The organism is Streptomyces ureilyticus (assembly GCF_011045025.1).
Taxonomy (GTDB): domain Bacteria; phylum Actinomycetota; class Actinomycetes; order Streptomycetales; family Streptomycetaceae; genus Streptomyces; species Streptomyces ureilyticus.
Genome location: NZ_JAAKZX010000033.1, coordinates 1 through 56,260, shown reverse-complemented (window position 1 = coordinate 56,260; position 56,260 = coordinate 1). Strand labels below are relative to the sequence as shown.

Annotated in this window: 52 protein-coding genes and 1 pseudogene; 22 read left to right on the top strand and 31 right to left on the bottom strand. The window is 70.7% G+C overall.

Going from position 1 to position 56,260, the window contains the following annotated elements:
* Nucleotides 1–21: 21 nt before the first annotated feature.
* A complete protein-coding gene (locus G6048_RS13535; RefSeq protein WP_165339761.1) occupies nt 22–876 on the top strand; it encodes an alpha/beta fold hydrolase in 855 nt (284 codons plus the stop codon).
* A gap of 18 nt (nt 877–894) precedes the next feature.
* Here the strand turns inward: G6048_RS13535 and G6048_RS13530 are convergent, their stop codons facing one another.
* Complete coding sequence (locus tag G6048_RS13530) at nt 895–1,539, bottom strand: RlpA-like double-psi beta-barrel domain-containing protein (protein WP_165339760.1); 645 nt, start codon at nt 1,537–1,539, stop codon at nt 895–897.
* A gap of 406 nt (nt 1,540–1,945) precedes the next feature.
* Here G6048_RS13530 and G6048_RS13525 point away from each other — a divergent pair, with 406 nt between their 5' ends.
* Nucleotides 1,946–2,254, top strand: a complete 309-nt coding sequence (locus G6048_RS13525; protein ID WP_165339759.1) for a hypothetical protein — start codon at nt 1,946–1,948, stop codon at nt 2,252–2,254.
* A gap of 38 nt (nt 2,255–2,292) precedes the next feature.
* Here G6048_RS13525 and pspAB read toward each other — a convergent pair whose 3' ends face one another.
* From pspAB to glnA, 3 genes are all read right to left on the bottom strand, one after another.
* A complete protein-coding gene (gene pspAB, locus G6048_RS13520; protein WP_165339758.1) occupies nt 2,293–2,883 on the bottom strand; it encodes a PspA-associated protein PspAB in 591 nt (196 codons plus the stop codon).
* Between the two features lie 5 nt (nt 2,884–2,888).
* Complete coding sequence (gene htpX, locus G6048_RS13515) at nt 2,889–3,812, bottom strand: zinc metalloprotease HtpX (RefSeq protein ID WP_165339757.1); 924 nt, start codon at nt 3,810–3,812, stop codon at nt 2,889–2,891.
* A 184-nt stretch (nt 3,813–3,996) separates the two neighbouring features.
* Nucleotides 3,997–5,406, bottom strand: a complete 1,410-nt coding sequence (gene glnA / locus G6048_RS13510) for a type I glutamate--ammonia ligase (RefSeq protein ID WP_165339756.1) — start codon at nt 5,404–5,406, stop codon at nt 3,997–3,999.
* A gap of 199 nt (nt 5,407–5,605) precedes the next feature.
* Between glnA and G6048_RS13505 the strand changes: the two genes are divergently transcribed.
* Complete coding sequence (locus G6048_RS13505; RefSeq protein WP_165339755.1) at nt 5,606–6,073, top strand: RDD family protein; 468 nt, start codon at nt 5,606–5,608, stop codon at nt 6,071–6,073.
* An 81-nt stretch (nt 6,074–6,154) separates the two neighbouring features.
* Here G6048_RS13505 and G6048_RS13500 read toward each other — a convergent pair whose 3' ends face one another.
* The 4 genes from G6048_RS13500 to G6048_RS13485 form a co-directional block, all read right to left on the bottom strand.
* A complete protein-coding gene (locus G6048_RS13500) occupies nt 6,155–6,856 on the bottom strand; it encodes a DUF4191 domain-containing protein (protein WP_165339754.1) in 702 nt (233 codons plus the stop codon).
* Between the two features lie 60 nt (nt 6,857–6,916).
* Complete coding sequence (locus G6048_RS13495) at nt 6,917–7,132, bottom strand: SCO2195 family GlnR-regulated protein (protein WP_165339753.1); 216 nt, start codon at nt 7,130–7,132, stop codon at nt 6,917–6,919.
* Between the two features lie 278 nt (nt 7,133–7,410).
* Nucleotides 7,411–8,376 (bottom strand): lipoyl synthase, encoded by a 966-nt coding sequence (gene lipA / locus G6048_RS13490; protein ID WP_165339752.1) that lies wholly within the window; start codon nt 8,374–8,376, stop codon nt 7,411–7,413.
* A 126-nt stretch (nt 8,377–8,502) separates the two neighbouring features.
* A complete protein-coding gene (locus tag G6048_RS13485; RefSeq protein ID WP_165339751.1) occupies nt 8,503–9,027 on the bottom strand; it encodes a CGNR zinc finger domain-containing protein in 525 nt (174 codons plus the stop codon).
* A gap of 25 nt (nt 9,028–9,052) precedes the next feature.
* Between G6048_RS13485 and G6048_RS13480 the strand changes: the two genes are divergently transcribed.
* Both G6048_RS13480 and G6048_RS13475 read left to right on the top strand, forming a co-directional pair.
* Complete coding sequence (locus tag G6048_RS13480; RefSeq protein WP_165339716.1) at nt 9,053–9,289, top strand: hypothetical protein; 237 nt, start codon at nt 9,053–9,055, stop codon at nt 9,287–9,289.
* Nucleotides 9,283–9,921: a LysE family translocator gene (locus G6048_RS13475; RefSeq protein WP_165339750.1), complete on the top strand. Its 639-nt coding sequence runs from the start codon at nt 9,283–9,285 to the stop codon at nt 9,919–9,921. Before G6048_RS13480 ends, G6048_RS13475 begins: the two co-directional genes overlap by 7 nt.
* Nucleotides 9,922–9,940: 19 nt before the next feature.
* Here the strand turns inward: G6048_RS13475 and lipB are convergent, their stop codons facing one another.
* A complete protein-coding gene (lipB, locus tag G6048_RS13470; protein WP_165339749.1) occupies nt 9,941–10,732 on the bottom strand; it encodes a lipoyl(octanoyl) transferase LipB in 792 nt (263 codons plus the stop codon).
* Nucleotides 10,733–11,004: 272 nt separating this feature from the next.
* Between lipB and G6048_RS13465 the strand changes: the two genes are divergently transcribed.
* Nucleotides 11,005–12,450, top strand: coding sequence for a regulator (locus G6048_RS13465; protein ID WP_165339748.1), 1,446 nt, complete (start codon nt 11,005–11,007; stop codon nt 12,448–12,450).
* 45 nt (nt 12,451–12,495) lie between these two features.
* Here the strand turns inward: G6048_RS13465 and G6048_RS13460 are convergent, their stop codons facing one another.
* Both G6048_RS13460 and G6048_RS13455 read right to left on the bottom strand, forming a co-directional pair.
* A complete protein-coding gene (locus G6048_RS13460) occupies nt 12,496–13,917 on the bottom strand; it encodes an NAD(P)/FAD-dependent oxidoreductase (protein ID WP_165339747.1) in 1,422 nt (473 codons plus the stop codon).
* Nucleotides 13,918–14,092: 175 nt separating this feature from the next.
* Nucleotides 14,093–14,995 (bottom strand): TIGR01777 family oxidoreductase, encoded by a 903-nt coding sequence (locus tag G6048_RS13455; protein ID WP_165339746.1) that lies wholly within the window; start codon nt 14,993–14,995, stop codon nt 14,093–14,095.
* 115 nt (nt 14,996–15,110) lie between these two features.
* Here G6048_RS13455 and G6048_RS13450 point away from each other — a divergent pair, with 115 nt between their 5' ends.
* Nucleotides 15,111–15,599: a GNAT family N-acetyltransferase gene (locus tag G6048_RS13450; RefSeq protein ID WP_206341548.1), complete on the top strand. Its 489-nt coding sequence runs from the start codon at nt 15,111–15,113 to the stop codon at nt 15,597–15,599.
* A 37-nt stretch (nt 15,600–15,636) separates the two neighbouring features.
* On the opposite strand, the gene G6048_RS13445 is transcribed toward G6048_RS13450, so the two are convergent.
* Nucleotides 15,637–16,824 carry a MarP family serine protease gene (locus tag G6048_RS13445; protein ID WP_165339744.1) on the bottom strand — a complete coding sequence of 396 codons (1,188 nt, stop codon included), beginning with the start codon at nt 16,822–16,824 and terminating at the stop codon, nt 15,637–15,639.
* Nucleotides 16,825–17,077: 253 nt separating this feature from the next.
* On the opposite strand from G6048_RS13445, the gene G6048_RS13440 reads away from it, so the two are divergent.
* Complete coding sequence (locus G6048_RS13440) at nt 17,078–17,893, top strand: peptidoglycan recognition protein family protein (protein ID WP_165339743.1); 816 nt, start codon at nt 17,078–17,080, stop codon at nt 17,891–17,893.
* A 196-nt stretch (nt 17,894–18,089) separates the two neighbouring features.
* Nucleotides 18,090–19,082 (top strand): helix-turn-helix transcriptional regulator, encoded by a 993-nt coding sequence (locus G6048_RS13435; RefSeq protein WP_165339742.1) that lies wholly within the window; start codon nt 18,090–18,092, stop codon nt 19,080–19,082.
* Here G6048_RS13435 and G6048_RS13430 read toward each other — a convergent pair.
* Nucleotides 19,066–20,013, bottom strand: coding sequence for an SDR family oxidoreductase (locus G6048_RS13430; RefSeq protein ID WP_165339741.1), 948 nt, complete (start codon nt 20,011–20,013; stop codon nt 19,066–19,068). The two genes, G6048_RS13435 and G6048_RS13430, sit on opposite strands and share 17 nt — an antisense overlap.
* Before the next feature lie 135 nt (nt 20,014–20,148).
* Here G6048_RS13430 and G6048_RS13425 point away from each other — a divergent pair, with 135 nt between their 5' ends.
* On the top strand, nt 20,149–20,667 hold the full coding sequence (locus G6048_RS13425) for a DUF4240 domain-containing protein (RefSeq protein WP_165339770.1): 519 nt from the start codon (nt 20,149–20,151) through the stop codon (nt 20,665–20,667).
* 203 nt (nt 20,668–20,870) lie between these two features.
* Here G6048_RS13425 and aceE read toward each other — a convergent pair whose 3' ends face one another.
* The 9 genes from aceE to G6048_RS13385 form a co-directional block, all read right to left on the bottom strand.
* Entirely contained in the window at nt 20,871–23,576 is a 2,706-nt protein-coding gene (aceE, locus tag G6048_RS13420) for a pyruvate dehydrogenase (acetyl-transferring), homodimeric type (protein WP_165339740.1), read from the bottom strand.
* Between the two features lie 321 nt (nt 23,577–23,897).
* Nucleotides 23,898–24,374, bottom strand: a complete 477-nt coding sequence (locus G6048_RS13415) for a hypothetical protein (protein WP_165339715.1) — start codon at nt 24,372–24,374, stop codon at nt 23,898–23,900.
* A gap of 93 nt (nt 24,375–24,467) precedes the next feature.
* Nucleotides 24,468–24,596, bottom strand: a complete 129-nt coding sequence (locus G6048_RS50905) for a hypothetical protein (protein ID WP_268978733.1) — start codon at nt 24,594–24,596, stop codon at nt 24,468–24,470.
* A gap of 118 nt (nt 24,597–24,714) precedes the next feature.
* On the bottom strand, nt 24,715–24,876 hold the full coding sequence (locus G6048_RS13410) for a hypothetical protein (RefSeq protein ID WP_328825846.1): 162 nt from the start codon (nt 24,874–24,876) through the stop codon (nt 24,715–24,717).
* 2 nt (nt 24,877–24,878) lie between these two features.
* Nucleotides 24,879–25,910, bottom strand: a complete 1,032-nt coding sequence (locus G6048_RS13405) for a hypothetical protein (RefSeq protein ID WP_165339738.1) — start codon at nt 25,908–25,910, stop codon at nt 24,879–24,881.
* Between the two features lie 349 nt (nt 25,911–26,259).
* A complete protein-coding gene (locus tag G6048_RS13400) occupies nt 26,260–26,901 on the bottom strand; it encodes a GntR family transcriptional regulator (protein ID WP_165339737.1) in 642 nt (213 codons plus the stop codon).
* A 265-nt stretch (nt 26,902–27,166) separates the two neighbouring features.
* On the bottom strand, nt 27,167–28,966 hold the full coding sequence (gene sucB, locus G6048_RS13395) for a 2-oxoglutarate dehydrogenase, E2 component, dihydrolipoamide succinyltransferase (RefSeq protein ID WP_165339736.1): 1,800 nt from the start codon (nt 28,964–28,966) through the stop codon (nt 27,167–27,169).
* 57 nt (nt 28,967–29,023) lie between these two features.
* Nucleotides 29,024–30,412 carry a dihydrolipoyl dehydrogenase gene (lpdA, locus tag G6048_RS13390; RefSeq protein WP_165339735.1) on the bottom strand — a complete coding sequence of 463 codons (1,389 nt, stop codon included), beginning with the start codon at nt 30,410–30,412 and terminating at the stop codon, nt 29,024–29,026.
* A 293-nt stretch (nt 30,413–30,705) separates the two neighbouring features.
* Nucleotides 30,706–32,274, bottom strand: a complete 1,569-nt coding sequence (locus tag G6048_RS13385; protein ID WP_165339734.1) for a leucyl aminopeptidase — start codon at nt 32,272–32,274, stop codon at nt 30,706–30,708.
* A 386-nt stretch (nt 32,275–32,660) separates the two neighbouring features.
* Here G6048_RS13385 and G6048_RS13380 point away from each other — a divergent pair, with 386 nt between their 5' ends.
* The 4 genes from G6048_RS13380 (at nt 32,661) to G6048_RS13365 (ending at nt 38,439) form a co-directional block, all read left to right on the top strand.
* Nucleotides 32,661–34,649, top strand: coding sequence for a hypothetical protein (locus G6048_RS13380; RefSeq protein WP_165339769.1), 1,989 nt, complete (start codon nt 32,661–32,663; stop codon nt 34,647–34,649).
* A gap of 72 nt (nt 34,650–34,721) precedes the next feature.
* On the top strand, nt 34,722–36,251 hold the full coding sequence (pelF, locus tag G6048_RS13375; protein ID WP_235989690.1) for a GT4 family glycosyltransferase PelF: 1,530 nt from the start codon (nt 34,722–34,724) through the stop codon (nt 36,249–36,251).
* Entirely contained in the window at nt 36,248–37,795 is a 1,548-nt protein-coding gene (locus G6048_RS13370) for a hypothetical protein (protein ID WP_165339733.1), read from the top strand. The genes pelF and G6048_RS13370 overlap by 4 nt, the downstream gene beginning before the upstream one ends.
* The gene (locus G6048_RS13365; RefSeq protein ID WP_165339732.1) at nt 37,792–38,439 is read left to right on the top strand and encodes a spherulation-specific family 4 protein; all 648 of its coding nucleotides are present in this window, start codon (nt 37,792–37,794) and stop codon (nt 38,437–38,439) included. Before G6048_RS13370 ends, G6048_RS13365 begins: the two co-directional genes overlap by 4 nt.
* Nucleotides 38,440–38,559: 120 nt before the next feature.
* On the opposite strand, the gene G6048_RS13360 is transcribed toward G6048_RS13365, so the two are convergent.
* On the bottom strand, nt 38,560–39,438 hold the full coding sequence (locus G6048_RS13360) for an adenosylcobinamide-GDP ribazoletransferase (RefSeq protein WP_408056133.1): 879 nt from the start codon (nt 39,436–39,438) through the stop codon (nt 38,560–38,562).
* Between the two features lie 57 nt (nt 39,439–39,495).
* Here G6048_RS13360 and G6048_RS49460 point away from each other — a divergent pair, with 57 nt between their 5' ends.
* Complete coding sequence (locus G6048_RS49460; RefSeq protein ID WP_235989688.1) at nt 39,496–40,263, top strand: hypothetical protein; 768 nt, start codon at nt 39,496–39,498, stop codon at nt 40,261–40,263.
* A 121-nt stretch (nt 40,264–40,384) separates the two neighbouring features.
* Here the strand turns inward: G6048_RS49460 and cobT are convergent, their stop codons facing one another.
* On the bottom strand, nt 40,385–41,506 hold the full coding sequence (gene cobT / locus G6048_RS13350) for a nicotinate-nucleotide--dimethylbenzimidazole phosphoribosyltransferase (protein WP_165339729.1): 1,122 nt from the start codon (nt 41,504–41,506) through the stop codon (nt 40,385–40,387).
* Between the two features lie 229 nt (nt 41,507–41,735).
* On the opposite strand from cobT, the gene G6048_RS13345 reads away from it, so the two are divergent.
* Nucleotides 41,736–42,701 carry a class I SAM-dependent methyltransferase gene (locus G6048_RS13345; protein ID WP_165339728.1) on the top strand — a complete coding sequence of 322 codons (966 nt, stop codon included), beginning with the start codon at nt 41,736–41,738 and terminating at the stop codon, nt 42,699–42,701.
* Nucleotides 42,702–42,776: 75 nt separating this feature from the next.
* Here the strand turns inward: G6048_RS13345 and G6048_RS13340 are convergent, their stop codons facing one another.
* Nucleotides 42,777–43,988, bottom strand: a complete 1,212-nt coding sequence (locus tag G6048_RS13340; protein WP_165339727.1) for a bifunctional adenosylcobinamide kinase/adenosylcobinamide-phosphate guanylyltransferase — start codon at nt 43,986–43,988, stop codon at nt 42,777–42,779.
* 177 nt (nt 43,989–44,165) lie between these two features.
* Between G6048_RS13340 and G6048_RS13335 the strand changes: the two genes are divergently transcribed.
* Complete coding sequence (locus G6048_RS13335; protein ID WP_165339726.1) at nt 44,166–44,381, top strand: hypothetical protein; 216 nt, start codon at nt 44,166–44,168, stop codon at nt 44,379–44,381.
* Nucleotides 44,382–44,466: 85 nt separating this feature from the next.
* On the opposite strand, the gene G6048_RS13330 is transcribed toward G6048_RS13335, so the two are convergent.
* Together G6048_RS13330 and G6048_RS13325 are read right to left on the bottom strand one after the other, a co-directional pair.
* Nucleotides 44,467–45,171 (bottom strand): class I SAM-dependent methyltransferase, encoded by a 705-nt coding sequence (locus G6048_RS13330; RefSeq protein ID WP_165339767.1) that lies wholly within the window; start codon nt 45,169–45,171, stop codon nt 44,467–44,469.
* An 80-nt stretch (nt 45,172–45,251) separates the two neighbouring features.
* Complete coding sequence (locus G6048_RS13325; protein WP_165339725.1) at nt 45,252–45,878, bottom strand: DUF3043 domain-containing protein; 627 nt, start codon at nt 45,876–45,878, stop codon at nt 45,252–45,254.
* 301 nt (nt 45,879–46,179) lie between these two features.
* Between G6048_RS13325 and G6048_RS13320 the strand changes: the two genes are divergently transcribed.
* The 5 genes from G6048_RS13320 (at nt 46,180) to G6048_RS13300 (ending at nt 52,710) form a co-directional block, all read left to right on the top strand.
* Nucleotides 46,180–47,010, top strand: a complete 831-nt coding sequence (locus tag G6048_RS13320; protein WP_165339724.1) for a PspA/IM30 family protein — start codon at nt 46,180–46,182, stop codon at nt 47,008–47,010.
* Between the two features lie 40 nt (nt 47,011–47,050).
* Nucleotides 47,051–47,329, top strand: a complete 279-nt coding sequence (gene pspAA / locus G6048_RS13315; RefSeq protein ID WP_165339723.1) for a PspA-associated protein PspAA — start codon at nt 47,051–47,053, stop codon at nt 47,327–47,329.
* 82 nt (nt 47,330–47,411) lie between these two features.
* Nucleotides 47,412–48,719 (top strand): sensor histidine kinase, encoded by a 1,308-nt coding sequence (locus G6048_RS13310; protein WP_328825836.1) that lies wholly within the window; start codon nt 47,412–47,414, stop codon nt 48,717–48,719.
* The gene (locus tag G6048_RS13305; RefSeq protein WP_165339722.1) at nt 48,716–49,399 is read left to right on the top strand and encodes a response regulator; all 684 of its coding nucleotides are present in this window, start codon (nt 48,716–48,718) and stop codon (nt 49,397–49,399) included. The genes G6048_RS13310 and G6048_RS13305 overlap by 4 nt, the downstream gene beginning before the upstream one ends.
* A 173-nt stretch (nt 49,400–49,572) precedes the next feature.
* Nucleotides 49,573–52,710: an efflux RND transporter permease subunit gene (locus G6048_RS13300; RefSeq protein WP_165339721.1), complete on the top strand. Its 3,138-nt coding sequence runs from the start codon at nt 49,573–49,575 to the stop codon at nt 52,708–52,710.
* A 61-nt stretch (nt 52,711–52,771) separates the two neighbouring features.
* Here the strand turns inward: G6048_RS13300 and G6048_RS13295 are convergent, their stop codons facing one another.
* The 4 genes and pseudogenes from G6048_RS13295 to G6048_RS13275 all read right to left on the bottom strand — a co-directional run.
* A complete protein-coding gene (locus tag G6048_RS13295) occupies nt 52,772–52,969 on the bottom strand; it encodes a DUF397 domain-containing protein (RefSeq protein WP_165339720.1) in 198 nt (65 codons plus the stop codon).
* Nucleotides 52,948–53,793: a helix-turn-helix domain-containing protein gene (locus G6048_RS13290; RefSeq protein WP_165339719.1), complete on the bottom strand. Its 846-nt coding sequence runs from the start codon at nt 53,791–53,793 to the stop codon at nt 52,948–52,950. The genes G6048_RS13295 and G6048_RS13290 overlap by 22 nt, the downstream gene beginning before the upstream one ends.
* A 240-nt stretch (nt 53,794–54,033) precedes the next feature.
* The gene (locus G6048_RS51340) at nt 54,034–55,005 is read right to left on the bottom strand and encodes a CHAT domain-containing protein (protein WP_328825859.1); all 972 of its coding nucleotides are present in this window, start codon (nt 55,003–55,005) and stop codon (nt 54,034–54,036) included.
* Nucleotides 54,963–56,260 (bottom strand): annotated as a pseudogene (locus G6048_RS13275) (tetratricopeptide repeat protein); the annotation flags it as partial. The gene G6048_RS51340 and the pseudogene G6048_RS13275, both read right to left, overlap by 43 nt.

The following is a 56,260-nucleotide window of genomic DNA, read 5'->3' as shown; positions in this document are numbered from 1 at the left end:
GAGATAATACGGGAGGGCTCCATGAGTGCGTATGACAGTGACGCCTTTCAGTCGGCCTACGACAAGGTCATGGCCAAATGGCCCGCGGAACGGGAGGCGATCCGCGTCTCCACGCCGTTCGGTACGACGTACGTCAACGCCTGTGGACCGCCTGATGCGCCCCCGCTTCTCCTCCTGCCAGGAGGCGGAGGTGCGACCTCCGCCTCCTGGTACGCCCAAGCCGCCGACCTCGCACGTAACCGCCGCGTCCTCGCCGTCGACCTGATCGGCGCCCCCGGCCGCAGCGAACCGGCCGGCGACCGTCACCCCCGTACGGTCGCCGACCTGTCCGCCTGGCTGGACGCGCTCCTGGACCGCCTCGGTGTCGAGGCGGCGGACATGGGCGGGCACTCGTACGGCGGCTGGATCGCCCTGCAGTACGCGCTGCTTGCCCCTGCCCGGGTGCGTCGCCTGTTCCTTCTGGACCCGACCCAGTGCTTCGCCGGGTTCAAGGCGGCGTATCTGCTGCACGCCCTGCCCATGCTGCTGCGTCCCGCACCTCATCGTGTCCGCGCCTTCCTGGAGTGGGAGAGCGGGGGAGTGCCCCTCGACCCCGACTGGCTCCACCTCCAGGAGGCGGCCGCCGGCTTCCCCTCCGTGAAGCCGGTGACCGGACCTCGTCCGAAGCCGGACGCGCTGCGGGGCTTGGAGGTGCCGGTCCTGCTGTGCCTGGCCGGGAACAGCAGGACTCATGACGCGCGCGACGTGGCGGCGCGGGCAGGCGGGCTGTTGCCGCGCGTGGAAACGGGCGTACTGCCTCGCATCTCGCATCACGCGCTGCCGCAGTCCGCACCCGCCGAACTGGTCCGCCGCCTCACCGATTTCCTCGGCGGCTGACTCCTCGGCGGCCGAGCCTCATCCCACCTTCTCGATCAGCGCCCGACGGATCAGGAATTTGCCGGGCTCGCGGACCTGCTCGAACGCCGCGTCGTTGAGCAGGGCGCAGCTGCCGGAGGTCGAAGTGACCTCCACTGTGGTGGACTTGTTGTTGTCCAGGTTGGTGACCTTCAGCTGGGTGCCGACTGGGAACTGGTTGCTGGACGCGGCCGGGGCGCCCGCCTCGCCGGAGAGTGTGACGGTCGAACCCGTGCAGACCTGCTCACCGCCCTCTCCGTCGGCGACCCCCGTCGCGTCGCCGGAGGTGTCCGCGGGAGCCGAGGCCGGCTGCTCGGCCGGGGTGTCCTGAGCCGACTCCCCGGGCGTGCAGCCGGAGGCCTCCTGCTTGCGCTCGATCTCCGCGATGACCGCCTCCCGGTTGGCGATCCGGGCCTCGGACTGTGCGTCAGGGTTGGCGCGCTGTCCCTCGATGAACTTCTCGTTGTTCCCGAGCGCCGTGGCCAGCCCCTCGCAGACCGCCGAGGACTGCGCCTGACCGGCCGGCGCGGCGTTCGAGGTGGCCGCCAGTGCGAAGGCCCCGCCTCCGGCGACCGCCACGGCGCTCACCAGCAACGCGAGCTTCTTCTTGGGGTCGAGCGTTCTCTTGCGCGATGTACGCGGCATGGTGCGCCTCCTGTCTCCGGTGCCCTGGCGGCGACCGGTCGGGAACGGGGAGTACGCCGCTATGTACGAGATACCGAACACAGTTACTCGACGGTTAACACGAGTCACTCAAGTGGCTTAGATCACAAAGGAAGTTGAGTAATTCCTCTCCTGGTCGAGCGCGGTCCGGGCAAGGGGCGCCGCCCTCCGTGCGCACGCCGGCGATGGCTTTGTTCGAATTTGACGCCGCCTCACGCGCACCTCGCGGACCTCGCGTGACACTCTGCCAATTTCCTTGTTCACCTGGGCTTTTGGCGGCTTTTCGCGACCTCTGTGAAGTGTCTCGATGTCAGTGGCGGGCAGTAAACTGGTAGCAGTGTTCGAGGGCGCCGACGGACGGCTCCCTGACCGCGACAGGAGGATGCTCGTGCCCGCTGCCGCACTCTTCCCGCTGCCCACGCAGTCCACAGCCAAGAGGCCGGTTCCGCTGGACCTGCCGTACGAGCCCGTCGAGAAGCGGCCGCTCCCGCCGGGGCGTCCGCGTGACTGGTACATCACGCACAACCGGCGCCTCAAGGCGATGCGGCTCGCCATCGCTTTGCTGGACTCCGGTGTCTACCTGCCCAACCAGGCCCGTAACGAGAAGATCCGCAGCACGGCCGAACTCATCGGCGTCCACCCGCCGTCGGACACGACGTGCCACATGGTGCGGGCCCTGATGCGTTACGCCCGCTGACGCCTCCGGGGTGGGCGGGGTGCCGTTCAAGCCGGCGCTCAGAGCCCCGGCGCACCCCAGACAGGAAACCACCGGCTCAGATCCGGCTCCAACCGCAGGTCGTTCGCGAGTACGGCCCTGACCTGCAACTCCAAGGCGTTGCCGCGCCGTTCCCCGCCCCCGGGGAGCGGCGCGAAAACGTAGAAGCTGCCCCGCTTGTAGAGGTAGACAAGCCCGAGCGGCCGCCGCTCATCGCCCCCGCTTCGGAAGCCGACCACCGAGCACAGCAACTGCGGCCCGAAGCCGCTGCCTTCCAGCGCACTGTTCACCGCGTGCAGATCACCCACCAGCGCGGGCAGGTCCTCCGGCGACCGCCGCGAGACCAGCCACGTATACCCGTACGAGTCCCGGCTCACCTCCACCGGAGGCCCCGTCCGCTCGGCATCCGCGTCCAGCAGCGCCCGCACTTCCTGGCGTACGTCCTCGAAAGCCGCCCCTTCGACCGTCGCGAAGCACACCGAGCCGTGCCCGGTCGGCGTGAAGCCGGCCGCCGCCTCCAGGGTGACCGCGGCCGACGGCAGCGCGAAGAGCTGGTCGAGGTCGGGTGCCACCGGCTTGCTGCGGCCCAGCAGGATGTCCAAGAGCCCCATACGCGTCAGCCCGCCTTCCCGGAGTACGGCGACTCCCCCAACTCGCCGGAGATCCGGCCCAGTTGATCGAGCCGCTCCTCCAGGCTCGGGTGGGTCGAGAAGAGCCGCTGGAGTCCGGGCGTCCTGCCGAGCGCGGGCGTGAAGTAGAAGGCGTTGAAGGCCTGCGCGGTCCGTAGATCACGCGTGGGGATCTTGGAGATGTCGCCGGTGACCTTGGTCAGTGCGGAGGCGAGCGCCGAGGGGCGGCCGGTGAGCATGGCCGCGGCGCGGTCGGCGGCCAGCTCCCGGTACCGGGACAGCGCCCGGATGAGGAGGAAACTGAGCGCGTAGACGGCCGCGGACACCGCCATCACCGTCATGAGCACGACGGCCGTGTTCTGGTCCTTGCGGCCGTGCCCGCCGAAGACCTGCGAGTAGAACACGAACCGTACGACCAGGCCCGCGAGCACCCCGAGGAACGAGGCCACGGTGATCACCGCGACATCGCGGTGCGCCACATGCGACAACTCGTGGGCGAGCACACCCTCCAACTCGGCGGGCTCCAGCCGCCGAAGCAGTCCGGTCGTCACGCACACGACGGCGTGGTCGGCGTCGCGCCCGGTGGCGAAGGCGTTCGGCATCTCCATGTCGGACACGGCGACGGCGGGCTTCGGCATGTCCGCGGTGGCGCACAGCCGGTCGATCACCCCGTGCAGCTGCGGGTACTCCTCGCGCTCCACAACCCGCCCGCGCATCGCGAACAGCGCGATCCGGTCGGAGAACCAGTACTGCGCACCCAGCAGCGCCGCCGCGATCACCACGACCAGCACCCACGACTTCAGCAGCACGATCAAGGCGGCGACGAACGCCACGTACAGCAGCCCGAGCAGGAACACCGTGACCCCCATCCGCGTGTTCAACCGCCGGTCGGGCTGGAATCGGCTCCGCATCACGATCACCCCACACATCGGGCACTCGTCCCGATTCCAGTGTGCAGCGGTATTGCCATAACCGGATCCCGATCTTCCCCGCACTGGGCAAAGGGACGGCGCGGCCCAGGCAAAGAACGACGGAGCCCCGCCGCTGCCGGTGAAGGCGGTGGCGGGGCTCTGAAGCCAGAGGCCTACGCGTCGATCACACGTCGAAGTACAGCTCGAACTCGTGCGGGTGCGGACGCAGCTGCAGCGGAGCGATCTCGTTCGTGCGCTTGTAGTCGATCCACGTCTCGATCAGGTCGGACGTGAAGACGTCGCCCTGGAGGAGGAACTCGTGGTCGGACTCGAGGGAGTCGAGGACGGCCGGGAGCGAGGTCGGGACCTGCGCGACGTTCGCGTGCTCCTCGGGAGCCAGCTCGTACAGGTCCTTGTCGATCGGCTCGGCCGGCTCGACCTTGTTCTTGATGCCGTCCAGGCCGGCCAGCATCAGGGCCGCGAAGGTGAGGTACGGGTTGCCGGAGGAGTCCGGCGCCCGGAACTCGACGCGCTTGGCCTTCGGGTTCGAGCCCGTGATCGGGATACGCATGGCCGCGGAGCGGTTGCGCTGCGAGTAGACCAGGTTGATCGGGGCCTCGAAGCCGGGGACCAGGCGGTGGTACGAGTTCACCGTCGGGTTGGTGAAGGCCAGCAGCGACGGGGCGTGCTTGAGGATGCCGCCGATGTAGTAGCGGGCGGTGTCCGACAGGCCCGCGTAACCGGCCTCGTCGTAGAACAGCGGGGAGCCGGCCTGCCACAGCGACTGGTGGACGTGCATGCCCGAGCCGTTGTCACCGAAGATCGGCTTCGGCATGAAGGTGGCCGTCTTGCCGTTGCGCCAGGCGACGTTCTTCACGATGTACTTGAAGAGCTGGAGGTCGTCGGCCGCGGCGAGCAGCGTGTTGAACTTGTAGTTGATCTCCGCCTGGCCGGCGGTGCCCACCTCGTGGTGCTGACGCTCGACCTGGAGACCGGCCTTGTTCAGCTCCAGGGAGATCTCGGCGCGCAGGTCGGCGAAGTGGTCGACCGGCGGGGTCGGGAAGTAACCGCCCTTGTAGCGGACCTTGTAGCCGCGGTTGTCCTCCAGCGCACCGGTGTTCCAGGCGCCCGCCTCGGAGTCGATGTGGTAGAAGGCCTCGTTCGACTTGGTCTCGAAGCGGACGCTGTCGAAGATGTAGAACTCGGCCTCGGGACCGAAGTACGCGGTGTCGGCGATACCGGTCGAGGCGAGGTACGCCTCCGCCTTCTTCGCCACGTTCCGCGGGTCACGGGAGTACTGCTCGCCCGTGATCGGGTCGTGGATGAAGAAGTTGATGTTGACCGTCTTGTCGCGGCGGAAAGGGTCCACCCGCGCGGTGGACAGGTCGGCCCGAAGCGCCATGTCCGACTCGTGGATGGCCTGGAAGCCGCGGATCGAGGAGCCGTCGAAGGCCAGTTCCTCGCTCGGGTCGAAGGCCTCTGCCGGCACCGTGAAGTGCTGCATCACGCCAGGCAGGTCGCAGAAGCGGACGTCTACGAACTTGACGTCCTCGTCTGCGATGAACTTCTTGGCCTCGTCGGCGTTCTGGAACATCCAGCTCCTCCTACTCCCGACCGTCCGTGCCGGGGTGGTAGTTCGTTCGTGCGGCCAGTGCGGTGGCACACGCTGAGACCCGACAATAGGGACGGGTGGTTTCTCGAGCGTGACCCATTTGTTTCGCCCAAGTTAACCGACCCCGGCCCGGCTGACCCCACCCGTCCGCATATCAAAACCAGGGCAGTACCGTGGACGCGTGGACAACAGGCAAGCAATCGGATCGTGGCTCTCCGGCCCGCGCGCGGCCGCGGAGGAAGCCGGTGCCGACTTCGGATACCGCGGCGAGCAGCTCGGCCTGCCGGAGTCGGGCCCCGGCTCGATCGCCCGCCCCGGCCGACGCCTCGGCGCCCTCGCGGTCGACTGGGGCCTGTGCCTCCTGATCGCATACGGGCTGCTCACCGACGGCTACAACCAGGCGACGGGCAATTGGGCGCTCCTGATCTTCTTCGTGATGAGCATCCTGACCGTAGGCACGATCGGCTTCACCCCCGGCAAGCGCCTCTTCGGCCTGCGAGTCCTCACCCTGGAAACGGGCACGGTCAACCCGCTGCGAGCCCTCCTGCGCACGGCTCTGCTGTGCATCGCCATCCCCGCCCTGATCTGGGACCGCGACGGCAGGGGCCTCCACGACCGCTTGGCGCGCACGGTAGAGGTCAGGATCTGACGCCTTCCGTACGACCGTCTCCCGTACGACGTTGGGGGCGCCCGGAGTGATCCGGGCGCCCCCAACGTCGTACGGGACAGGTCAGCGCATCTTGGGGCCGCCGCGCGGCATCCGCATCCCCTTGGGCATCGGGCCCTTCGGCATAGGAAGGTTCGACATGATGTCGCCCAAGGCCCGCAGCCGGTCATTGGTCGCGGTGACCTGAGGGCCGCTCAGGACCCGCGGCAGCTTGAGCATCGTCGTACGGAGCTTCTTCAGCTCGACCTGGCCCTCGCCGGTCCCCACAAGGATGTCGTGGACGGGCACGTCCGAGACGATCCGTGCCATCCGCTTCTTCTCGGCGGCCAGCAGCCCCTTCACCCGGTTCGGGTTGCCCTCGGCGACGAGCACGATGCCGGCCTTGCCGACGGCCCGGTGCACCACGTCCTGCTGGCGGTTCATCGCCACCGCCGGAGTCGTCGTCCAGCCACGCTTCATGTTGTCCAGCACCGCGGCCGCCGCTCCCGGCTGTCCCTCCATCTGCCCGAAGGCGGCCCGCTCGGCCCGCCGTCCGAAGACGATCGCCATCGCGAGGAAGGCGAGGAGGAAGCCGAGAATGCCGAGATAGACCGGGTGACCGATCAGGAAACCGATCGCGAGGAAGACACCGAGGGTGCCGATTCCGACTGCCGCGAGCACAAGACCGATCTTGGAGTCGGCCCTGCGCGTCATCTTGTAGGTCAGAGCGATCTGCTTGAGTCGCCCGGGGTTCGCAGCGTCCGCTGCGTTGTCCTTCCTCGCCATGCCGAGAAGTCTACGTGGCGCGGGAAGTGCCGACGACGGCGGTGCCGTGTCGGCGGGCGGTCACGGGCGAGGGGCGAACGACGACTGTACGAAGGACTGGTCCAGGACGCGCTGCGCCTCGACCCTGTCCTTGGCGCGGCGGCGGTCCTCCATGACAGAGGTCCATGCGTTGCGGCGGGCGGTGCGCTGGCCGCTGCTCATGAGGACCGACTCGACGGCACGGAGTGCATCGGTGAAAGACGGAATCGCTGTGGCGCGTACTGGCGCGGCCTGCATGATGGAGGTCCCCCCTCGGGTGATCGCTCTGGGATGAGTCTGTACGTGGCGTGAGAACAGAGTCACTGAATGGTGTTACCAGGGCATGACCAACCGGTCAAACGCCAATGAAGCCTTGATACGAGGCCCGAAAACGCCGACGCGGCCCTGACGGTGGCTCCCATCTGCGGGAACGGTCAGAACCGCGTCGTATCGGACACTACTCACGGGTAATGTCTTGTGTGCGGATTCACACGATCAGCTGGCACTGCGTGCCATCGCGCAGGTCGTACGAGATCTCAGACGGCCTGCGAGGCGACGTACGCGCCACGCTTCTCGATGGCCATCTGGTACAGCCGTCCGGCGCGGTACGAGGAGCGCACCAGCGGCCCGGACATCACGCCCGAGAAGCCGATCTGCTCGGCCTCCTCCTTCAGCTCCACGAACTCATGCGGCTTGACCCAGCGCTCCACGGGGTGGTGGCGCACGGTCGGGCGCAGGTACTGCGTGATGGTGACGAGCTCGCAGCCGGCGTCGTGCAGCTGCTTGAGCGCCTCGCTGATCTCCTCGCGGGTCTCGCCCATGCCGAGGATCAGGTTCGACTTGGTGACCAGGCCGTAGTCGCGGGCCTCGGTGATGACCTTCAGGGAGCGCTCGTAGCGGAAGCCGGGGCGGATGCGCTTGAAGATGCGCGGGACCGTCTCGACGTTGTGCGCGAAGACTTCCGGGCGGGAGGAGAAGACCTCGGCGAGCTGGGCCGGCTCGGCGTTGAAGTCGGGGGCGAGGAGCTCGACCTTGGTTCGGCCCGCTTCGCGGTTCGCGGTCTGGGCGTGGATCTGGCGGACCGTCTCGGCGTACAGCCAGGCGCCGCCGTCCTCCAGGTCGTCGCGGGCGACGCCGGTGATCGTGGCGTAGTTGAGGTCCATCGTGACCACGGACTCGCCCACGCGGCGGGGCTCGTCACGGTCCAGCGCCTCCGGCTTGCCCGTGTCGATCTGGCAGAAGTCGCAGCGCCTGGTGCACTGGTCGCCGCCGATGAGGAAGGTCGCTTCGCGGTCCTCCCAGCACTCGTAGATGTTGGGGCAGCCCGCCTCCTGGCAGACCGTGTGCAGGCCCTCGCTCTTCACGAGGTTCTGCATCTTCGTGTACTCGGGGCCCATTTTCGCCCGAGTCTTGATCCACTCGGGCTTGCGCTCGATGGGGGTCTGGCTGTTACGGACCTCCAGGCGCAGCATCTTGCGTCCGTCGGGGGTGACTGCGGACACGACCGGCTCCCTGTGCTTCGATTCGTAGGCGTTCACCAGGGTACGCCTTGCCTCCGGCGGTCGAACGGGGCGCCTACGGGGCGCGGATTGGGCCCGTACGGAACGACGGTCGGCACGAAGACGGCCTTACCGCTGGCGCTTGCGGTCGCGGTGTGCGGAGACGTGGACGCGGGTGGCGCACAGGCGGGAGCAGTATGCGCGGCGGCCGTTGCGGGAGGTGTCGACGAAGACGGCGCGGCAGCCTGGTGCAGAGCAGTGCCCGAGGCGGCAGGGGTCGGTCTCGGTGAGGACCAGGGCGAGGCCGGCCGCGGTGGTGGCCTGTACGCGCGTGACGACGTCGGCGTTCTCGTCGGCGTAGTGCAGGTGCGGTGGCTGGCCGTCGTGGGTGGACACGTACGGGCGGGCCGCCGCGTCGGTCAGCAGCCGGTTGACGGCGTCGACCTGTTCCGGCCTGGTGGGGGCCGTGAACGCCTCCCACAGGCGCAGGCGCCAGGCCAGCAGGAGCTGGAGCTGCTGGTCGGTGAGATCCGAGCGCGCCACCCGGTGCTCGGCCAGCAGCGTCTCGACCGTGCCGGTGTCGCACCGGTCGTCGAGGTTGGCCAGGGCCGCCGCGAGCAGGGCCGCGTTGCCGCCGTAAGCGTTGAAATGCATTTAGTCATTGCATCACGCTCACGGCATGACTTCTCACGGCATGACCTCTCGCGGCATGACTTCATGCCTCTTCCTCGACTTGTCGAAGCATTCGACATCCCTGGGCTGGGTGCGCTACCAGCGCTGCGTCTGCGGTCGCCTCCGTGTGCTGCTGGCCGGGGATGTCCTCAAGGACGGGCCCGCGCCGCCCTGCGGGCCGTGGCCCGAAGAGTCGGTGACAGCGCTCGTACGGGCAGCCGGTGGCGGTGAGCCGGCGTGCTAGGGCTCAGCTGGGCCCAGTTGGGCTCCTTCGTCGCGCTGTGCCTGGTCCTCGCGGCGACTCCGGGCGCCAATCTCACGGTCGTACTCGGCTGCGCGCGACAGGGCGGTCAGCGGGCCGCTGTCGCCGCCACAGTCGGCTTGACGCTCGGCAAGGTCTTCTGGGCGGCGGGCTCCGTGCTCGGGCTCGCCACGCTGCTGGCGACCTCGCGCGTGGCGTACGACACGCTCCGGTTGGCAGGTGCGGCGTACCTGATCTGGCTGGGCGTGCAGTCCTTGCGCTCGGCCCGGCGGCGGTCGGATGTCCAGCTGCCCGAGGGGGCGGCGCCCGAGCTGTCCGCGTACGGCGGGTTCCGCCGCGGGCTGATCGGTGACCTGCTCAACCCCAAGGTGGGGATCTTCTACACCACCGTGTTCCCGCAGTTCATCGGGCCGGACGACGCGGTCGTCCCGGCTGCGGCCGCGCTGCTCGTGGCTCACGCGGCGGTGCTCATGACGTGGTACCCGGGGACGAGCTACGTACTGACCCGGGTGGGCCGCCGGCTCGCGAGACCCGGGCTCTCGGCAGTGCTCGACCGGCTCATGGGTTCCGTACTCATCGGGCTCGGCATCCGACTGGCCGTCGTTCCGCTCTGAGATGGCCGGCCGCGCCCCTTCACTCGCCTGCGGTGACCCGCGGCCGCAAGTCCGCGTTCTCCAGCACTCCCCGCAGGTGCTTCTCCGCCACCGGCAAGACCTCCGCGATCGTCACCTCGCGACCCAGTTCGTGGGCCAGTGAGGTGACGCCCGCGTCGCGGATGCCGCAGGGGATGATCTTGTCGAAGTTGGAGGTGTCCGGGTTCACGTTCAGGGCGAAGCCGTGCATCGTGACGCCCTTGGCCACGCGGATGCCCATCGCGCAGATCTTGCGGTCCTCGCGGCGCTGGCCGGCGTTCGAGGGGGCGTACTCGGGGCCGTTGAGGCGCGGGTCGAACTCGTCGTCCGTGAGGCGTGGGTCGAAGTCCAGGGAGAGTCCACCGAGGGGCGGGCGCTGTTCCACCGGGTCGCCGAGGACCCATACGCCCGCGCGGCCCTCGACCCGCGAGGTCTCGAGGCCGAAGTCGGCGCACACGCTGATCATCGCGTCCTCGAGGCGGCGCAGATGGGCGATGGCGTCGACGGGCCGCGGCAGCTTCTGGATCGGGTAGCCGACGAGCTGGCCGGGGCCGTGCCAGGTGATCTTGCCGCCGCGGTCCACGTCCACGACCGGGGTGCCGTCGAGGGGGCGCTCCTCGGGGGCGGTGCGCCGGCCGGCCGTATAGACCGGCGGGTGCTCCAGGAGCAGACAGGTGTCGGGGATCTCGTCCTGGAAGCGGGCGGCGTGCACGCGGCGCTGCTCGTCCCAGGCCTGCTGGTACTCGACGGCGTCCGCTCCGAAACCCATCCGGACGAACCGCAACTCACCCACGGCAAACGCCTCCCTGGAAGACCCGTAAGGCGCGTACGCGCCCCACGCCACTGTACGTCCGGCCACGTTCCAGCCGAATTCGGCCCTGCCGACCTCGCGGACCCGGTCGGTCCTGCCTGCCCGGCGCCCGGCGCCCGTCACCCTTCGGCCAATCCTCACACGATCGGATGAATGCGTATCGAAGCCTGCAACCGTGCGCTTACAGACGGCTACATTCGCGCCGTTCACGAGGCCATTTCCCGAGGCCTGGAAGGCAGGAGTTCGCACCGCAGATGACGGAACGACCCGCGCAGCGCACCCCCAACCGTCAGCTCGCCGCACTGATCGCAGAAGCGGGGTTCTCCAACGCGGGACTAGCCCGTCGCGTGGACCAGCTCGGTCTCGAACACGGGCTTGATCTGAGATACGACAAGACGTCGGTGACCCGCTGGCTCCGCGGCCAGCAGCCGCGCGGCACGACACCCGCACTGATCGCCGAGGTGTTCACCCGCCGGCTCGGGCGCCGGCTCTCGGCGCAGGACCTGGGCCTCGACGCGTGCGCCCCCGTGTACGCGGGGCTCGAGTTCGCGGCCACGCCCGAGGAGGCCGTCGACATCGTCAGCGGGCTGTGGCGCAAGGACTCCGGGAGCCACGCGGAACTGCGCAAGATCGCCTTCACCCCGGCGGGGCTCGTCGTGCCGAGCCGGGACTGGCTGATCGGGCGGCCCGACGACCGGGTGAGCCGCGCCGGGGACCCCACGGTCGTAAGGGTGCCCGCGCAGGGCCGCCCGGGCGCCCTGCCCCGGCAGCGCCCGGAGACCGACCGCGAGCCCGGGCAGCGGGTGACCGCGGGCGACATCGCGGCGCTGCGGAAGGTCGGAGAGCTGTTCCGGGCGCTGGACCACGCCTATGGCGGCGGCCACGCCCGGCAGGCCCTGGTGCGCTACCTGGAGCACGAGGCGGAGCCGATGCTGCGCGGCACGTACGGGGAGCAGACCGGGCGCCAGCTGTTCGCCGCCGCGGCCGATCTCACCCGGCTCGCGGGCTGGACCTCGTACGACATCGCCGCGCACGGACTGGCCCAGCGGTACTTCGTGCAGGCGCTGCGGCTCGCGCAGGCGGCGGGGGACCGGGCGTACGGGTCGTACGTCCTGGTGACGATGAGCCGGCAGGCCGTGTACCTGGGCCACGGCCGGGAGGCGGTGCAGCTGGCGCGGGTCGCCCAGCAGGGCGTGGGCTCCTCCGGGCCGCCCGTCGTGCAGGCGCTGCTGCACGCGGCCGAGGCGCGCGGGCACGGGGTGCTCGGCGAGGTACGGGCCTGCACGGCGTCCCTAGTACGCGCCGAGCGGGCGCTGGAGGCGGCCCGGCCCACCGACGACGTCCCGTACTGGGCGCGCTTCTTCGACGAGGCGCAGCTCGCGGACGAGTTCGGGCACTGCCACCGGGACCTCCAGCAGTACCGCGCCGCCGCCCAGCACGCCGAACGGTCCCTTCAGCTCCGGGCTCCCGGCTATGCCCGCAGCCGCCTCTTCTGCCGGATCGTCCTCGCCACCGCCCGCCTCGGCCTCGGCGAACTCGACCAGGCCTGCCAGCTGGGCGCGGAGGCGGCGGTCCAGGCCGCCGAGATGCGTTCAGTGCGGGCGGTGGAGTACGTACGGGACTTCGAGCGGCGGCTGGAGCCGTATCGGGACGCGGGGCCCGTGCGGGGGTACCGCGACAAGGTGGCTGCCCTGAGATAGGGCCAGGGGGAGGCCCCGCCCCGCGACGGGCCTCCCCCTGACTGGTCATGCGGCCCTGGGTAACGGGGCCGCGGTGTAGGCCGAACCCGCGCCGAAGTCCGTCAGCAGGGCCGTTGCCGCGCGGTGGCCCGAGTGCAGGGCGCCCTGGACCGTGCTGGTGTCGCGGTGGTCGCCGCAGACGTACAGGCCGTCCAGGAGGCGGACGGGGCGACGGAGGTCGTGCGGGGGTGGCATCGCGGGGACGGCGTCCGGGGTGTGGTGGACGGCGAGGAGTTCCCAGCGGAGCGTGGACGTGCCGTAGAGGTCGGACAGGTGGGCGCGTACGACCCGGTCGGCGTCCGGAGGCGGTGCGCCGAGGATCGTGGACGAGACCAGGGCGCGGCCCGCGGGGGCGCGGGACGGGTCGATCTCGCTGAGGACGGCGGTGTGGGCCACCGGGCCGCGACGGTCCGCGTCGAGGAGCAGCCCCGCTCCGGCCGGGGGCACCTCGTCGGGCGTGTGGTGCACCACCGTCACCGGGTGGAACGGCGGCACCCGCAGGCCGGGCAGCAACTCGGCGGCCGCGCGGGCGCCGGTCGCCACCAGGACGGCACGGCAACGGAGTTCGCCGTGTTCCGCGGTGCGTACGGACGTCGTGGACACGGAGGTGACGTGCACGCCGGTGCGGACCGTCCCGGGCGGCAGGGCGCCGGCGAGCAGCTCCGGCAAGGTGTCGGCGCCGCCCTCCGGGACGCACAGCCGTCCGGCGGCGAAGGCGCGCAGCGCCAGGTCCGCGCATCGGCTGGACGTCGTCAGGTCCGGGTCGCAGAGCAGTGCGGCCAGCAACGGCCGCAGAAAGCCCTCGACGGTACGGGCGGGCATGCCGCGCGTCGCCAGTGCGTGACCGGCCGGCCGGTCCGGTCGGGCCAGCAGGCGTTCCACCGGGGCGGCGGCGATCCGGCCGAGCGCGGCGGCGAGCCGTGCCTGGTCGACGGCGCCGCCGAGCGGTGGGAACGTCCGTGGCAGGGGCGGGGCGGTGGCCTGTGGCGCCGCCGCCCGGTTCACGGCTCCGTCGGGCGACGGCCCTGCACGCCGGGCGGCACGTGGCCTCCGGGGGGCGGTCACAAAGGCGCGTGCCGCGCCGAGTGCGCCCCGTGCGCCCCCGGCGCTCGCCGTGCTCCCGGGCTCGCCCGCCCGGTGCGTCCGCCCGTCGGCGTGGACGAGGACGCCCGGGGCGAACGGGCGCAGGGTCAGGGCGTCGAGACCCGGAGTGAGGCGTAATTCCGGGTACGCGGTGGACAACAGCTGGCCGATCCGGTCGAGCCGGAAACCGTCGACCTTCTCGGTCGACATACGGCCGCCGACGTAAGGGGCGGCCTCCAGGACTACGGTCGTTACTCCTGCGCTGGTCAGCCTGTGGGCAGCCGAGAGTCCCGCGACCCCGGCCCCCACGATGACGACGTCCGCCTGATAAGCGGGCTCAAGCACGTGCCCCTCCTCGAGGTCGCGCGGCTCCTGGGGACGTCATGCCCCCGACAGGCTTCCGGAATTCCGGAGTTTCTGGAGGAGGTTAGGACGGCGGGTGGTCTTGCGGAGTGGCGCGTGGGTGGCGCACGGGTGCGCGGGTTGCCGCCGGCGGCTGGGGAAAGGAAACCCTCCCACCTCAGCCGCCCCGCGCCGCCCGGATCGCGTCCTCGATCCCCGGGAACGCGAACGAGAAGCCCGAGTCCAACAGCCGCGCGGGCAGCACCCGTTGGCTGCCCAGCACATCCCCGGCCAGCTCGCCGAGGGCGAGCCGCAGTGCGGGCGCGGGCACCGCGAAGAGGGTGGGCCGGTGCAGCACGCGGCCCATCGCGGCCGTGATCTCCCGGTTGGTGAGCGGCTGCGGGGCCGTCAGGTTGAACGGCCCCGACAACGACTCCGTGTCGAGCAGATGCCGCAGCGCGGCCACCTCGTCGTGCAGCGCGATATACGACCAGTACTGCCGTCCGTCACCCAGCCGCCCGCCAAGCCCTGCCTTGAACAGCGGGAACAGCCGCCCCCAGGCCCCGCCCTCGGCGGACACCACCAGACCGGTGCGCGCGAAAACGGTCCGTACGCCCGCCTCCTCGGCCGGCGCCGCCGCCTCTTCCCACTCCACGCACAACGAGGGCAGAAACCCGTCCCCGGGCGGCGAGTTCTCGTCCACGGCCCGCTCGCCGGTGTCTCCGTAGAAGCCGATCGCGCTGCCGTTCACGAAGACCCGCGGCAACGGGGAGAGGGACGCGGCCGCCTCCGCCAGCGCCGCCGTGCCGAGTACCCGGCTGTCGCGGATCTTCCGCTTGTACGCGTCCGTCCAGCGGTGGTCACCGACCCCGGCCCCGGCGAGGTTCACCACGGCGTCGCAGCCGCTGAGCCCGGCCGCGTCGACGTACTGCCGCTCGGGATCCCACTCGACCTCGTCCTTCGCCCGGGGCGTACGGCGCACCAGCCGTACCACCTCGTGCCCGTCCGCGGTCAGCGACCGCACCAATGCCGCACCGATGAGACCGGACGCCCCGGCCACGGCGATTCGGGAAGCTTCCATGCCCCCATCCTCCGCCCACGGTCTCCGGGCCATCGCGCCGTAGCCCCCGAGCGGCCCCGGAGCGTGCCGAAAAACACCGGACGACAGCTCGCGCACCCGCCGTACAGTGACCTCCATGCCCGCCTTGCACATACGCCCCGCTCTGTTCGAAGACGAGGACACGCTGGGCCGGCTCGACCGTGCGACCTGGTCGTATCTGCATGCGGTCAGGCCCCGGGAAGAGCCGCCGTACGAGCCGTTCTTCGGTGACCGCTACGGGCCCCGCGACCATCTCGTCGCGGAGCTGGACGGTCGCCTCGTCGGCTATGTGCGACTCGGTTTCCCCACCCCGCTCGTCTCGAACGCACACGTACGGCAGATCCAGGGCCTGGCCGTCGCCGAGGAGGCGCGCGGCCTCGGCGTGGGCCGGGCGCTGATCCGCGCGGTGATCGCGGAGGCCCGCCGCCAGGGCGCCCTGCGCATGTCGCTGCGCGTCCTCGGCCACAACACCCCGGCCCGCAAGCTGTACGAGTCGGAAGGCTTCGTCGTGGAGGGCATCCAGCCGGGGGAGTTCTACCTCGACGGGAAGTACGTCGACGATGTGATGATGGGCCGCAGTCTTTGAGCGTCTTTCAGGGCGGTGTCGGGGCCCCTGCCGACGCTCAGGGCGACGTGACCGGGTCGCCCGTGTCCACCGGCGTCGACGACCTCGCCGCCCGCTGCGCGTCCTCCGCGACCTCGTCGGCGGTCAGGACGTAACCCGTCTCGACGTCGCTCGTGGACCGGGCGAAGACGACCCCGAACACCTTGCCGTCCGTGGTCAGCAGGGGACCGCCGGAGTTTCCGGGCAGGACCGTGGAGCGGATGGAGTAGATCTCGCGGGTGACGATCTCGGAGCCGTAGATGTTCTTGCCCCTGGCCTGAATCTTGTTCGCGACGGTGGCCGCCTGGAGGTCCAGGCCGCCGTCCTGCGGGTAGCCCGCGACCACGGCCGGGTCGCCGCGGGTGGCGCTGTTGTCGAAGGGCAGGACGGGGGCTTCGAGGTCCGGTACGACGAGGACGGCGACGTCCTTGTCGGGGTCGAAGAGGACGACCCGCGCCTCGTACGCCCGGCCCGTGCCGCCCACGCGTACGGTCGGCTCGTCGATGCCCGCCACCACGTGGGCGTTCGTCATCACATGCTCGGACGCGTACACGAAGCCGCTGCCCTCGCGGCCCTGGCCGCCCGCGACGCCCTCGACCTTCACCGTGGAGCGCGTCGCGGCCCGGTTGGCCGCCGCGGTGACGCTGTCCCCGGAGGGCTTGGCGACGCTCGTGGCCGGCTCGCTCTCGAACGGGTTGAAGACCTGCGGGAATCCCGCCTCCGTGAGCGCCGAGGTGGCGCGGGAGAACCACGCCGGGGTCGTCTCCGGCATGGCGCTCTGCACCGTGCCGAGCAGCGAGGAGCCGCGGATGGCCTGGCTGAGGACGGGAGAGGCGGAGGCGGCGAGCACGCTCGCGGCGACCCAGGACACCACCAGGACGGCCACGGTGTTGGCCGCGGCCCCGCCGACTCCGTCGGCGATGCGCAGGGGGCCCCGGTCCAGCTCGCGGCGCAGCCGCAGGGCCAGCCGTCCCGCCAGTTCGTGCCCGACCGCGGCCGGCACCAGCACGGTCAGTACCGCCGTGATCGTCGCCGTCGTGGTGCCCGCCGTCACCAGATCCATCATCCAGGGCAGCACCCATACGCCGATGACGGCGCCGCCCACGAAGCCGGCCAGCGACACGCAGCCCGCCACGAGCCCGCGCCGGTAGCCCGACGCCGCATAGAGGAGGATCACCAGCAACAGCAGGATGTCGAGCAGGTCCACGGAGCACCCTTTCTCTTGGGCCCCTCAGTACGTGCGCCGCGGGCCCAGTGATCAGGCACGCGTGCGTGGAGCCCGTAAATCGGCCACGCGCGCGTGGGACTCGGCTGCACCCTCCGGGGGGCAATCCCCGGACCCCAGCCGGAATCCGCGCACGTGCGTGGAACCAAAGAAACGTGCAGAGTCCAGGTGTTGGTTCCACCGGGTGGCACAGCACACATCGCGGAAGGCACGGGTGTCCCGGAGAGTGAGCCTCATGTGTGTCTTCCGTGCACCGCTGTCGCGTCTGCCGCGTGCGGTGCGGGTGGCTCTCGTCTGTCTGCCCGGCCTCGCGGCCGTCGTCGCGCTGGTCCTCTGGGCCGTGGGCGCCGACCGGACGCCGACGGGCGCCGGACGGCCCGCCACGGCGCGGACCCCCGCGGCACACCGCGCCGAACGGCCCGCCATCGTGCCCAGGGAGCGCTGGCTCGGCGACGCCGCGTACACGCGCCCGCCCGCCCGGTACGCCGACCGCGTCCTGGCCGTGTTCGTGCACCACACCGACTCCCCGAACGACTACGACTGCGCCGACGTGCCCCGCATCATCCGGGACCTGTACGTCGGTCAGGCCGGAGGCCGGGCCTGGGACGACATCGGCTACAACTTCCTCGTCGACCGCTGCGGCACGGTCTACGAGGGCCGGGCGGGCGGAGTCGAGCGGCCCGTCGTCGGGGCGCACACCCAGGGCTTCAACGTGGGTACGACGGGAATCGCGGCGATCGGCACCTTCACCGCCGGAGTGCCGGTCCCCCAGGCCATGACCGACTCCATCGCGGCCGTCGCGGCCTGGAAGCTGGGCCTGCGCGACATCGACCCGCGTTCCCCGGTACGGCTGGTCTCCACGAACAGCATGAGCAGGTACCGGGCGGGCGCCCCCGGAACGTTCGCGGCCATCGCCGGCCACGCCGACGGCTACTACACCGCCTGCCCCGGCGCGGCCCTGACAGCCCGCCTCCCCGCGATCAGGGAACGCGCGGCCCACCTCCAGGGAAGGCAACGGCTCACAGCTACACCACAGCCTGCTCACCGCTGACCCAGAGCCCTGCCTCCTGGCGTCGAAGCACGCACATTTGTGGCTCCGCCGCGATGGGGGCCACGCTCATGGGGGTCCCCCCGCTCGAGCGAAGCCGAGAGTGGGGGAGAATTCGAGAGTGGGGGAGCGACCAGCCACAACGAACCCGCACCTTGAAACCGCGCAACCCAGCGGAGCGCACCGGCATCATGAAGCCATGCGCGCTGCCCGCCTCATCAAGATGGTGCTGCTCCTCCAGTCCCGTCCCTCCATGACCGCCGCCGAACTCGCCCGCGAGCTGGAGGTGTCCGAGCGGACCATCACGCGGGACGCGCAGGCCCTGTCGGAGGCCGGTGTGCCGGTGTACGCGGACCGGGGGCGGGCCGGTGGTTACCGGCTCATCGGCGGGTACCGGACCCGGCTCACCGGGCTGGCCCGGAGCGAGGCCGAGGCGCTGTTCCTGAGCGGAGTGCCCGGGGCGCTGCGCGAGATGGGGCTCGAGGACGCCGCTTCGGCCGCGCGGCTGAAGGTGTCGGCGGCGTTGCTGCCGTCCCTGCGCGACGCCCAGCACAGCGCGGCGCAGCGGTTCCATCTGGACGCCCCCGCCTGGTTCGCCGAACCGAAGACGCCCGAGTTGCTGCCCGCCGTCGCGGAGGCAGTCTGGGACGACCGCCGGATCACCGCCCGCTATCGGCGACAAGAGGCCGAAGTGAAGCGGGAGTTGGAGCCGTACGGGCTCGTGCTGAAGGCAGGCGTCTGGTACGTGTGCGCCCGCGTCCCGAACCCGGGCTCCTTCCGCGTCTACCGCATCGACCGGTTCACGGCGGTGGAGAGCGGCGACGAACGCTTCGTACGGGACGAGGCATTCGACCTGCCTGGCTTCTGGGCGGAGCGCGCGGTGCAGTTCGCGCGCTCGATCCTGCGGGCGACGGTCGTGATCCGGCTCTCGGAGTCGGGCGCACGGCAGCTGAAGTACGCCGTCCATGCGCTCACCGCTCAGGAGGCGCTGGCCCAGGCAGGCCCACCCGACGGCGAGGGCCGGGTGACGGTCACGCTGCCCGTCGAGTCGTACGACGTGGCGTACACCCAACTCCTCGCCCTCGGACCGGAGGTGGAGGTCCTGCAGCCGTCCGTGCTGCGGCAGCGCTTCGCGGAGGCGGCGGCCCGGACGGCGGCGTACTACGGCGTGCAGGTCACCGATAGCCCGTGACGTCCGCGGGTTTGCCCGCCTGCTCGACCTCCGCGATGTAGCGCCAGGCGTCCGGCGCCGAGCCGTCGGCGTCCGTGAAGCCGTACTCCCGGGCCAGGCCCCCGCTGGACAGCGACTGGCCGTTCCAGCGCGCCACCTCGGGATCGGCGGCGAGCGCGGCCAGCGCCCGTCCGATGTACGTGGGCGACTCGGAGATCGCGAAGTGCGGGGCCTGCTCGCAGGCGTCCCGCCAGTTCTCCTCGGTGACGTGGAAGGCGGAGTCGAGCATCGCCTCGGAGCGCAGCCAGCCCGGCGTGAGACAGACGGCCGTACAGCCGAACTCCTTCAGCTCCTCGCCGAGGCCGTACGCCATGCGGATCGGGGTCGTCTTGGCGAGGTCGTAGAAGAACGGCTTGCGGTAGGTGGCGCGGTTGTACTCCTCGGTGCCGTCGGTGACCTCGACGAGCAGGCCGCCGGGGTTGCGGGTCAGGAGCGGCAGGGCGCTGTGGCTGGTGACGATGTGCGACTCGATGCCCAGGCGCATGACCCGCAGTCCCTTGTCGAGGTCCATCTCCCACAGCTTCGGCTGCTCGCGCGAGCCCATGTCGAGGAGGGCGTCGCCGCCCCAGAGGTCGTTGACGAGGATGTCGAGACGGCCCTGTTCCCGGTCGATGCGGGCGACGAGGGCCCGTACCTGCTCCGGCTCCAGATGGTCGGTCGGCACGGCGATGCCCCGGCCCTCGGCTCCGGCCGCCGCGTCGACCAGTTCGGCGGTCTCCTCGATCGTCTCGGTGGACCGGCCGACCTCGCTGACGTGGTCACGGGTCGTGCGTCCCGTCACGTACACGGTGGCTCCGGCGCGTCCCAGTTCCACGGCCATGGCCCGCCCGGCGCCGCGTGTGGCGCCCGCGACCAGGGCGATCTTTCCCTTGAGTGCCTGTGCGTTCTCCATACGTCGAGCATCCCGCCGAAAGCCGACAGCCGCTGTCCGGCTTTCCATCGGGTTTTCCGTCGGCATGTGCGCGCATAACGATCTGCCTGCGCCCAGGTGCGCGGGCCGGGTACAGGCCCGATGCTGGTGCACGTGATGGACGAGACGGAGTTCTGGGAGCTGGTGGACACGAGCCGCGAGGCCGCCGAGGGCGACCCCGACGAGCAGGCCGACCTGCTCGTCGAACGGCTCCTCGGCCTCGACCCGGACTCGGTCCTCGACTTCGCCCGTCACTTCGAGGCCCGCTACAACCGCGCCTACACCTGGGACCTTTGGGGCGCCGCCTGGATCCTCCTCGACGGTGCCAGCGACGACGCCTTCGACTTCTTCCGCTGCTGGCTGATCGGCCAGGGCCGGGATGTGTACGAGCATGCCGTGCACGATCCCGACCAGCTCGCCGAGCTCCTGCCCGACTTCGACGACGAGGTCGACGGCGACGGAGAGGAGCTCGGCTACGCCGCGGACGAGGCATACGAACAGCTCACCGGTGTCGTCGCCCCGGAGCTCGGCATCCCGGCCGCGCCCCCGGAGCCGACGGGCACGCCGATCGACTTCGAGAACCAGAAGGTGCTGGAGGAGCGCTTTCCACGGCTGTGGGAGCGATTCGCGGACTGAGCGCGCAGTTCCCCGCGCCCCTTACGGGGCGCCCACCGGCGAAGCTCCTTTAGGGGCGCGGGGCTGTGTCAATCTGCGGCTCCGCCGCGTGGGCGCGACAAGCAACGACGGACCTGCACTTACGAACCGGCCGTCGCTGCGGGGTCCGGGGCTGGCCCCGGGATGGGACGGGCAGGGGCGGCGGGGGCGAAACCCCCTTGCCCTTACAACCCGTACCGCTCCCGCGCCTCCTTCACCGCGGAGGCCTTGATCTCCCCGCGGCGCGCCAGCTGGGCCAAGGCCGCGACCACGATCGACTCGGCGTCCACGCCGAAGTGGCGGCGAGCCGCCTCGCGGGTGTCGGACAGACCGAAGCCGTCCGCGCCCAGCGATGAGTAGTCCTGCTCGACCCACTGCGCGATCTGGTCCGGAACCTGGCGCATGTAGTCCGAGACCGCGAGCACCGGACCCTCGGCACCATGCAGTACCTGACGGACGTACGGCACCCGCTCCTCGCCCCGCAGCAGCGCCGCGTCCGCCTCCAGGGCGTCGCGCCGCAGCTCCGTCCAGGACGTGGCGGACCAGACGTCCGCGGCCACGCCCCACGCCTCGGCGAGGAGCTTCTGCGCCTGAAGCGTCCAGTGGATCGCCGTTCCGGAGCCAAGGAGCTGGATGCGCGGCGCGTTGGCGGCGGCCACGTCCAGCCCCGCGGACTCGGCCGTGTTGAAGCGGTACAGACCCTTGACGATGCCCTCGTCCACGCCGGGGGCGGCGGGCTTCGCGGGCTGCGGCAGGGGCTCGTTGTAGACGGTGAGGTAGTAGAAGACGTTCGAGTCCTCGCCCGGAGCCGCCTCGCCGTACATGCGGCGCAGGCCGTCCTTCACGATCGCCGCCACCTCGTACGCGAACGCCGGGTCGTACGTCAGCGCCGCCGGGTTGGTCGCCGCGATGACCGGCGAGTGGCCGTCCGCGTGCTGCAGGCCCTCGCCCGTCAGCGTCGTACGACCGGCTGTGGCACCGACCAGGAAGCCGCGGCCGAGCTGGTCGCCGAGCTGCCACATCTGGTCGGCCGTGCGCTGCCAGCCGAACATCGAGTAGAAGATGTAGAACGGGATCATCGCTTCGCCGTGCGTGGAGTACGCGGTGGACGCGGCGATGAAGTCCGCCATCGAACCGGCCTCGGTGATCCCCTCGTTGAGGATCTGGCCGTCCTTGGCCTCCTTGTAGTACATCAGCTGGTCGCGGTCGACCGGCTCGTACGTCTGCCCCTTGGGGGAGTAGATCCCGAGGGACGGGAAGAGCGATTCCATGCCGAACGTGCGCGCTTCGTCGGGGACGATCGGCACCCAGCGCTTCCCCGTCTGCTTGTCGCGGACCAGGTCCTTGACCAGGCGTACGAAGGCCATGGTCGTCGCCACGTTCTGCGAGCCGGAGCCCTTGTCGAACGCGGCGAAGGTCTTGTCGGCGGCGGCAGGGAGGGGTGCCAGTGCGTGTGTGCGGCGAGCGGGGGCCGGGCCGCCGAGGGTCGCGCGGCGCTCCTGGAGGTAGCGGACCTCGGGGGAGTCGGCGCCGGGGTGGCCGTACGGGACGACGCCGTCCACGAACTGCGCGTCGGAGATGGGCAGTTCGAGCAGGTCACGCATCTGCTTGAACTCGTCCGTCGACAGCTTCTTCATCTGGTGGTTGGCGTTCTTGGACGCGAAGCCCTGGCCGAGCGTGAAGCCCTTCACCGTCTGGGCGAGGATCACCGTCGGGGCGCCCTTGTGCTCGACGGCGGCCTTGTACGCGGCGTACACCTTGCGCGCTTCGTGACCACCGCGGGACAGGTGGAAGCACTCCAGGATCTTGTCGTCGCTGAGCAGCTTCGCCATATCGGCGAGTGCCGGGTCAGTGCCGAAGAAGTCCTGGCGGATGTAGGCGGCGTCGCGGGTCTGGTACGTCTGCACCTGCGCGTCCGGTACCTCGCGCAGGCGGCGGACGAGCGCGCCCGTGGTGTCGAGCTGGAACAGCTCGTCCCAGGCGTTGCCCCACAGCGACTTGACGACGTTCCAGCCGGCGCCGCGGAACTGCGCCTCCAGCTCCTGCACGATCTTGAAGTTCGCGCGGACCGGGCCGTCGAGGCGCTGGAGGTTGCAGTTGATGACGAAGGTCAGGTTGTCCAGGCCCTCGCGGGAGGCGAGCGCGAGGGCGGCCGTGGACTCCGGTTCGTCCATCTCGCCGTCGCCGAGGAACGCCCACACGTGGGACTGCGAGACGTCCTTGATGCCGCGGCTGGTGAGGTAGCGGTTGAAGCGCGCCTGGTAGATGGCGGAGAGCGGGCCGAGGCCCATCGACACCGTCGGGAACTCCCAGAGCCAGGGGAGGCGGCGCGGGTGCGGGTAGGAGGGAAGGCCCTTGCCGCCCGCCTCCTGGCGGAAGTTGTCCAGGTGCGTCTCGTTCAGGCGGCCGTCGAGGAAGGCGCGAGCGTAGATGCCGGGGGAGGCGTGGCCCTGGATGTAGAGCTGGTCGCCGCTGCCGTCCCCCTCCTTGCCCTTGAAGAAGTGGTTGAAGCCCGTCTCGTAGAGCCAGGCCGCGGAGGCGAAGGTGGCGATGTGGCCGCCGACGCCGTGTTTCGCACCCCGGGTCACCATCGCGGCCGCGTTCCAGCGGTTCCACGCGGTGATACGGGCCTCCATCGCCTCGTCGCCGTCCACGGCGGGCTCGGCGGCGGTGGGGATGGTGTTGACGTAGTCGGTCTCGAGGAGCTTGGGCAGCGCGAGACCGCCCGCCTCCGCGCGCTCCAGCGTGCGGCGCATCAGGTACTCGGCGCGGTGCGGCCCGGCCGCCCTGGTGACGGCGTCCAGGGAGGCCCGCCACTCGGCGGTCTCCTCGGGGTCGCGGTCCGGGAGCTGGTCGAGCTCGCTCGGCTGGATAGCGGTGGGGTCGGTCATTGCGCCGCCTTCCGGATACGGAGGGGGCACGTGAAGGGGGTGCCTTCGACGGTCTCCCTCAGCGGTAAGGGGTGGGATGTGCCCTTTGTCTTTGGCAGGACAGGGCGGCGGGCTGTGTGGCAGCCCGTCGGTGACTGTAACTCTCTGATCGATGATCGATCAAAGGGTTGAAGGGGTAAATCTGCCGATGTCGAGAAATTGGCATGGGGTGCCGCCGCTTTTGGCACGGGGTGCCTGGCGATCCGCTGGGTTGCTTCGATACAGCCCCGCGCCCCTAGAGAGGCCGCAGGCCTCTCTAGGGGCGCATGTGCTGAGGCTGCGTTACGCGGTGGCCGTCTGCGTGGAGGAGGGCTCCTCGCGCTCCTCGCGCTCCCGCTCGACGCGGTCGTGTTCCTCGCGTTGGCGGGCCGACTGTTCTCGGGTGATCACCTCTGTGGCGGCGCCTACCGCTACCGCTACCGGCCAGCCGATGGCGCCGGCCGCGGTCATGCCGCCGAGTACGCCGTAGAAGGCGAGCTTGCGGGGCGAGGGGAGTAGTGAAGTGACTGCGGACGTCGCTGTGGTGGCCACGGACGCGGCTGCGGACGTGGCCGTGCGGACGCTGGGCAACCGGACCTTGGAGAAGGCGTCGCCTGGAGTCACGTACGGAATGGGGACGTTGGCGTGTGCGGTGTGCAGGTGTACCACCCTGCCGCCGCCCGTCCGCTTCTCCTGGTCCTGAGCCTGCTGGGTCTGCTGGGTCTGTTCCGCCTGCTGGGGCTGTTCCTGGGGCTGTGGTTCGGCGCGTGGGGGAATCATCTCCGCCCTCCCATGCTGGAAAGCGTGAGTCGCTGGTCTCCCCGAATCGCCTTCCATGCATACGGGTCGATAAACCCGTCAAATAGGACAAACTCAGGCAGCGGCCACCGGGCGCCCGCTCGCGGCGAAGGACTTCCAGAGCTGCATGATCAGGCGCACCAGAACGGCCTCGATCAGGGCGATCGCCACGTGGGTCAGGATCGTGCTGAGGATCTGCGGCACGGCGAGCCGCCTTTCATGTGGACGTGCGGGGTTACGGCTCCTTTGTGCGCCCCGACGCCATCCGGCGGGCTGCCCCAAGGTGACCTGCGCGTGAATATCCCCTTGCGGTCAGGCCAGGTCAAGCCCTGCGGCCCGCTGACCGCCCCGTCCGTGCGACGACGCCGGCCGCGCCCTGCGCCACGGCGGGCACCAGAACCGAGCCCGCCGCCGACGCCACCGCGATCGTCCAGCCGACGGGACCCAGGGGCCGGCTGCCGAAGAAGTGGCTGAGTCCCGGCACGGTCACCACCACGCCCAGTACCGCCAGCGACCCCACCACGGCCGCGGCGACCACCGGATCGCGGCCCGCGTCCTGCAGCGTCTGTCCGGACCGTCCTGTTCCTGCACGGCAGTGCTCTGCGGGCCGCCGTTCAGGGGCACCACGCCCTCAACCGTCCAGCCGCCGGTGGCCAGCACCCTGGCGTCGAGGACCACCGTGTCGATCCGGTCCAGCCGGCGCAGCGCCTCCGGCCGCAGCGCGAGCGCCCCGCGGTCGGAGACCGCCCGGGCCACCGAGGACGCGAACGCCTCCCGGCCGAACTGCGGACCGCGCGGCGTGCCCGCGATCAGCAGCGCCAGGTCCCGGTCATGGCTGAGCGCGCCGACCGCCGTCAGCCCGTACGCCCCCAGGGCCACCGGAGCCGCCAGATTCGCGTACCGGTCGCCCGGACCCGGCGGCAGCGGGGCGGGCCGCTCATACCCCGGCACCGCGTCATGCCGATACGTCCCCTCGTGCACGGCCAGCCTGCCCGCCCAGTCCGCCCACGCCCTGCGCCGGGCTTGCACCTCCACATACCGGGCGGCGGCCATGGTGGCGGCCACGGCGGCGCCGAGCGGCCGGAACGTCAGCGTCGTCAGCAGCAGGTTCGTCATGGCGAAGCCGCGCTCCGTGGCCTTCTCACCGATCCGGCGCACCAGGCCGTCCCGCAGCGGCGGCGCGGACTCCACGAGCTGGACCGCCGACATCACCACCGGCGGCAGCCCTCGCAGCCGGAGCCTGTCACCCACCGTCGCGACCCCCACCGCCACCAGGCCCGCACCGAGCCGGACGGCCGCCCCGACCGCGGCGGCCGGATCCCCCGGAAACCCGACCTGACTCCGCGCCCGCCCGGCGTCCGCACCCTTCGATACTTGGGCGGCGGCATCCGCCGTGGCGACGAGGCCCTTGACGCGCTCCAGGTCGGTCTCCGGCCCACAGCCGACGTATACGCAGCCCAGCGTGCCGTTCACCTCGGCCCGGCTCACTCCCGGCACCCGCCGCAGCGCGCCCTCCACCTCACGCGCCGCACCTCGATCTGCACTCCTCCTGGGGTCCGCCAGAGCCGGGGCCGGGGCGCAGACTTGACGAGCACGGAGGAGAGCACCGGCAGCATCACGCGAACTCCACCATCGGCCGACTACGGGCGTGGGCGGCGCCCCGGAGGACGACACGACTTAGACCAGTATGTGCACGTATCGGTGCAGCGCCTGTCGGAACTCGGCGCAGCTTGCGCCGTGGGAAGCGAGGTACCCCGCGCCCCTGAAGGAGGCCGCAGGCCTTCCTTCAGGGGCGCGGGGCTGTATCAATGTGCGGCTCCGCCGCGATGGGGGAGCGACCAGCCACGACGGCGCCGCAGCCGAATCACTACCCCTCCAGCGGAGCGTCTGCGCGTGGGGCGCACCCCAAAACATGCTCCTTCACCAGCCGACCAATGTCGGGATCCCGCCGCTTGAACGCCTCGACAAGCGCCTCGTGTTCCTCCGCGTACGACTGCTGCCGCGTGCCGAGCCAGCGGATCGACAGGGCCGTGAACACCTCGATGCCCAGCCCCTCCCAGGTGTGCAGCAGCACGCTGTTCCCGGCCGCCCGCACCATCTCCCGGTGGAAGGCCACCGTGTGCCGCACCTGCGCCTCGCCGTCGGCCGCGCGGTCCGCCTCGTACAGCGCCGCGACCTCGGGCTCCAGCGCCGAGGTGTCCTCGGCCAGCCGCTGGGCCGCCAGCTCCGCGGCTATCTGCTCCAGACCGGCCCGTACGGGATAGATCTCCTCCAGGTCGGCCGCCGTCAGGCTCCTGACCCGTACGCCCTTGTTCGGTGCCGACTCGATCAGCCGCAGCGCCTCCAGTTCCCGCAGGGCCTCCCGTACGGGCGTCTGGCTGACCTCCAGCTCCACGGCGATCCGCCGCTCCACGATCCGCTCGCCCGGCTTCCAGCGCCCGCTCACGATGCCGTCCACGATGTGCTCGCGGATCTGTTCGCGCAGCGAGTGGACGACGGGCGCGGTCATGGGGGCTCCTTTGAAGGGGGCGTACGAGGGCCCCGAGGCGTTGACGTCTAGACAATAAGGCCGAGTTCCCGTCTTAGAGGGGCGCGCGGGGGCGCTTCAGCGCAGGTGAGACAAGCCTTACACGGTGCCGGCGGGCCGCCCGATGCAAAGAGCCGTGCGGATGACCGTACGGCCACCCCGTACGGCTACCCCCGTGCGGATACGACGACGCCCCCGTCCTCCGCGGAACTCCGCGGAGGGCGAGGGCACGTACGTACGACCGGAATTACAGGCCGAGTTCGACCTCGAACTCGCCCGCCTCCAGGATCGCCTTGACCGCCGTCAGGTAGCGGGCGGCGTCGGCGCCGTCCACCAGGCGGTGGTCGTAGGAGAGCGTCAGGTACGTCATGTCGCGTACGCCGATGACGGGGCCCTCGTCGGTCTCGATGACGGCCGGACGCTTGACGGTGGCACCGATGCCCAGGATCGCGACCTGACCCGGCGGCACGATGATCGTGTCGAAGAGCGCGCCGCGCGAACCGGTGTTGCTGATGGTGAAGGTCGCGCCGGACAGCTCGTCCGGAGTGATCCTGTTGGCCCGGACCTTGCCCGCCAGGTCGGCGGTGGCCTTGGCGATACCGGCGAGGTTCAGGTTGCCGGCGCCCTTGATGACCGGGGTCATCAGGCCCTTCTCGGAGTCCACCGCGATACCGATGTTCTCGGTGTCGAAGTAGGTGATCGTGCCCTCTTCGACGTTGATCCGGGCGTTGACGGGCGCGTGGGCCTTCAGCGCCTGGGCCGCGGCCTTCACGAAGAACGGCATCGGGGAGAGCTTGACGCCCTCGCGGGCCGCGAACGCGTCCTTGGCCCGGCCGCGCAGCTTCATCAGCCGCGTGACGTCGACCTCGACGACCGAGGACAGCTGGGCCTGCTCGTGCAGGGCCTTGACCATGTTGTCGCCGATGACCTTGCGGATGCGCGGCATCTTGACGGTCTGGCCGCGGAGGGGGGAGGCCTCCAGGCTCGGCGCCTTCTTGGCGGCGGCAGCCGGTGCGGCAGCGGCCGGAGCCGGAGCAGCGGCGGCGGCCTTCGCGGCCTCGGCGGCGGCGATGACGTCCTGCTTGCGGATACGGCCGCCGACGCCGGTGCCCTTGACGGTGGCCAGGTCGACGCCGTTCTCGGCGGCGAGCTTGCGCACCAGCGGGGTCACGTACGCGCCCTCGTCGGTGGGCTGCGCGGCGGAGGGTGCCGCCGGAGCCGGAGTGACGGGAGCGGGCGCGGTCGGCGCGGGGGCCGGAGCAGCGGGCTGAACCGGAGCGGCCGGGGCAGCGGGTGCGGCCGGAGCCGGAGGAGCCGGAGGAGCCGGAGGTGCGGCCGGGGCAGCGGGCTGGGCCGGAGCGGCGGGCGCCGCGGCCGGAGCGGGCTGTGCCGGAGCCGGAGCGGCGGCCGGAGCCGCGCCCGGGGCGCCGATGACGGCGAGCTTGGCGCCGACCTCGGCGGTCTCGTCCTCGGCGACGGTGATCTCCAGGAGCACACCGGAGGTGGGCGCCGGGATCTCGGTGTCGACCTTGTCCGTGGAGACCTCGAGCAGCGGTTCGTCGGCCTCGACGGACTCGCCGACCTCCTTGAGCCACCGCGTGACGGTGCCCTCGGTGACGGACTCGCCCAGCGCCGGGAGGACCACGTCGGTGCCCTCGGCGGTGCCGCCACCGGCGGCGGCCTGAGCGGTCGGGGCCGGAGCCGGAGCGGCGGCCTCGGTGGACGGGGCGGCCTGCGGGGCCGGCTCGGGAGCCGGAGGTGCGGCGACCTCCTCGACGGCCGGGGCAGGGGCGGCAGCGGGGGCGCCGGTGCCGTCGTCGATGACGGCCAGCTCGGCGCCGACCTCCACCGTCTCGTCCTCGGCGACCTTGATGGACGCCAGTACGCCGGCGGCGGGCGAGGGGATCTCGGTGTCGACCTTGTCGGTCGACACCTCCAGCAGCGGCTCGTCGGCCTCGACGCGCTCGCCCTCGGCCTTCAGCCAGCGGGTGACAGTGCCCTCGGTGACGCTCTCGCCGAGCGCCGGAAGGGTTACGGAAACCGCCATGGTTTCTGTTGCTCCTTACGAATTTGCGGAAGTCTGTGTCGTCGCGCCCGAGGGCTGTCAGTCGTGCGAGTGCAGCGGTTTGCCGGCCAGGGCCAGGTGGGCCTCGCCGAGCGCCTCGTTCTGCGTCGGGTGAGCGTGGATGAGCTGCGCGACCTCGGCGGGCAGCGCCTCCCAGTTGTAGACCAGCTGGGCCTCGCCGACCTGCTCGCCCATGCGGTCGCCGACCATGTGGACGCCGACGACGGCACCGTCCTTGACCTGGACGAGCTTGATCTCGCCCGCGGTCTTGAGGATCTTGCTCTTGCCGTTGCCCGCGAGGTTGTACTTGAGAGCGACGACCTTGTCCGCGCCGTAGACCTCCTTGGCCTTGGCCTCGGTGATACCGACGGAGGCGACCTCCGGGTGGCAGTACGTCACCCGCGGCACACCGTCGTAGTCGATCGGCACGGTCTTCAGACCGGCGAGACGCTCCGCGACCAGGATGCCCTCGGCGAAGCCGACGTGGGCGAGCTGGAGCGTGGGGACCAGGTCACCGACGGCCGAGATGGTCGGGACGTTCGTGCGCATGTACTCGTCGACCAGGACATAGCCGCGGTCCATCGCGACGCCCTGCTCCTCGTAGCCCAGGCCCTGCGAGACCGGGCCGCGGCCGATGGCGACAAGCAGCACCTCCGCCTCGAAGGTCTTGCCGTCGGCGAGGGTCACACGGACGCCGTCCTGCGTGTACTCGGCCTTCTCGAAGAAGGTGCCGAGGTTGAACTTGATGCCGCGCTTGCGGAAGGCGCGCTCAAGAAGCTTGGAGCTGTTCTCGTCCTCGACCGGCACGAGGTGCTTCAGGCCCTCGATGACCGTGACGTCCGTACCGAAGGACTTCCAGGCCGAGGCGAACTCGACGCCGATGACGCCGCCGCCGAGGACGACCGCGGACTGCGGTACGCGGTCCAGTGTCAGCGCGTGGTCCGAGGAGATGATGCGGTTGCCGTCGATCTCCAGGCCCGGCAGCGACTTCGGCACGGAGCCGGTCGCGAGGAGCACGTGGCGGCCCTGAACGCGCCGGCCGTTCACGTCGACGGAGGTGGGGGAGGACAGCCGGCCCTCGCCCTCGATGTACGTCACCTTGCGCGAGGCGACGAGACCCTGCAGGCCCTTGTAGAGGCCGCTGATCACGTCGTCCTTGTACTTGTGGACGGCCGCGATGTCGATGCCCTCGAAGGTGGCCTTCACGCCGAACTGGTCGGCCTCGCGCGCCTGGTCGGCGATCTCGCCGGCGTGCAGCAGGGCCTTCGTGGGGATGCAGCCGTTGTGCAGGCAGGTGCCGCCGAGCTTGTTCTTCTCGATCAGGGCGACGTCAAGGCCCAGCTGCGCTCCGCGCAGGGCCGCGGCATAGCCGCCGCTACCGCCGCCGAGGATCACTAGGTCGAAAACGGTGCTGGCGTCGTTCGCCACGTCACGTCCTCCATGCATGTGCGCCGTACGCCGGTCTCCCGACCGGGCGGCGGCTGGTGTCCGGCCGCTCTTTCTTCGGCCCTGTGGTGGGGCCCTGTCCTGCCGAGACCCCATCTTTGCACTTGTCCGCCGGAACGTGGACGCCGGGCCGGTGTGTGAGACGTCCCACGCTCACTTGTGAGGGGGCGGTCAGGGCAGCGACCCGTAGGGGGCGCGGGCGCGCCCAGCCGCATACGACCCGCAGTCGCGTACGACGGAACGGACCGAGCTACTGGGCGCTCAGCAACGCAACCTCAGCCGAGATCCCCAGAAGCCGTCAGCTCGGCAACCCTCACCAACGTGCGCACAGCCGACCCCGTGCCCCCCTTCGGGGTGTAGCCAAAGGGACCGGACTCGTTGAAGGCCGGGCCCGCGATGTCGAGGTGGGCCCAGGTGATGCCCTCCCCGACGAACTCCTTCAGGAACAGCCCGGCGACCAGGCCCCCGCCCATCCGCTCACCCATGTTGGCAATATCAGCGGTAGGGGAGTCCATCCCCTTCTTCAGATGGTCCGGCAGAGGCATCGGCCACGAAGCCTCACCGGTCTCCTCCGCGGCCTCCACCACCGCGGAGCGGAACGCGTCATCGTTGGCCATGACACCGAACGTACGGCTGCCCAGCGCCAGCACCATCGCCCCGGTCAGCGTCGCCACATCGATGATCGCGTCCGGCTTGTCCTCGGACGCCTTCCACAACGCGTCGGCGAGCACGAGCCGCCCCTCGGCGTCGGTGTTCAGCACCTCGACCGTCTTGCCGCTGTACATCCGCAGCACATCACCGGGCCGGGTGGCCGACCCCGACGGCATGTTCTCGGCCAGCGCCAGCCACCCGGTGACGTTCACCTCAAGGCCAAGCCGCGCGGCGGCGACGACCGCCGCGAACACGGCAGCGGCGCCACTCATGTCGCACTTCATCGTCTCGTTGTGGCCCGCGGGCTTCAGCGAGATGCCGCCCGAGTCGTACGTGATGCCCTTGCCGACGAAGGCCAGGTGCTTCTTCGCCTTGGACGAGGTGTACGAGAGCTTCACCAGGCGGGGCGCGGCCGCGGACCCGGCACCGACGCCGAGGATGCCGCCGTACCCGCCCTTCTCCAGGGCCTTCTCGTCGAGCACCTGCACCTTGATGCCGTGCTCCTTGGCCGCGGCCTGCGCGACGGCCGCGAAGGCCTCCGGGTTCAGGTCGTTCGGCGGGGTGTTGACGAGGTCGCGGGCGCGGTTGAGCTCCTCGCAGACGGCGGTGGCGCGCTCGACGGCCGCCTTGTACGCCTTGTCGCGGGGCTTCCCGCCGAGCAGCGCGATCTCGGCGAGCGGGGCCTTGCCGTTCTTCGCGCCCTTCTTGGCGTCCTTGGAGTCCTTGCCGTTCTCCTTGTAGACGTCGAAGGCGTACGCCCCGAGCAGCGCGCCCTCGCCGATGGCGCCCGCGTCGGCGGCGTCCGTGACCGGCAGGGCGAACGCGGCCTTCTTCGAGCCGGCCAGCGCGCGGGCGGCGGCACCGGCGGCGCGGCGCAGCGTCTCGGTGCCGAACGAGGCCTCCTTGTCCGGCTGCGCACCGAGACCGACCGCCAGCACGACCGGCGTCTTGAAGCCGGACGGTGCCGGCAGCTTCGTCACCTCGCCCTCGCCACCGGAGGCGCCGAGGGTCTCCAGAACGCCGGCGAGCCCGCCGTCGTACGCCTTGTCCACGGCCTCCGCGCCCGGTGCGACGACCAGGTCCCCGGACTTGGCGGAGCCGCCCTTGTCGGAGCCGCCCTTGGCGACACCGACGACGATCGCGTCGGCTCGCAGGCCGGGCGCTGCGGCGGTGCTGAGAGTGAGAGCAGTCACGGTGGTGAAATCTCGCTTCCATTGAGTTGCTGTGGCCGAGAGGGGTGGCTCGGCCGGGCCCGACGAGGGAGCCTATGAGACGGCGGATCGGCAGGCTGGACCGGACCGGGGGAGTACCGGACATGAGCCTACGCTCGGTGGCGGGTTTCGCTCATTCCAGCGACCGTTCATCCCGTCGTGGCGGCGTGGCCACTTCTCAGCCCTCACATTGAGTGACCTGAGTCACAGTCGTCGCATTTGCGGTGAGTGATCCTCTCTCCGCTTTGCATGATTTCTACGGATCCTCCTTCAGCTGACCACATGAGGATCCGTCAGGGGAGGAAGCCACCGTGGCGCAGAGCGCGCGCAGTTGGAGAACCGTGGCCGTTTGCTTGGCGGCGGCGGGCATGCTGGCGCTGGGCCTCGGAGCCCCCGGAGCGTCCGCGGCGGAGGAGCCGCGTATTGATCTCAGGGTGCTGGTCGTCGACAACGGCGACAGCCCCGTCGGAGCCATCACCGAGGAGCTGAAGAGCACCGGCATCCCGTACACCACCGTCGATCTCGACGACCCGGACCGCCCGACGATCGACGAGGCGTTCCTCAGCGACACGGTGGAGAGTGGTGTCCCGCGCGCCAAGTTCCAAGGCGTCGTCCTGCCCAACGAGGCGCCGTTCGGGGCGGGTTCGGCCGAGCAGGCCGCCCTGGAGTCGTACGAGAGGACCTTCGGCATCCCGCAGGTCGACGCCTACACCTGGGCGCACCCCGGCGTCGGCCTCGACTACACCGACCAGGGCGGCTGGGCCGGCACGCTCGACGGCCGGGAGGCCTCGGTCACCGAGGCCGGGCAGGCGGGGTATTTCGGCTACCTCGACGGGCCGCTGAGGTTCGAGGACAACTCCGGCTCCGTTCAGGAGAGTTACGGCTACGTGGCCCGGCCGCGCGAGGGCTTCACCAGCTACGTCGACATCGCCGTGCCCGGTGGCACCGGCCGCGGCAGCCTGGTCGGCGAGTACGCCCACGACGGCCGCCGCGAACTCGTCGTGACCTTCGCGTACAACGACGACCAGCAGCAGTTCCGGGTCCTGGCCCGGGGCATCGTCGAATGGCTGACTCAGGGCGTACACCTCGGGCAGAGCAGGAACTACTTTTCCGTCCATGTCGACGACGTCTTCGCCCCCGACAGCCGCTGGGACACTGAACGCAACTGCACACCCGGCGACTTCGACTGCGTCGGCGGTGACGGCGAGGGGACCACGCCGATCCGGATGACCGCGGACGACGCGGTGTACGCCGCGCAGTGGCAGGAGAGCAGCGACTTCACCCTCGACATGGTCTACAACGCGGGCGCCGGCGAGGAGTGGAAGGCGGAGAACGGCGGCACGGACGCGCTGACCGACCGACTCCTCGCCGACAAGGACGAGTACCGCTGGATCAACCACACGTACACGCACCCCTTCCTGGGCTGCGTCCAGGACACCAGCACCGTGCCGTGGAGCTGTGCCAAGAACCCCGACGGCACGACCCAGTACATGAGCCGCGCCGAGATCTCGGCGCAGATCAGCGACAACCAGCAGTGGGCGGAACGCCACGGACTCCCGGTCGACTCCACCGAGTTGGTGACCGGGGAGCACTCGGGTCTGAAGACGCTGCCACAGCAGCCGGACGACAACCCGAACCTCGCGGGAGCCCTCGCCGACACCGGCATCGAGTGGATCGCCTCCGACAACTCCCGTGAACCGGAGCAGCGTTCGGTGGGCGCCGCGCTGACCGTGCCGCGTCATCCGATGAACGTGTACTACAACGTCGGTACGGCCGCCGAGATGACCGACGAGTACAACTGGGTCTACACCTCCGCGGCCGACGGCGGCAGTGGCGTCTGCGAGAACAACCCCACGTCCACCTGCCTGGAGGACCCGCTCGACCCGGCCACCGGATTCGAGTCGTACATCGTCCCGCAGGAGGCCCGTATCGCCCTCGGGCACGCCGTGCACAACGACCCGCGCCCGCACTACGTCCACCAGTCCAACCTGGCCGAGGACCGGCTGCTCTACCCGGTCCTGGACAAGGTGCTCGCCGACTATCGCGCGCTGTTCGCGGACAACACCCCGCTGGAGAACCCGCGGCAGAGTGCGATCGGCACGGAGTTCCAGCGCCGCGCCGACTGGCAGCAGGCCGTCGCGGACGGTGACGTCACGGCGTACCGGGTCGGCGACACGGTCACCGTCACCGCCCCGTCCGGGACCGAGATCCCGGTGACCGCGCCCCAGGGCACGCTCAAGCAACTCCCGGGCGGTACGGCTGAGTTCGGCACTCCGTACGCGGGTGAGCGCTCGGCCTGGACCACGCCGGAGAGCTCGCAGAACGCCCTCACGCTGACCGTACGAGCGTTCGCCTGACGAGAGAGCAGCGCAGCGCACAACAGACGCCCGTCCACCGAGCCGTAGACATGTTCCAGGGGGACCCCCACGATGACCACCGGCACCACCGGCCGTCATGTCACCATGCTCACGGAGGGCACGTATCCGCTGGTCCACGGCGGGGTCAGCACCTGGTGCGACCAGCTCGTGAAGGGCATGCCCGAAGTCGAGTTCAACCTCATATCGCTCGCCGGCAGCGGTCGCGAACCCGTGACCTGGGAGCTGCCGTCCAACGTCTACCAGCACACCTCCGTACCGCTGTGGGGCAGGCGACCCGGCTCCCGGCGCCCACCCCGCGGGAGCGCCCGCCGCCGCTTCCTCGACACCTACGAACGGTTCCTGCTGTCCTTCCTCGATCCCGAGGCGCACTGCGACTTCGGCGAGGCGCTCTACGAACTGGCCCAACTCGCCCGCGAGGGACGGCTGTCGGCGGCCCTGCGCACTGAGGCCGCGCTGCGCTCGCTGATGTGGATCTGGACCCTGCCGCATCTGCCGACCGCCGCCGCCCGGCCCACCGTGCACGACGCGCTGACCGCGACCGACCTGCTGGAGCACGCACTGCGCCCGCTCGGCGTACGGCTCCCCGAGGGCTCCGTCTCGCACTGCACCGGCAGCGGCCTCGCCACCCTCCCGGCCCTGGCCGCAAGGGAGTTGGACGGCATACCCCTTCTGCTCACCGAGCACGGCATCTACCTGCGCGAGCGCTATCTCGGCTACCGCAGCGAGGAACAGCGCTGGCCCGTCAAGGCTCTGATGCTCGGCTTCTACCGCGAGCTCAACACTCTCGGCTACAAGTCAGCCGAGCTGATCACCCCGTGCAACCAGTACAACCGCCGCTGGGAGGAACGCGGCGGCGCCGACCCCGACAAGATCCGTACCGTCTACAACGGCGTGGACCCGGGCGCCTTCCCGCATGCCGGACCCGAGCCCGAGGTGCCTACGCTCACCTGGTGCGGCCGTATCGACCCCATCAAGGACCTGGAGACACTGATCCGCGCGTACGCCATGGTGCGCGCCGAACTCCCCGAGACCAGGCTGCGGTTGTTCGGTCCCGTGCCGGCCGGGGGAGAGGCGTACAAGACCCGGCTGGAGAAGCTCGCCGCCGAGCTCGGTGTGACGGACGGGCTCAGCTTCGAGGGGCGGATCAGTGAGGTGTGGCGGGCGTACGCGGCCGGGCATGTGGTGATGCTGTCGTCGATCTCGGAGGGCTTCCCCTTCTCGATCATCGAGGCCATGTCGTGCGGGCGGACCACGGTCTCCACCGACGTCGGCGGGGTGAAGGAGGCGGTCGGCGACACCGGGCTCGTAGTGCCGCCGCGTGAACCCGAGAAGATGGCCGCGGCCGCGCTCACGCTGCTCAAGGACGACGACTGGCGCCTGGCACTGGGCCGGCTGTCGCGCCAGCGCGTCATCGACCGGTTCACCCTCCGCCGCTCCGTGGACGCCTTCCGCACCATCTACCAGGAGCTCGCGGGCCTGCCCGAGGTGTACGAGCCCACCGTCGAGACCGTCGTCGACTGGACCGTCGAGCTGCGCGACCCCTGGTACCAGGCTGTCGCCACGGCAGGGACGGACTGGTGAGCGGATCGATCTCGATGCCGCCCGGCGCACCCCCCGACACCCTGCCCGCCGTACCGCGCCGAGGCCGGCCCAGCTGGGCGGGACCCGACCCGGTGGACGAACTCGCCACGCGCCTCGACGACTTCATCGCCGCCGCCGTCCACCCCGACGAGATCGCCGCGCTCCTGGAGTCCGACGGCATGTCGGACGACCAGATCCGCGAGAAGTACGGCTGCAAGAACTCCTTCTCGCTCGCCGAGGAACTGTACGCACGCGTCGAACGCCGCCACCCCGAACCGGCGGGCCCGGCCCACGACCCGTGGCGCATAGGCCTGCTGGGCTGCCTGCTCCGAGGCGTCGTCTTCGCACTGCCCGGACTCGGCTACGTCCTCGGGGCGCCCCTCCTAGCCGGCCCCGAGGGCGGCCTCGGACTCCCCGCCGGTACGGCTCCGCTGCTGGCCGGCGCCCTGTGCGGCTGGGCCTGGAACCAGGGCTTGGCCCACCGGGCGTACTCCTGGCTGGGATTGGGCGACCGCACCGCCTCCCGCCGCTCGCTCCTCCTGGGCGCTCCGGCGGGCGCTCTGCTCGGCTCCCTGGTCGCGCTGGCCGTCGCCGCGGACCACCTCGGCGCGGTCGCCTTCGCGGCCGGGCAGTCCTGTTACCTCGGAGCGGCCACCGTCCTGCTGGTGATGGGCCGCGAACGGGCCCTGCTGGCCGCCCTGCTGCCCATGACGGCCGGCGCACTGGTCGCACTGGCCCGCCCGGTGCCGGACGCCGCGAGACTGGCCCTCCTGCTGGGCTCCCTGGCCGCGGTGTCGGTGCTCGCGGTGCGTGAAGTCGCCCCGGCGGTACGGGAGTCGGGGGACGGGAAGCGGATCAGCCGGCGGGCAGGGCTCGCGGCATTGCTGCCTTTCCTGCCTTTCCGAGGCGGCACCCCGGACAGAAAGGGCAACAGAAAGGGCACACGTGCCGCGCCCTGGCTCGGCGCCTCCCTGCCGTACGCCTTCTTCGGGGTGGGCAGCGGCGTCCTCGTCGTGTACGTGGCGCTCGGCGACGTCCTGGCCGAGGGCGCCGGTTCGGACGCCGCGATCGCCGCACCGGCCGCCGTGGCGCTGACGCTGAGCATGGGGCCCGCGGAGTGGCTGCTGTACCGGTTCCGCAGCGGAAGCCTCGCCGGGCTGCGCTCCAGCCGTACGTCCCGCGCGTTCTGGCGGACCACCGCGGTCACCCTCGTGAAGTGCCTCAGCGCCTATCTCGCGGCGCTGTTCCTGCTCAGCCTCGCCACCGCCGCGCTGTGGCCCGACGCGCCCGGCCTGGGCGGCGTACGCCTCACCGCCCTGCTGCTCCTGGGCGTGGTCCTGTGGACGGGCCTGCTGCTCCAGTCCTTCGGCGCGGTCCTGAGCGCCGCCGTGGTCTGCTGCGCCGCCGGGCTCGCGCAGAGTGTGGCGCTGCTGGTGGACGGTGCGGACCCGCACCTGATCGGCCTCGTCGTGTACGCCACGGCGGCCGGCGTACTGGCGGCCCTGGTGTGCTGGCTGCTGGGCAGAGCGACGGCCCACCGGTGAGCCGTCTGCTGGTCCCGTACTACGAGCACCCGTCCGTCCGCCCCGCCGAATGGGAGGCGATCGTCGCCGCCGCGCCCCGCCTCTACGGGGTTGTGCTCAACCCGGCCAGCGGCCCCGGGGAGGTGCCCGATCCGGCGTTCGCGGAGATCGCACAGCGGCTGCGAGCGGCCGACGTCCGGGTCTTCGGGTACGTCGACACCGCTTACGGCCGCCGCCCGCGCGCCGAGGTCGTCGCCGACCTGACCCGACACCGCACCTGGTACGACACGAACGGCGCGTTCCTCGACCAAGTAGCCACTGGGCTGGGCGAGTTCGGCTACTACCAGCGGCTCGCCACGGCCGCCTGGGGCGCGGGTTGCGACACCCTGGCGTTCAACCACGGGGCGCCACCGCATGCCGCGTACGGCAGGGTCGCGGACGTCCTGGTCACCTTCGAGGGTCCGTGGGAGACGTACCGGAGTCTGCGCCCGGATCCTTGGCCGGGCGGTACGGGCACCCGCCTGTGCCACCTCGTGTACGGGGCGCCGGCGGGTGCCCGCGTCGGCGAGTTGGCGCATGCGCGCGGGGCGACGGTGCACTGCGCGGTGCCGGGGGCGGGCGCACATCCGTGGGGGACGCTGCCGCATGCGCTGGGGCTGGGGTGAGGGGTGATTCGCCCCCGCCGCCCCTACCCGTCCCGTACCAAGGGGCTCCGCCCCTGGTGGGGTCTGGGGCGGAGCCCCAGGGATGGGAATGGGTCGGGGCGGCGGGGGCGAGAAACCCCCTCAGCCCAGCACCAGAACGACCAGCGCGGTCGTCGCCGCCGTCTCCGCCAGCGCGCCGAACACGTCACCCGTGACGCCGCCGAGGCGGCGGACACAGTGGCGGAGCAGAAGTTCGGCCGCCGCGCAGGCGACGAGTACGGCGAGCGCGCCGCGTACGACGCCGTACATCCCGTCGTACGCCCCCAGGAGCGCACCGATGGCCGTGACGACGGCCCCCACGAGCAGCGCCCCCCGCAGGGGAACCGTGCCCGCGACGGCAGCACCCAGCCCCTCGGGCCGAGCCGCAGGCGTCGCCACACGGGCGCCGAGGGTGAGCGCAAGCCGCGCGACGGTCGCCGAGACGACGGCCGCGAACATCCCGCCGGTCCAGGAGGCCCCGTACGCCTGGGAGAGCGCCGCCACCTGCGCCAGCAGCACGAAGAGCAGGGCGATGACGCCGAACGGCCCGATGTCCGATTGCGTCATGATGCGCAACGCGTCCGCGGCGGGCTTGCCGCTGCCCAGCCCGTCCGCCGTGTCGGCGAGCCCGTCGAGGTGGAGACCACGGGTGAGGACGGCGGGTACCGCGGCCGTGGCCACGGCCGCGAGCAGCGGACCGGCGCCCAGCAGCAGGAACAGCCCGCCGGTCACGGCCGCGCACAGGCCGACGGCCAGCCCCGCGACGGGTGCGCAGAGCATGCCCGCGCGGGCGGCCTCACGGTCCCAGCGCGACACGGCGACGGGGAACACGGTGAGCGTGCCGAAGGCGAACCGGAGGCCGTCCGGCCATGGGGTCCCGGACGTCTGGGCCGTCTCGGGTGTCTCGGACGGCTCGGGCGCGGGCTGGTTCTCCGGCTCGTTCTCGGAGTCGTACGCGGGTTCGTTCTCCGGCTTGGACACGGGCCGCAGAGTACGGCACAGCGGGCAGCGGGCCGGATCCGGTCGCAGGATGGGGTCATGGGTGACTGGTGGTACCGGAACATCTACGAGCCGGGGAAGCTGCCCCTGCTGCTGGCGCTCGCCTCGTTCGTGCTCACCTTCGTGATCACGCGCGTCATCACCCGGCTCATCCGCGCGGGCAAGGGCCCGTTCCGCAACGTCAAGACCGGCGGCGTACACGTCCACCACGTCGTCCCCGGCGTCATCCTGACGGTCGTCGGCGGCTTCGGCTCGGTGGCGGGCGGGGGGTATGGCTTCGGCTCGGGGATGTGCGCGGTCCTCTTCGGGATGGGCGTGGGCCTGATGCTCGACGAGTTCGCGCTGATCCTGCATCTCGACGACGTCTACTGGAGCGAGCAGGGCCGCAAGAGCGTCGAGGTCGTGGCGGTCACGGCGGCGTTGGTGGGCCTGGTCCTCCTCGGCTTCGTGCCGTTCGGCGTCAACGACCTCAGCGAGAACGAACTCCAGGACCGCGGCGCCGCCATCAGCACCGTGGCCGGAAACTTCCTCATCGCCCTCCTCGCCCTCGCCAAGGGCAAGGCCCGTCTCGCGATCTTCGGCGTGATCGTCCCGCTCATCGCCCTGATCGGCGCCGTCCGCCTGGCCCGCCCCGGCTCCGCCTGGGCCAAACGCTTCTACCGCAACCGCCCACGAGCCCGCGCCAGATCAAGCCTCCGCGCCTACCGCCACGACCGCCGCTGGTCCGGCCCCCGCCGCAAGCTGGAAGACTGGATCGGCGGCAGACCGGACCCGACTCCGAAGCCTGGAGCGGCCCCCCGCCCCTAGGGAGGCCGAAGGCCTCTTCAGGGGCGCGGGGCTGTATCGATTTGCGGCTCCGCCGCGTGGGCCCGACAAGCCACAACGAACCCGCAGCTTCGAAACTGCCCAACCCAGCGGAGCGGCGCGCTCAGACCCCGTCAGGGCCCTGCGCCTCCAAGGGCTCGGGATCCTCCGGATCCTCCGACCCCTTCGACTCCTCCGGCTCGGACTCCTCCGGAAGCTCCGCGGCCAGCGCAGCCGCCGCCTGGACCAGCGGCAGAGCAAGCAGCGCCCCGGCGCCCTCGCCCACCGTGACCCCATGGTCGAGCAGCGGCTCAAGGGCCATGCGATCAAGGGCCTTCGCCTGCGCCGGCTCCCCGCTGTTCTGCCCCGCGAGCCACCAGTCGGGAGCACGGAAAGCAACCCGCTGCCCCACCAGCGCACACGCGGCCGAGACAACGCCGTCAAGGATCACCGGCGTCTTGCGCACCGCACTCTGCAACAGAAAACCGGTCATCGCGGCCAGGTCGGCACCGCCCACCGTCGCGAGCAACTGCAACTGATCCCCGAGCACGGGCCGCGCCCGCCGCAGCGCGTCCCGGACGGCCGCACACTTACGCATCCAGGCCAGATCGTCGATCGCCCGCCCACCGCGTCCGGTGACCACAGAGGCATCGGTCCCGCACAGCGCGGCGATCAGTACGGCCGCGGCCGTAGTCCCGCCCACGCTCACATCCCCGAGGACGACCAGATCGGTCCCGGAGTCCGCCTCCGCGTCCGCGAGAGCGACCCCCGCACGGAACGCCGCCTCCGCCTCCTCGATGGTCAGCGCGTCCTCCACGTCGATCTGCCCTGAGCCACGCCGCACCCGATGCCGTACGACCTCGTCGGGCAGCGTCTCCGGCTCGCAGTCGAGCGCCATGTCGACCACCCGTACGGGCACGCCCAGCCGCCGGGCCAGCACCGCCCCGGGACTCGCGCCGTCGAGCACGGCCCTGACCAACTGGTCCGCACTGCCGGGCGCCCGTGCGGAGACACCGAGTTCGGCCACCCCGTGGTCACCCGCGAACAACAGCACACGCGGACGCTCGATCGCCCGCACCGGCACGGCCGACTGCGCGGCCGCCAGCCACTCACCCAGTTCGTCGAGTCGCCCGAGGGACCCGGGCGGCACGATCTGCCGCTCCCGGCGCGCCTCGGCGTCACGGCGCACCCCGCCGTCGGGACGCTCGATCAGATCGGAGAAGTCGTCGAGATTAAGCGAGCTCATTCGCCGAACAGTACCGGCAGCGTCCGCAGCCGACCTTGGACGGTCCGCCCGTACGACACGGCCTCCGGGCAGCACTGTCAGAGCCTCTGTCGCAGTACGTAACGCAACGGCTCCACAACGTGATTGCATCGGCGAGGGTGATCCCATACGTTCCGGTTTGCAGCGGATTGCCGTACGAGTCGTACCGGCCGTACGGGTCCCATCGCGTCGTTCTTGGCAGGAGCCGCCCATGCCCCCCACACCGCACACCACCGCCGCGCACCGCACCGCGTATCGCGCCGAACTCGCCCTGGACACCGGCGAGTTCCACGAACCACGCAGGCCCGACTGCCCCTGGTGCGGCTCACGGCGGCTGCGCACCCTGCTGCGTACACCGGACCTGCTCCAGCACAAGCCCGGCACCTTCGTCCTCGAGGAATGCCGGGACTGCGCCCACGCCTTCCAGAACCCCCGCCTCACCGCCGAGGCTCTGGCCTACTACCGCCGGGACTTCCCTCAGGACACCCTGCCGGTACGCATCCTCCGCACCCGGGCCGGACGCGGACGCCACCTCGCCGTGGCCCGCGCGATGCTCCCGTATCCCGAGCCCGAGAGCTGGCTGGACGTCGGCACCGGATTCGGCCGGTTCCCGGCCGCCGCCAGGGAGGTGCACCCGTACACGGCCTTCGACGGAACCGACCCGAGTGGACGCGTCGAGCGGGCGCGGGCGCTGGGTCGTATCGAGGAGGCATACCGCGGTCGGTTGCCCGACCTCGTGGAGCGGCTGCGGGCCCGCTACGACGTGGTGAGCATGCTCCACCACCTGGAACACAGCCCCGACCCGCGCGAGGAACTGCGCGCCGCGCTCGCCACGCTGCGGCCCGGCGGACATCTGCTGGTCGAAGTCCCGGACCCCGGCTGCTGGTTCGGCACACTGCTCGGCAAGTGGTGGCTGTCGTACGGGCAGCCGCGGCATCTGCACCTCGTGCCGCTGAGCAATCTGCTCGACGAACTCGACGGGCTCGGCTGCACGGTGGTCTGTGTCGACCGGTGCGCGCCGCATGTGCCGTACGACCTCACCGGAGCGGTGGCGCTCCGCTTGGCCGGCCGTTTTGCTCCTGTGCTGGCCGCTCCGTTCGCCCTGGACCACGCCCTTGCCCCGCTGCTGCGCCGCACCCGCTTCTCCAACGCGTACCGCGTGATCGCGCGGCGCTGAGCCTCGCACCGCTCCGCGGCGTTTTCCCACCTACCCGCCCGCCCGTTTGCGGCCGCTCCGCGGCCCCTTACGCCCTCACCCCCGCAGCGGCAGCGCCTGCCCCGCCACCACCAACAACACGTGCTCGCACTCCGCCGCGAACCCCGCGTTCAACCGGCCCAGCTCATCCCGGTAACGGCGCCCGGAAGGCGTGGCCGGGACGATCCCCGACCCCACCTCGTTGGAGACGGCGACAACGGTGCGGCGGGTCTCGCGGACGGCGGACGTCAGCTCCTCGACCCGCGCCCGCAGGGCGTTCTCGCCCCCACCCGCCCACTCGTCGTCGTCCCAGGCGTCGACGGAGTCCATCGCGTCCGTCAGCCACAGCGACAGACAGTCGATGAGCAGCGGCGGCCCGTCCTCCTTCAGCAGCGGTACGAGATCGCAGGTCTCGGCGGTACGCCAGGAACCTGGACGCCGCTCACGATGGGCACTCACCCGGGCCGCCCACTCGCCGTCCCCGTCGCGGGTGCCACCGGTCGCCACGTACAGCACATCCGGGAAGGCCTCCAGACGCCGTTCCGCCTCCACGGACTTCCCGGACCGCGCCCCGCCGAGGACCAGCGTCCGGCGCGGTACGTCGGGGACGTCCTCGTACACCCCCACGGTCAGCGTCGTCCCGTCAGGCACCGCCCGCGCCCCCGCCGCCGCGAGCCGCCGCCGCAGTTCGGGGCCCGGCGGCACATCGTGGTCGACATGCACCGCGATCACGTCGGTCGCGGGCCCGGCGGCCCCGGCCGCGCGCAACCGGGCCAGCGCGTCCGGCCGCCCGAGCACATCGGCGACCACCATGTCGTACGACTCGTCCGCCGCACCGTCCCCCACAGCGAGCCCCGAGGGTGCCGCGCCCGGCGGCAGATACAGCAGCCGCTGCCCGTCGGGCCCGGTCACCGCGTACCCCGTCCCGGGTGCGTCCAGCGCCACCGCCCGCACCCGGTGCCCGGTGAGCAGCGCAAGCTCCCGCCCGTCCGGTACGCGCCCGGGCTGCGGCAGTCCCGCGGGCACTTCGACCGCCGGCCCGTCGTGCGGGTGCGACAACAGCACCTGCCGTACACCGGCCAGCGACCGCCCCACCCGGGCGGCCGCGAACGCCGCCCCGGGAGTCAGGTCGAGCAACAACGTGCCGTCGACGAGAACGGCGGTGGCGGCCCGCGCATCCCGCCCGAGCGCGGCCGCGCAGGCCGCACACGGGCAACCGGGGCGGGGCAGACCATCGGGAGCACCGGTCCCGAGCAGAGTGATGTCCACGGGGTTGATTTTTCCGCCTCGGCCACCGCATGCGCGACAGGGGTCCCCTGAGAGTCCCCTTAGAGGCGCACCCTTTGGAGGCGCGAACCCCGAACCTGCGGCGGAACGCCTAGTCTGGGCCGTAACCCGATCTTGCTCGGTACTTGTTCGGTACTGGTTCGGTACTTGGGAGGCGACATGGCGGCATGGACGTGGCGGTTCGAGAAGGCCGACGGGGCGGAGGTCCAGCCCGCGGTACAGCCCGAGGAGTTCACCACGCAGGGCGACGCCGAGTCCTGGCTCGGTGAGCACTGGAAGGCGCTGGCCGACGGGGGAGCGGACCAGGTCCGGCTGTTCGAGGACGCCACGGAGATCTACGGCCCGATGAGCCTGCACGCGGAGGCTTCTTCGTAGCTCCGTAGACGTACCGCAATCAGCAAAGTGGCCGCGACCGTACGAACGGTCGCGGCCACCAGCGCTTCAAGGTGCCCCAGGCGCCTCAGCCCCGCACCCCGCACAAGTGCAGCAACGCCGCCACCCCCCGATACGGATCCGTCCGCCCGGCCCGCTCCTCGGCGGCCAGCAGCGCCTCCACATCGTCCGGAACGGGCGCGTCGTCCGCGGCCAGATCCGTGAAGACCCGCACCCCGTACCAGGCGTGCAACGGCGCCCCGATCCCGGCCAGCGTGCCGGTGAGCACGTCGAGCCGGTCCGCGCGTACGTCGAGGCCGAGCCGGTTCGTATAGGCGCTCGTCCCGAACGCGGCCAGCGCACCGGGCCAGTCACCGGCGAGGCCCGGCCGCATCGCGAGGGCGTCGCCGTTCCGCACGAGCAGCGACAGCAGTCCGCCGGGGGCCAGCATCCGGGCCAGGCCTGCGACCAGGGCGTCGGGCTCCTCGACGTACATGAGGACGCCGTGGCACAGCACCACATCGAAACTGCCCGGCAGGAAGTGGACGCCGGTCTCCCGCCCGTCCCCCTCGAACAGCCGTACCCGGCTGCGGATCCCCTCCGGCTCGGCGGCGAGCGCCTCGCGGGCCGTGGCGACCATCGTCGGGTCCTGCTCGAGTCCGGTGACCTTGTGCCCGGCCCGCGCCAGGCGGAGCGCCTGGGTGCCCTGGCCCATGCCCACGTCGAGCACCCGCAGCCGCTGTCCCACAGGGAACCGCCCGGCTATCTGCTCATCGAGCTGCCGGGTGACCAGTTCCTGCCGTACGACATCCCGTAATCCGCCCAGCTTGCTCAGCCAGGCATCCGCCGCACCGCCCGCGAAAGCCTGCGCGCTCAGGGCCGCTCTCCGCGCTTGACCTGCGGCTTCGGCAGCCGGAGGCGACGCATCTGGAGGCTGCGCATCAGCGCGTAGGCGACGGCGCCGCGCTTGGACTCGTCGGGGAGGCGCTCGTTGAGCTGCCGCTTCAGGCGGATCGCGATGCCGATCGAGTCGACCACGATCATCACGATGACGAAGAGCCACAGCAGCAGAGCGATGTTCTGCAACTGCGGGATCTGCACCATGCTCAGTACGAGGATGACCACGGCCATCGGCAGGAAGAACTCGGCGACGCAGAAACGTGAGTCGACGAAGTGGCGTGCGTACTTCCGCACGGGTCCCTTGTCGCGGGCCGGTAGATAGCGCTCGTCGCCGCTGGCCAGCGCCTCGCGCTGTTTCGCCAGCGCACGGCGGCGGTCCTCGCGCTGCTGCTTGGCCGCCTCCTTGCGGTTCGTCGGCGTACTGGCGACGCTGCGGCGCTGGGACTGGGCCTCACTGCGTTTGGGCGTGGGGCGTCCCTTGGGGGCCTGGGGGTCGCGGGGCTGCTTGGAGTCGGTCACCGGCGCCTTGTCGGCGAGGGCCTTCTCTTCCTTGGCACGGCTACGGAACACAAAACCCAAGGGTACGGGGTCACCAGGCATGGACCACAGTCCTGCGGGGAACGATCCGGCAACACCGGTCGTCTGTAGGGGCACAGGGGGGACACAGAGAGGGCGTTGCCGACGGTTCGCCCCCAGTGCGCCTGAGGTAATCCCGACCTTGTCCCGTACCTAACCCTGGGAGGCATCTACTCCCTACGCCGGAGCGGTGCCGAAAACAGTCGTCCTTGGGGATGAGCGCATCCGTCCCCGAACAGTGCGGTAATGGATGCAGAGCCCGTACCGTGGGTTCTGTTGCAGTCGCTGGAGCTGGAAGTCCGTCAGAAGGGGGCGCGCGAAGCCCATGAGCGGTGTCATGAAGCGTATGGGGATGATCTTCCGCGCGAAGGCGAACAAGGCCCTTGACCGGGCCGAGGACCCGCGCGAAACCCTCGACTACTCGTACCAGAAGCAGCTGGAGCTGCTGCAGAAGGTGCGCCGCGGAGTCGCCGACGTGGCGACCTCCCGCAAGCGCCTGGAGCTGCAGCTCAACCAGCTCCAGAGCCAGTCCTCGAAGCTGGAGGACCAGGGCCGCAAGGCCCTCGCCCTCGGCCGCGAGGACCTGGCGCGTGAGGCGCTGTCGCGCCGTGCCGCGCTCCAGCAGCAGGTCACGGACCTGGAGACGCAGCACCAGACCCTCCAGGGAGAGGAGGAGAAGCTCACGCTCGCCGCGCAGCGGCTGCAGGCCAAGGTCGACGCCTTCCGTACGAAGAAGGAGACCATCAAGGCCACGTACACCGCGGCCCAGGCACAGACCAGGATCGGCGAGGCCTTCTCCGGGATCTCCGAGGAGATGGGCGACGTCGGCCTGGCCATACAGCGCGCCGAGGACAAGACGGCGCAGCTCCAGGCCCGCGCCGGCGCCATCGACGAACTGCTCGCCTCCGGTGCCCTCGACGACTCCTCCGGGCTGGCCAAGGACGACATTCAGAGCGAGCTGGACCGGCTCTCCGGTGGCACGGACGTGGAGCTGGAACTCCAGCGGATGAAGGCGGAGCTGGCCGGCCCGTCGACGCCTCAGCAGGCGATCGAGGGCGGTACGGGCAATACTTCGGGGCAGGCGCAGTCCCAGGACCAGTCGCAGTCAGGGTCACAGGATCAGCCTCGGGACACCCCGCGCTTCGACAAGCAGTGAGTCCCACGCCGTAGCAGTCCCACGCCTTGAGGAGGGCGTCGTGATCGTACGGATCATGGGGGAGGGACAGGTGAAGCTGGACAACGCCCACTTCGCCGAACTGAACAAGCTGGACGACGAACTCCTCGCGGAGATGGAGTCCGGCGACGAAGAGGGCTTCCGGCGCACGCTGGGAGCACTCCTCGAAGCAGTACGCCGCCTGGGCACGCCCCTTCCCGACGACGCCCTGGAGCCTTCGGAACTGATCCTCCCGTCCCCGGACGCAACCCTGGAGGAAGTCAGGGAGATGCTGAGCGAGGACGGCCTGATTCCGGGCTAGCCGCTCCAGTTCCGGTGCAGGGAGCCTCCGGCTACCGTTACCACCAGTTCCGCCCCACGCAGTGGCCCCGTACGGTGAACGCGTGAGCACAATCAAGCGCACCGCAACCTGGCTGCGGACGCACCCGCTGGCAGCGGACGGCGCGCTGGCAGCAGCCGTACTGGCGATCATGATCGTCGCGTCGTTCGCAGCTCCCGAGGAGCACGGCGACGGCAAAACCTGGGGCACGCAGGCACCCGACGCGCTGGGCTTCACCCTGATGACGCTGGCCGGCGTCACCCTGGCCTTCCGCCGCCGCGGCCCCCTCCCGGTACTCGCGGTGACGGGCGCCCTCACCGTCATCGAGCTGGTCAGCGGCGACCCGCGGACTCCGGTCGCCATGTCCGCCGTGGTCGCCCTTTACACGGTGGCGTCGGCGACCGACCGGCCCACCACCTGGCGGGTCGGCCTGCTCACCATGACCGTCCTGACGGGCGTCGCGATGCTCGCCGGCTCCATGCCCTGGTACGAGCAGGAGAACCTCGGCATCTTCGCCTGGACCGGCATGGCCGCCGCCGCGGGCGACGCGGTGCGCAGCCGCCGCGCCTTCGTGCACGCCATAAGAGAGCGTGCCGAACGCGCCGAACGCACCCGTGAGGAAGAGGCCCGCCGCCGCGTCGCCGAGGAACGCCTCCGCATCGCGCGGGATCTGCACGACGTCGTCGCCCACCACATCGCGCTCGTCAACGTCCAGGCCGGAGTCGCCGCCCACGTCATGGACAAGCGCCCCGACCAGGCCAAGGAAGCCCTCGCCCACGTACGCGAGGCCAGCCGCTCCGCGCTCAACGAACTCCGCGCGACCGTCGGCCTGTTGAGGCAGTCCGGCGACCCCGAGGCACCCACCGAACCGGCCCCGGGCCTGGACCGGCTCGACGAACTCGTCGGCACCTTCCGCAACGCGGGCCTGCCCGTCGAGGTGGCCCGCACCGACCAGGGCACCGCCCTGCCCGCGGCCGTCGACCTGGCCGCGTACCGGATCATCCAGGAAGCCCTCACCAATGTGCGCAAGCACGCGGGTACGGAGGCGAAGGCCGAGGTCAGCGTCGTACGCGTGGGGCCGAACGTGGAGATCACCGTGCTGGACAACGGGCCCGGCGACGACGCCGAGGCCCGGCAGGACAAGAACGGCGGGCACGGGCTGCTCGGCATGCGCGAGCGGGTCACCGCGCTCGGCGGCAGCTGCACCGCCGGACCCCGCTACGGAGGCGGCTTCCGCGTCCATGCGATCCTGCCGGTCAAGAGCCGCACCGAGGACACGGCCGGGCGCACGACCGGAGGCACCGCCTCGGCGAACGTGCCGTCGACGACTGCGGCATCCAGGAGAACGGCACCCACGGGGGACCCCGCATGACCATCCGCGTCCTGCTCGCCGACGACCAGGCCCTGCTGCGGAGCGCGTTCCGCGTCCTGGTCGACTCCGAGCCCGACATGGAGGTCGTCGGCGAGGCCTCGGACGGCGCCGAAGCGGTGCGGCTCGCGCGCGAGGAGCGGGCCGACGTCGTCCTGATGGACATCCGTATGCCCGGCACGGACGGTCTCGCCGCCACCCGGCTGATCAGCGCCGACCCCGGCCTCACGCACGTACGCGTGGTCATGCTGACGACCTTCGAGGTCGACGAGTACGTGGTGCGGTCCCTGCGGGCCGGCGCCTCCGGCTTCCTCGGCAAGGGGGCCGAGCCGGACGAGTTGCTCAACGCCATCCGGGTCGCGGCGAGCGGCGAGGCGCTGCTGTCGCCGGTGGCCACCAAGGGGCTGATCGCCAAGTTCCTCGCGCAGGGCGACGGAGCGGACGGCGACCGGGACCCCGCCCGCGCCGAACGCCTCGCCGCGCTGACCGGCCGCGAACGCGAGGTCCTCGTCCAGGTCGCGGGCGGCCACTCGAACGACGAGATCGCCGAACGCCTCGAGGTCAGCCCGCTCACCGTGAAGACCCACGTCAACCGCGCCATGGCCAAGCTGGGCGCCCGCGACCGGGCCCAACTGGTCGTCATCGCCTACGAGTCGGGGCTGGTACGTCCAAAGGTGGAGTGAGCTCCGGCCGCCCGTACTGCGCCCGCAGTAGGGGCCGGATAAGGAACGAGACCTGGGAGCGACGGATCGGCTCTCGACGGTGGCTCAGGGTGTAGGGGTGGGCGCTCACATGCGCCCTTCTTGCCGCTCCAGCACACAGCCACCCCCAGCCACAGAAGAGAGATCCGCCACTCATGTCCTGGCTGTCCAGGTTCAGCCTCGCGCAACGGGCCCTGATCGGGCTGATGTCGATCGTCGCGTTAGCTTTCGGAGCGATCGCGATCCCGCAGCTCAAGCAGCAGTTGCTGCCCACCATCGAACTGCCCGTGGTGTCGGTGCTCGCGCCGTACCAGGGTGCGTCCCCCGACGTCGTCGAGAAGCAGGTCGTCGAGCCCATCGAGGACAACCTCGAAGGCGTCGACGGCATCTCCGGCGTCACCTCCACCGCCAGCGAGGGCAACGCCCTGATCATGGCGTCCTTCGACTACGGCAACGACACCGAGCAACTCGTCGCCGACGTCCAGCAGGCCGTCAACCGCGCCCGCGTCCAGCTCCCGGACGACGTGGACCCGCAGGTCGTCGCCGGTTCCACGGACGACATCCCGACCGTCGTCCTCGCCGTCACCTCCGACAAGGACCAGCAGGCCCTCTCGGACCAGCTCGACCGCACGGTCCTGCCCGAGCTGCGCGACATCGACGGCGTCGGCCAGGTCACGGTCGACGGCGTACGGGACCTCGAGGTCACCGTCACGCCCGACGACGCCGAGATGGCGCGCGCGGGGGTCAACCCCGCCGTCCTCGGCCAGGCTCTCCAGGCCGGCGGCGCGACCGTCCCGGCCGGCTCCTTCGACGAGAACGGCAGCAACCGAACCGTCCAGGTCGGCGGCGGCTTCACCTCCCTCAAGCAGATCCAGGACCTGATGGTCACCGGCGAGGGCGTCAAGAAGCCCGTACGCCTCGGGGACATCGCCACGGTCGAAGAGCAGCCCGCCACGGCGCAGTCCATCACCCGCACCGACGGCAAGCCCAGCCTCTCCGTGGCGCTGACGATGGACCACGACGGCAGCGCGGTCGCCATCTCCGACGCGGTCCAGGACAAGCTGCCGGACCTGCGCAAAGACCTCGGCTCCGGCTCGACGATCACCGTGGTCAGCGACCAGGGCCCGGCGGTCTCCAAGTCCATCTCGGGCCTGACCACCGAGGGCGCGCTCGGCCTGCTGTTCGCGGTCGTGATCATCCTGGTCTTCCTGGCCTCGGTCCGCTCGACCCTCGTCACCGCGGTCTCGATCCCGTTGTCGGTGGTCCTCGCGCTGATCGTCCTGTGGACCCGGGACCTCTCGCTCAACATGCTGACGCTGGGCGCCCTGACCATCGCGATCGGCCGCGTCGTCGACGACTCGATCGTGGTCCTGGAGAACATCAAGCGCCACCTCGGCTACGGCGAGGAGCGCCAGGAGGCGATCCTCAAGGCGGTACGGGAGGTCGCGGGCGCGGTCACGTCCTCCACTCTCACGACGGTCGCCGTCTTCCTCCCGATCGGCCTGACCGGCGGCATGGTCGGCGAACTGTTCGGCTCCTTCAGCCTGACCGTGACGGCGGCGCTGCTGGCCTCGCTGCTCGTCTCGCTGACGGTCGTACCGGTGCTCTCGTACTGGTTCCTGCGCGCCCCCAAGGGCACACCCGCGGACGCCGACGAGGCCCGCCGCAAGGCCGAGGAGAAGGAGGCCCGCAGCCGACTCCAGCGCAGTTACGTCCCTGTCCTGCGGTTCGCCACCCGGCGCCGCCTCACCAGCGTGGCCATCGCGATCGTCGTCCTCATCGGCACGTTCGCCATGGCGCCCCTGCTGAAGACCAACTTCTTCGACCAGGGCGAGCAGGAAGTCCTCACCGTCAAGCAGGAGTTGAAGCCCGGCACCAGCCTGGCGGCGACCGACGCGCAGGCCAAGAAGGTCGAGCAGCTGCTCGACGACGTGCAGGGCGTCGAGGACTACCAGGTCACGGTCGGCTCGTCCGGCTTCCTGGCCGCGTTCGGCGGGGGCACGGACTCCAACCAGGCCTCGTACACCGTCAAGGTCGCGGACTCGGCCTCGTACGACGATGTCCAGGACCGCATCGAGGAAGGGCTCGGCAAGCTCTCCGGGATCGGTACGACGACGATCTCGGCCGGAGACGGCTTCGGCGCCCAGGAGCTGAGCGTGGTCGTCAAGTCCGCCGACGCCGAGGTGCTGCGCGAGGCCGCGGAGGAGGTACGGGACGCGGTCGCCGGGCTCGACGACGTCACGGACGTGACGAGCGACCTCGCGCAGTCCGTGCCGCGGATCTCCGTCAAGGCCAACTCCGAGGCCGCGGCGGCCGGGTTCAACGACACGACGCTCGGCGCGGCCGTGGCCCAGGCGGTGCGCGGCACCCCCAGCGGCACGGCGATCCTGGACGACACCGAGCGCGACGTGGTCATCAAGTCGGCGAAGCCGGCCCAGACGCTGGACGAGCTGAAGAAACTCCAGCTCGGTCCCGGTGCGGTGCTCGGTGACATCGCCACGGTGGAACTGGTCGACGGCCCGGTCTCGATGACCCGGATCGACGGTCAGCGCGCGGCGACGATCACGGCGAAGCCGACGGGCGAGAACACCGGCGCGGTGAGCGCGGACCTCACGACGAAGCTCGACGCGCTGAAGCTCCCGGACGGTGCGACGGCGGAGATCGGCGGTGTCTCCCAGGACCAGGACGAGGCGTTCGCGTCCCTGGGCCTCGCGATGCTCGCGGCGATCGCGATCGTCTTCATGCTCCTGGTGGCGACCTTCCGGTCCCTGATCCAGCCGCTGATCCTGCTGGTGTCGATCCCGTTCGCGGCAACGGGCGCGATCGGTCTGCTGGTCGCCACGGGCACCCCCATGGGCGTACCGGCGATGATCGGCATGCTGATGCTCATCGGCATCGTGGTCACGAACGCGATCGTCCTGATCGACCTGATCAACCAGTACCGCAGGCAGGGTTACGGAGTGGTCGAGGCCGTACTGGAGGGCGGCCGCCACCGGCTGCGCCCCATCCTGATGACGGCATTGGCGACGATCTTCGCCCTCCTCCCCATGGCCCTGGGCGTCACGGGCGAGGGCGGCTTCATCGCCCAGCCGCTGGCCGTGGTGGTCATCGGCGGCCTGATCACGTCGACGCTGCTGACGCTGCTGCTGGTGCCGACGCTGTACGCGATGGTGGAACTCCGCAAGGAGCGGCGGGCGAAGAAGAGGGCGGCGAAGCGGGAGAAGAAGGCCGGGGCCGCGTCCGGGTCCTCCGCAGAGGCGGAGTCCGGGGAGCCGGAGCCGGCGGGCGTCTGATGGGTTGATGGCGCCGGATCGATGGTGCCCCGCACGTTCGCGTACGGGGCACCATCGTGCGTTACGCCTTCAGGGAGTTGACGAACTCGTCCCAAGCGGCGGCTGGGACGACGAGTACGGGGCCGTGGGGGTTCTTGCTGTCGCGGACGGGGACGACGCCGGGGAAGTCGTCGGTGATCTCGACGCAATTGCCCCCGTTGGCGTTGCTGTAGCTGCTCCGCCGCCAGCGTGCGGAGTTCAGCTCGGGGGTGTGTCGCATGACTTGTAGTCCTCCATCGCCTGTCGGATCAGCTCTGCCGAGGCGGCCTGTGGGAGGGCGTTGGCGCGGAGCACTTCGTAGCGCCGCCGCCATTTCTTCACCAAGTCCCGGTCCTCGTAGAGGTGACCGACCTCGATGCCCTCTTCATAGGCCACGGTGGAGCTGTTGGGAAGGGTCAGCAGGGTCAGGGCGCCACCCATCAGGTAGTGCGCACCGGCGCTGAAGGGCATCACCTGGACCTTACTGTCCGGAGTATCCACCTGCCTGAGCAGCGAGGCCAGTTGTTTGTACATGCACTCCCTGCTGCCGAAGGGCCTTCGGAGTACCGCCTCGTCGATGATCGCCCAGCGCAGCGGGGCCTGGGCCGACCGGAGCCGGTCCTTGCGGGCCATGCGGGCGTTGACGAGTTCCTCCACCTTCTCCCGGGGCAGTTCCTCCTGGAGGCTGAGCTGTGCGTCGGCGTACTCCCTGGTCTGCAACAACCCTGGGATGACCTGTGGTTCGTAGTTCTCGATGACCTCCGCCTGCGCCTCGAAGTCCATGAACCGCCGGTACTGGTCCGGATGCGCCTCACGCTTGGCCAGTTCGTACAGCCCGTGGAAGTGCCGGTCCGTGCCGAACGCGACGTCCAGCCGGTCCGGCAGATCCGGCGGTGGCATCAACTCCGCCGTTTCGACTCGCGCGAGCGTGCTCTTGCTGGAGTTCACGATCCCCGCGAGCTGTACGAGAGACAGGCTCGCGCCCTCGCGATGGCGGCGCTGCTCGGCGCCGAAGTAGTGGCGGGCGGACAGATACGGGGTCAGGGTCTGCGGCTTGAACGTCATCGGTCTCGCCTCTCGACTGTCAGCTGTTGGCCGTTGTCGTCCCGATCTCAACGCCGGGACGGGTCACTTCTGTTGAAGCAATCTGCCATAGCGCAACGATGGCGACACACACGGTAATCAATCACCGGTGGTCATGCCCGGCAAAGGGCCAGGTTCGGAGGAGCGACAGAAGATGATGCGCGAAGGAACGGGCACCCCCTTGCGGTTGCTGCCCTGGACCACGCCGGACGGCCGCCCGTGTTACCTCAGCACGGACGACGCCGACAGCCGGCTGTCCCGTATGGCGGATGAGTTGGAGACGGAGCTGCTCGGCTCAGCCGCGTACGTCCTGGACGCGGCCAAGTCACTGCTCGACGAACCGGGCGCGGGGAAACGAGAGTTGCATTTCGCCGGTGTACGACTGGCCGAGGCGCTGGGGGACGCGTTGCGGATCGCGGCGAGCAGAGGGGCGCGGCTGCCGGAGAAGTGAGTGAGGTCAGGGCGGCGGTGGACGAACCGTTGCTTGCGGAGGCGTGCGATCGCCTCGTACTGGCGGGGTTTGACCGGTTGTCCCGGCGGGACCGGTCGTGCCTCCGGGCTGATGAGGAAGTGCGCCTCGGGGATGTGGTCTACGGCACTGTGCAGGAGCGGTGGGCCTACACAGCCGGAGAGGCTGAGCATCATGCAGGCCGTCGCATGTGCCTTGGCCACGGATGCGCCGGTGGCGAGGTTGCGGTAGAAGACGCGGGCGTAGCCGCGCGCGTGGAGGTCGGCCACCTGGGCCTGCCAGCCGATGACGGTGGGGACGGCGTCGGTGAGTTCCTTGGCGAGGCGGGCTGTCCAGCAGGCGTTGAGGATGAGCAGATGGAGGCCGGTCGCCGCGGCCGTGGTGACGCAGGTGCGCAGGCCGTCTGTCGAGACCGGGGCCTCGCCGCCGTCGTCGGTCACGAACCGGGGGCCGCCGTCGGGGGTGCCCCGGCCTGCGAAGTGGAGGACGTGGGGCGTGGTGGAGGACAGGTACTGGGCGAGGTCTTCCCAGCGGGCTGCCGGGAGGGTGTCTAGGCGGATGGTGTGGCCGTAGCGGGAGTACACGATGCTCTGTTGGACGTCGCGGTGCTCCTCCAGGACGTTGGGGGCGTTCGGGAGGGTCGGGGCTGCGGCCAGGACCAGGCACACCACGTAGGGCGGGCTCACGTGCCGGCTTGGGTGAGGGCCTGGATGAGGCGGATCCAGTGGGCAGCGTGCTGTCGGCCGTGGTGGGCGCTGAGGGTGGCCAGTTCGGAGACGAGGCGGTCGCGGGTTTCCGGGTCTGCTTCGGCTACGGCGGTGGCCAGGGCGTCGGGGTCGAGTGAATCGGGCTCGTCGGCCAGGAGGAGGGCGGCTTGGGCGTGGGTGAGGGATGACTGATCGTCGTTGAAGACCGCGCTCTCGATGGCGGAGGCGTGCCAGAGGGCGTGGGCGTTGCCTTCGTTCATCGCGTGCAGGACGTACTGCTGGAGAGTGGCACGGTCTTGGACAAGGTGGAAGGCGGTGTCGATGTCTTCCGTGCGGGCGATGTGCAGGAGAGCCGTGTGTGCCTCGGTCTCGGGGGTGGAGGGATCGGCTGCTGTGAGGGTGTCCTCGGCGGATTCGTGGAGGAACAGCTCGTTGTTCTCTTGGAAGAAGCGCTTCGAGTCGTCCCAGCTCTCGCACTCCAGCCAGGCTGTGAGCTGGTCTCTCAGGATCAGTGGGTGGAAAGCGGGGGATGGGCCATCAGAGAGGATCAGTCGCCTGAGTGTCAGGTGCCGCTCGGCGACGGGAGTGACGAGGGCGTATTCCTCCAAGGCGGTTGAGGCGGCTGAGGAGCCCAGGACGTCGGAGTGGCGCGACCAGAACTCCTGGCTGTCCGCCCAGGTGGGCGTCGACATCCATTCTTCGACCAGGTCCAGCGTCTCTTCCGGGAGTGACAGCCATTCCGGGACAGGGGCGTCAGTCTCCTGCTGCCAGATCCGCTCCAGCAGTTGGCCGTTGCCGGGCGACTCCTGGGCGTACGAGCGGAGTCTCCGCCGAGCGCGCAGGCTGGTGCTGTCGGCCTGTTCGGTCAAACTGCCGCCGAGCAGATGGATCAGCTCTCTCAGGCCGACCTCGGATGCGGGACCGGGGCGTCCGAGCCGGAAGGCTTCGCGCTCGTACTCGATCCGGCGCGTGGAGGCTGGGTGCGTCTGGGCGAGGGTGGCTGCCGTGTCTGTGTAGGCCTGGACGGCTGCTGACTCGTCGCTTGTGTTCGCCAGGTGTGCGGCGAGGTTGTTGAGGGAGCCGGCGAGGCTGGGGAGGTAGGCGGCGGGGTTGGTTTGGGCGAGTTGGGTGTAGATGCGGGTGGCTTCGTGGGCGGGTTCGAGGGCGCCTTGTCGGTCCCCGGTCTCCGCCAGGCCGATGGCGAGGTTGTTGAGGGAGGCGGCGAGGTTGGGGAGGTAGGCGGCGGGGTTGGTTTGGGCGAGTTGGGTGTAGA

Coding starts and splice junctions, on each gene's coding strand:
- G6048_RS13535 (WP_165339761.1), top strand. CDS start 22: ATGAGTGCGTATGACAGTGACGCCTTTCAGTCGGCCTACGACAAGGTC.
- G6048_RS13530 (WP_165339760.1), bottom strand. CDS start 1,539: ATGCCGCGTACATCGCGCAAGAGAACGCTCGACCCCAAGAAGAAGCTC.
- pspAB (WP_165339758.1), bottom strand. CDS start 2,883: ATGGGGCTCTTGGACATCCTGCTGGGCCGCAGCAAGCCGGTGGCACCC.
- htpX (WP_165339757.1), bottom strand. CDS start 3,812: ATGCGGAGCCGATTCCAGCCCGACCGGCGGTTGAACACGCGGATGGGG.
- glnA (WP_165339756.1), bottom strand. CDS start 5,406: ATGTTCCAGAACGCCGACGAGGCCAAGAAGTTCATCGCAGACGAGGAC.
- G6048_RS13500 (WP_165339754.1), bottom strand. CDS start 6,856: ATGGCGAGGAAGGACAACGCAGCGGACGCTGCGAACCCCGGGCGACTC.
- G6048_RS13495 (WP_165339753.1), bottom strand. CDS start 7,132: ATGCAGGCCGCGCCAGTACGCGCCACAGCGATTCCGTCTTTCACCGAT.
- G6048_RS13485 (WP_165339751.1), bottom strand. CDS start 9,027: ATGCATTTCAACGCTTACGGCGGCAACGCGGCCCTGCTCGCGGCGGCC.
- G6048_RS13480 (WP_165339716.1), top strand. CDS start 9,053: ATGACTTCTCACGGCATGACCTCTCGCGGCATGACTTCATGCCTCTTC.
- G6048_RS13465 (WP_165339748.1), top strand. CDS start 11,005: ATGACGGAACGACCCGCGCAGCGCACCCCCAACCGTCAGCTCGCCGCA.
- G6048_RS13455 (WP_165339746.1), bottom strand. CDS start 14,995: ATGGAAGCTTCCCGAATCGCCGTGGCCGGGGCGTCCGGTCTCATCGGT.
- G6048_RS13450 (WP_206341548.1), top strand. CDS start 15,111: ATGCCCGCCTTGCACATACGCCCCGCTCTGTTCGAAGACGAGGACACG.
- G6048_RS13440 (WP_165339743.1), top strand. CDS start 17,078: ATGTGTGTCTTCCGTGCACCGCTGTCGCGTCTGCCGCGTGCGGTGCGG.
- G6048_RS13435 (WP_165339742.1), top strand. CDS start 18,090: ATGCGCGCTGCCCGCCTCATCAAGATGGTGCTGCTCCTCCAGTCCCGT.
- G6048_RS13430 (WP_165339741.1), bottom strand. CDS start 20,013: ATGGAGAACGCACAGGCACTCAAGGGAAAGATCGCCCTGGTCGCGGGC.
- G6048_RS13425 (WP_165339770.1), top strand. CDS start 20,149: ATGGACGAGACGGAGTTCTGGGAGCTGGTGGACACGAGCCGCGAGGCC.
- aceE (WP_165339740.1), bottom strand. CDS start 23,576: ATGACCGACCCCACCGCTATCCAGCCGAGCGAGCTCGACCAGCTCCCG.
- G6048_RS13415 (WP_165339715.1), bottom strand. CDS start 24,374: ATGATTCCCCCACGCGCCGAACCACAGCCCCAGGAACAGCCCCAGCAG.
- G6048_RS13400 (WP_165339737.1), bottom strand. CDS start 26,901: ATGACCGCGCCCGTCGTCCACTCGCTGCGCGAACAGATCCGCGAGCAC.
- sucB (WP_165339736.1), bottom strand. CDS start 28,966: ATGGCGGTTTCCGTAACCCTTCCGGCGCTCGGCGAGAGCGTCACCGAG.
- G6048_RS13380 (WP_165339769.1), top strand. CDS start 32,661: ATGCTGGCGCTGGGCCTCGGAGCCCCCGGAGCGTCCGCGGCGGAGGAG.
- pelF (WP_235989690.1), top strand. CDS start 34,722: ATGACCACCGGCACCACCGGCCGTCATGTCACCATGCTCACGGAGGGC.
- G6048_RS49460 (WP_235989688.1), top strand. CDS start 39,496: ATGGGTGACTGGTGGTACCGGAACATCTACGAGCCGGGGAAGCTGCCC.
- cobT (WP_165339729.1), bottom strand. CDS start 41,506: ATGAGCTCGCTTAATCTCGACGACTTCTCCGATCTGATCGAGCGTCCC.
- G6048_RS13345 (WP_165339728.1), top strand. CDS start 41,736: ATGCCCCCCACACCGCACACCACCGCCGCGCACCGCACCGCGTATCGC.
- G6048_RS13335 (WP_165339726.1), top strand. CDS start 44,166: ATGGCGGCATGGACGTGGCGGTTCGAGAAGGCCGACGGGGCGGAGGTC.
- G6048_RS13325 (WP_165339725.1), bottom strand. CDS start 45,878: ATGCCTGGTGACCCCGTACCCTTGGGTTTTGTGTTCCGTAGCCGTGCC.
- G6048_RS13320 (WP_165339724.1), top strand. CDS start 46,180: ATGAGCGGTGTCATGAAGCGTATGGGGATGATCTTCCGCGCGAAGGCG.
- G6048_RS13305 (WP_165339722.1), top strand. CDS start 48,716: ATGACCATCCGCGTCCTGCTCGCCGACGACCAGGCCCTGCTGCGGAGC.
- G6048_RS13300 (WP_165339721.1), top strand. CDS start 49,573: ATGTCCTGGCTGTCCAGGTTCAGCCTCGCGCAACGGGCCCTGATCGGG.
- G6048_RS13295 (WP_165339720.1), bottom strand. CDS start 52,969: ATGCGACACACCCCCGAGCTGAACTCCGCACGCTGGCGGCGGAGCAGC.
- G6048_RS13290 (WP_165339719.1), bottom strand. CDS start 53,793: ATGACGTTCAAGCCGCAGACCCTGACCCCGTATCTGTCCGCCCGCCAC.